This window comes from Vibrio sp. 10N.261.51.A3, assembly GCF_041471965.1.
In the GTDB taxonomy this organism is placed as follows: Bacteria; Pseudomonadota; Gammaproteobacteria; order Enterobacterales; family Vibrionaceae; genus Vibrio; species Vibrio crassostreae_C.
Window position 1 is genome coordinate 1 of record NZ_JBFRPK010000061.1, and the last position, 52,347, is coordinate 52,347.

Annotated in this window: 51 protein-coding genes and 1 pseudogene; 33 read left to right on the forward strand and 19 right to left on the reverse strand. The window is 43.5% G+C overall.

What is annotated here, in order from left to right:
* Positions 1-244: 244 nt before the first annotated feature.
* Positions 245-1,039 carry an ABC transporter permease gene (locus tag AB4371_RS15575; protein ID WP_017067668.1) on the reverse strand — a complete coding sequence of 265 codons (795 nt, stop codon included), beginning with the start codon at positions 1,037-1,039 and terminating at the stop codon, positions 245-247.
* 437 nt (positions 1,040-1,476) lie between these two features.
* Between AB4371_RS15575 and torE the strand changes: the two genes are divergently transcribed.
* The 3 genes from torE to torA are packed head-to-tail and all read left to right on the forward strand — an operon-like array spanning position 1,477 to position 5,379.
* Positions 1,477-1,659: a trimethylamine N-oxide reductase system protein TorE gene (gene torE / locus AB4371_RS15580; protein WP_017060298.1), complete on the forward strand. Its 183-nt coding sequence runs from the start codon at positions 1,477-1,479 to the stop codon at positions 1,657-1,659.
* A 51-nt stretch (positions 1,660-1,710) separates the two neighbouring features.
* Positions 1,711-2,892, forward strand: a complete 1,182-nt coding sequence (torC, locus tag AB4371_RS15585; protein ID WP_017060299.1) for a pentaheme c-type cytochrome TorC — start codon at positions 1,711-1,713, stop codon at positions 2,890-2,892.
* A gap of 24 nt (positions 2,893-2,916) precedes the next feature.
* Positions 2,917-5,379 (forward strand): trimethylamine-N-oxide reductase TorA, encoded by a 2,463-nt coding sequence (torA, locus tag AB4371_RS15590; protein ID WP_065675739.1) that lies wholly within the window; start codon positions 2,917-2,919, stop codon positions 5,377-5,379.
* A 294-nt stretch (positions 5,380-5,673) separates the two neighbouring features.
* Here the strand turns inward: torA and AB4371_RS15595 are convergent, their stop codons facing one another.
* Positions 5,674-6,888 (reverse strand): putative manganese transporter, encoded by a 1,215-nt coding sequence (locus AB4371_RS15595; RefSeq protein WP_372150294.1) that lies wholly within the window; start codon positions 6,886-6,888, stop codon positions 5,674-5,676.
* A gap of 201 nt (positions 6,889-7,089) precedes the next feature.
* Between AB4371_RS15595 and AB4371_RS15600 the strand changes: the two genes are divergently transcribed.
* Positions 7,090-7,995, forward strand: a complete 906-nt coding sequence (locus AB4371_RS15600; protein WP_017065328.1) for a manganese-dependent inorganic pyrophosphatase — start codon at positions 7,090-7,092, stop codon at positions 7,993-7,995.
* A 149-nt stretch (positions 7,996-8,144) separates the two neighbouring features.
* The gene (locus tag AB4371_RS15605) at positions 8,145-8,534 is read left to right on the forward strand and encodes a DUF2750 domain-containing protein (protein WP_004734596.1); all 390 of its coding nucleotides are present in this window, start codon (positions 8,145-8,147) and stop codon (positions 8,532-8,534) included.
* Between the two features lie 98 nt (positions 8,535-8,632).
* Here AB4371_RS15605 and AB4371_RS15610 read toward each other — a convergent pair whose 3' ends face one another.
* The 7 genes from AB4371_RS15610 to pspF form a co-directional block, all read right to left on the reverse strand.
* Entirely contained in the window at positions 8,633-9,412 is a 780-nt protein-coding gene (locus AB4371_RS15610; RefSeq protein ID WP_029235301.1) for a DUF2927 domain-containing protein, read from the reverse strand.
* A 36-nt stretch (positions 9,413-9,448) separates the two neighbouring features.
* Positions 9,449-10,231 (reverse strand): ATP-binding cassette domain-containing protein, encoded by a 783-nt coding sequence (locus AB4371_RS15615; protein ID WP_017060304.1) that lies wholly within the window; start codon positions 10,229-10,231, stop codon positions 9,449-9,451.
* A complete protein-coding gene (locus tag AB4371_RS15620) occupies positions 10,228-11,229 on the reverse strand; it encodes an oligopeptide/dipeptide ABC transporter ATP-binding protein (protein ID WP_017060305.1) in 1,002 nt (333 codons plus the stop codon). Before AB4371_RS15620 ends, AB4371_RS15615 begins: the two co-directional genes overlap by 4 nt.
* Positions 11,229-12,116 (reverse strand): putrescine export ABC transporter permease SapC, encoded by an 888-nt coding sequence (gene sapC / locus AB4371_RS15625; RefSeq protein ID WP_017065331.1) that lies wholly within the window; start codon positions 12,114-12,116, stop codon positions 11,229-11,231. Before sapC ends, AB4371_RS15620 begins: the two co-directional genes overlap by 1 nt.
* On the reverse strand, positions 12,103-13,065 hold the full coding sequence (locus AB4371_RS15630) for an ABC transporter permease subunit (RefSeq protein WP_017060307.1): 963 nt from the start codon (positions 13,063-13,065) through the stop codon (positions 12,103-12,105). The genes sapC and AB4371_RS15630 overlap by 14 nt, the downstream gene beginning before the upstream one ends.
* The gene (sapA, locus tag AB4371_RS15635; RefSeq protein WP_372150295.1) at positions 13,065-14,687 is read right to left on the reverse strand and encodes an ABC transporter substrate-binding protein SapA; all 1,623 of its coding nucleotides are present in this window, start codon (positions 14,685-14,687) and stop codon (positions 13,065-13,067) included. The genes AB4371_RS15630 and sapA overlap by 1 nt, the downstream gene beginning before the upstream one ends.
* 102 nt (positions 14,688-14,789) lie before the next feature.
* Complete coding sequence (pspF, locus tag AB4371_RS15640; RefSeq protein ID WP_017060309.1) at positions 14,790-15,812, reverse strand: phage shock protein operon transcriptional activator; 1,023 nt, start codon at positions 15,810-15,812, stop codon at positions 14,790-14,792.
* Positions 15,813-16,085: 273 nt separating this feature from the next.
* Between pspF and pspA the strand changes: the two genes are divergently transcribed.
* From pspA to AB4371_RS15675, 7 genes are all read left to right on the forward strand, one after another.
* On the forward strand, positions 16,086-16,757 hold the full coding sequence (gene pspA / locus AB4371_RS15645; RefSeq protein ID WP_010440091.1) for a phage shock protein PspA: 672 nt from the start codon (positions 16,086-16,088) through the stop codon (positions 16,755-16,757).
* A 14-nt stretch (positions 16,758-16,771) separates the two neighbouring features.
* On the forward strand, positions 16,772-17,005 hold the full coding sequence (gene pspB, locus AB4371_RS15650) for an envelope stress response membrane protein PspB (protein ID WP_372150296.1): 234 nt from the start codon (positions 16,772-16,774) through the stop codon (positions 17,003-17,005).
* Positions 16,998-17,384: an envelope stress response membrane protein PspC gene (pspC, locus tag AB4371_RS15655; protein ID WP_017065334.1), complete on the forward strand. Its 387-nt coding sequence runs from the start codon at positions 16,998-17,000 to the stop codon at positions 17,382-17,384. The genes pspB and pspC overlap by 8 nt, the downstream gene beginning before the upstream one ends.
* Positions 17,385-17,542: 158 nt before the next feature.
* Positions 17,543-18,577, forward strand: coding sequence for an efflux RND transporter periplasmic adaptor subunit (locus AB4371_RS15660; protein ID WP_372150297.1), 1,035 nt, complete (start codon positions 17,543-17,545; stop codon positions 18,575-18,577).
* A gap of 1 nt (position 18,578) precedes the next feature.
* Entirely contained in the window at positions 18,579-19,664 is a 1,086-nt protein-coding gene (locus AB4371_RS15665; protein ID WP_372150298.1) for an efflux RND transporter periplasmic adaptor subunit, read from the forward strand.
* Complete coding sequence (locus tag AB4371_RS15670) at positions 19,657-22,767, forward strand: efflux RND transporter permease subunit (RefSeq protein WP_372150299.1); 3,111 nt, start codon at positions 19,657-19,659, stop codon at positions 22,765-22,767. The genes AB4371_RS15665 and AB4371_RS15670 overlap by 8 nt, the downstream gene beginning before the upstream one ends.
* A gap of 76 nt (positions 22,768-22,843) precedes the next feature.
* On the forward strand, positions 22,844-23,410 hold the full coding sequence (locus AB4371_RS15675; RefSeq protein ID WP_017065337.1) for a DNA-3-methyladenine glycosylase I: 567 nt from the start codon (positions 22,844-22,846) through the stop codon (positions 23,408-23,410).
* Positions 23,411-23,654: 244 nt separating this feature from the next.
* On the opposite strand, the gene AB4371_RS15680 is transcribed toward AB4371_RS15675, so the two are convergent.
* Together AB4371_RS15680 and cls are read right to left on the reverse strand one after the other, a co-directional pair.
* Positions 23,655-24,839, reverse strand: a complete 1,185-nt coding sequence (locus tag AB4371_RS15680) for a cystathionine beta-lyase (protein ID WP_017065338.1) — start codon at positions 24,837-24,839, stop codon at positions 23,655-23,657.
* Positions 24,840-25,027: 188 nt separating this feature from the next.
* A complete protein-coding gene (gene cls / locus AB4371_RS15685) occupies positions 25,028-26,482 on the reverse strand; it encodes a cardiolipin synthase (RefSeq protein WP_372150300.1) in 1,455 nt (484 codons plus the stop codon).
* A gap of 366 nt (positions 26,483-26,848) precedes the next feature.
* Between cls and AB4371_RS15690 the strand changes: the two genes are divergently transcribed.
* The 18 genes from AB4371_RS15690 to AB4371_RS15775 all read left to right on the forward strand — a co-directional run bounded on the left by AB4371_RS15690 (position 26,849) and on the right by AB4371_RS15775 (position 43,642).
* Positions 26,849-28,282: a sodium-dependent transporter gene (locus AB4371_RS15690; protein ID WP_050543975.1), complete on the forward strand. Its 1,434-nt coding sequence runs from the start codon at positions 26,849-26,851 to the stop codon at positions 28,280-28,282.
* A gap of 166 nt (positions 28,283-28,448) precedes the next feature.
* Positions 28,449-30,065, forward strand: a complete 1,617-nt coding sequence (locus AB4371_RS15695) for a methyl-accepting chemotaxis protein (RefSeq protein WP_372150301.1) — start codon at positions 28,449-28,451, stop codon at positions 30,063-30,065.
* Between the two features lie 177 nt (positions 30,066-30,242).
* Positions 30,243-30,941, forward strand: a complete 699-nt coding sequence (locus AB4371_RS15700; RefSeq protein ID WP_371725002.1) for a TIGR01621 family pseudouridine synthase — start codon at positions 30,243-30,245, stop codon at positions 30,939-30,941.
* Positions 30,942-30,949: 8 nt separating this feature from the next.
* Positions 30,950-31,891, forward strand: a complete 942-nt coding sequence (locus tag AB4371_RS15705; RefSeq protein ID WP_371725003.1) for a class I SAM-dependent methyltransferase — start codon at positions 30,950-30,952, stop codon at positions 31,889-31,891.
* A gap of 443 nt (positions 31,892-32,334) precedes the next feature.
* Positions 32,335-32,535, forward strand: a complete 201-nt coding sequence (locus AB4371_RS15710) for a Flp family type IVb pilin (protein ID WP_017065344.1) — start codon at positions 32,335-32,337, stop codon at positions 32,533-32,535.
* A gap of 3 nt (positions 32,536-32,538) precedes the next feature.
* Positions 32,539-32,976 (forward strand): prepilin peptidase, encoded by a 438-nt coding sequence (locus AB4371_RS15715; protein ID WP_017065345.1) that lies wholly within the window; start codon positions 32,539-32,541, stop codon positions 32,974-32,976.
* Between the two features lie 10 nt (positions 32,977-32,986).
* Positions 32,987-33,778, forward strand: a complete 792-nt coding sequence (cpaB, locus tag AB4371_RS15720; protein WP_372150302.1) for a Flp pilus assembly protein CpaB — start codon at positions 32,987-32,989, stop codon at positions 33,776-33,778.
* 46 nt (positions 33,779-33,824) lie between these two features.
* Entirely contained in the window at positions 33,825-35,123 is a 1,299-nt protein-coding gene (locus AB4371_RS15725) for a type II and III secretion system protein family protein (RefSeq protein WP_372150303.1), read from the forward strand.
* Complete coding sequence (locus tag AB4371_RS15730) at positions 35,120-35,626, forward strand: hypothetical protein (protein ID WP_017065348.1); 507 nt, start codon at positions 35,120-35,122, stop codon at positions 35,624-35,626. The genes AB4371_RS15725 and AB4371_RS15730 overlap by 4 nt, the downstream gene beginning before the upstream one ends.
* Before the next feature lie 11 nt (positions 35,627-35,637).
* Positions 35,638-36,873, forward strand: a complete 1,236-nt coding sequence (locus AB4371_RS15735; RefSeq protein WP_372150304.1) for a CpaE family protein — start codon at positions 35,638-35,640, stop codon at positions 36,871-36,873.
* A complete protein-coding gene (locus tag AB4371_RS15740; RefSeq protein WP_017065350.1) occupies positions 36,873-38,153 on the forward strand; it encodes a CpaF family protein in 1,281 nt (426 codons plus the stop codon). The genes AB4371_RS15735 and AB4371_RS15740 overlap by 1 nt, the downstream gene beginning before the upstream one ends.
* The gene (locus AB4371_RS15745; RefSeq protein ID WP_017065351.1) at positions 38,150-39,076 is read left to right on the forward strand and encodes a type II secretion system F family protein; all 927 of its coding nucleotides are present in this window, start codon (positions 38,150-38,152) and stop codon (positions 39,074-39,076) included. The genes AB4371_RS15740 and AB4371_RS15745 overlap by 4 nt, the downstream gene beginning before the upstream one ends.
* Positions 39,076-39,963: a type II secretion system F family protein gene (locus AB4371_RS15750; RefSeq protein ID WP_372150305.1), complete on the forward strand. Its 888-nt coding sequence runs from the start codon at positions 39,076-39,078 to the stop codon at positions 39,961-39,963. The genes AB4371_RS15745 and AB4371_RS15750 overlap by 1 nt, the downstream gene beginning before the upstream one ends.
* A gap of 67 nt (positions 39,964-40,030) precedes the next feature.
* Positions 40,031-40,684, forward strand: a complete 654-nt coding sequence (locus AB4371_RS15755) for a tetratricopeptide repeat protein (RefSeq protein ID WP_372150306.1) — start codon at positions 40,031-40,033, stop codon at positions 40,682-40,684.
* Between the two features lie 8 nt (positions 40,685-40,692).
* Positions 40,693-41,232, forward strand: a complete 540-nt coding sequence (locus AB4371_RS15760; RefSeq protein WP_372150307.1) for a TadE family protein — start codon at positions 40,693-40,695, stop codon at positions 41,230-41,232.
* Entirely contained in the window at positions 41,213-41,752 is a 540-nt protein-coding gene (gene tadF / locus AB4371_RS15765) for a tight adherence pilus pseudopilin TadF (protein ID WP_372150308.1), read from the forward strand. Before AB4371_RS15760 ends, tadF begins: the two co-directional genes overlap by 20 nt.
* A gap of 1 nt (position 41,753) precedes the next feature.
* Positions 41,754-42,998 (forward strand): hypothetical protein, encoded by a 1,245-nt coding sequence (locus tag AB4371_RS15770; protein WP_372150309.1) that lies wholly within the window; start codon positions 41,754-41,756, stop codon positions 42,996-42,998.
* 11 nt (positions 42,999-43,009) lie between these two features.
* Positions 43,010-43,642 (forward strand): OmpA family protein, encoded by a 633-nt coding sequence (locus tag AB4371_RS15775; RefSeq protein WP_372150310.1) that lies wholly within the window; start codon positions 43,010-43,012, stop codon positions 43,640-43,642.
* 50 nt (positions 43,643-43,692) lie between these two features.
* On the opposite strand, the gene AB4371_RS15780 is transcribed toward AB4371_RS15775, so the two are convergent.
* The 5 genes from AB4371_RS15780 to AB4371_RS15800 form a co-directional block, all read right to left on the reverse strand.
* Complete coding sequence (locus AB4371_RS15780; RefSeq protein WP_017065358.1) at positions 43,693-44,304, reverse strand: CDP-alcohol phosphatidyltransferase family protein; 612 nt, start codon at positions 44,302-44,304, stop codon at positions 43,693-43,695.
* Positions 44,294-44,944, reverse strand: a complete 651-nt coding sequence (locus AB4371_RS15785; protein ID WP_372150311.1) for an ATP-binding cassette domain-containing protein — start codon at positions 44,942-44,944, stop codon at positions 44,294-44,296. The genes AB4371_RS15780 and AB4371_RS15785 overlap by 11 nt, the downstream gene beginning before the upstream one ends.
* Positions 44,910-46,610: an ABC transporter permease gene (locus AB4371_RS15790; RefSeq protein ID WP_372150312.1), complete on the reverse strand. Its 1,701-nt coding sequence runs from the start codon at positions 46,608-46,610 to the stop codon at positions 44,910-44,912. The genes AB4371_RS15785 and AB4371_RS15790 overlap by 35 nt, the downstream gene beginning before the upstream one ends.
* 5 nt (positions 46,611-46,615) lie before the next feature.
* A complete protein-coding gene (locus tag AB4371_RS15795; protein WP_372150313.1) occupies positions 46,616-47,782 on the reverse strand; it encodes an ABC transporter substrate-binding protein in 1,167 nt (388 codons plus the stop codon).
* A gap of 428 nt (positions 47,783-48,210) precedes the next feature.
* Positions 48,211-48,657 (reverse strand): META domain-containing protein, encoded by a 447-nt coding sequence (locus tag AB4371_RS15800; protein WP_372150314.1) that lies wholly within the window; start codon positions 48,655-48,657, stop codon positions 48,211-48,213.
* Positions 48,658-48,845: 188 nt separating this feature from the next.
* Between AB4371_RS15800 and AB4371_RS15805 the strand changes: the two genes are divergently transcribed.
* Together AB4371_RS15805 and AB4371_RS15810 are read left to right on the forward strand one after the other, a co-directional pair.
* On the forward strand, positions 48,846-49,109 hold the full coding sequence (locus AB4371_RS15805) for a DUF1289 domain-containing protein (protein ID WP_017060324.1): 264 nt from the start codon (positions 48,846-48,848) through the stop codon (positions 49,107-49,109).
* Between the two features lie 109 nt (positions 49,110-49,218).
* Positions 49,219-49,386, forward strand: a complete 168-nt coding sequence (locus AB4371_RS15810) for a hypothetical protein (RefSeq protein WP_017060325.1) — start codon at positions 49,219-49,221, stop codon at positions 49,384-49,386.
* A 57-nt stretch (positions 49,387-49,443) separates the two neighbouring features.
* On the opposite strand, the gene AB4371_RS15815 is transcribed toward AB4371_RS15810, so the two are convergent.
* From AB4371_RS15815 to AB4371_RS15825, 3 genes are all read right to left on the reverse strand, one after another.
* Positions 49,444-49,746: a thiamine-binding protein gene (locus AB4371_RS15815; protein WP_017065764.1), complete on the reverse strand. Its 303-nt coding sequence runs from the start codon at positions 49,744-49,746 to the stop codon at positions 49,444-49,446.
* Positions 49,747-49,873: 127 nt separating this feature from the next.
* Positions 49,874-50,095 carry a hypothetical protein gene (locus tag AB4371_RS15820; RefSeq protein WP_017057116.1) on the reverse strand — a complete coding sequence of 74 codons (222 nt, stop codon included), beginning with the start codon at positions 50,093-50,095 and terminating at the stop codon, positions 49,874-49,876.
* A 253-nt stretch (positions 50,096-50,348) separates the two neighbouring features.
* Complete coding sequence (locus AB4371_RS15825) at positions 50,349-51,587, reverse strand: DEAD/DEAH box helicase (protein WP_017071932.1); 1,239 nt, start codon at positions 51,585-51,587, stop codon at positions 50,349-50,351.
* A 209-nt stretch (positions 51,588-51,796) separates the two neighbouring features.
* Between AB4371_RS15825 and AB4371_RS15830 the strand changes: the two are divergent.
* A pseudogene (locus AB4371_RS15830) lies at positions 51,797-52,330 on the forward strand (LysE family translocator); the annotation flags it as partial.
* Positions 52,331-52,347 lie beyond the last annotated feature (17 nt).

The window sequence follows — 52,347 nt, forward strand, 5'->3', positions numbered from 1 at the left end:
GGCCTCCTCCTACTCGATTGTGGAAAACCTACTTTTTCATCTCTCTAATGATCATCTGAAAATTCAACAGCGCTGATTACCATGTGTGTATATGTCTTTGAAATCACCCAAAGATCGAAGGCGATGATTTTTCCTTGGGTCGAAATGGACAAAAAAGGATCTATATTGATTTGGTTATCCACAGTTTCTGTGGATAACCTGTCTCAAATTCAGTGAGTAACCAGATCTAAGTGGAGTAGGGAGGTTATTTCGAAGGCTGTATTTGAGCGAGAACTCGCCCTTCTTTGGTCAGAGATGTCTTCAATGAGAGGTGAAGTACAAGGGCTAGAGAGCAGCTCATCATCACGAAAATCGCCAGCATGATCATCAGTTGATACTTAATCGCGATCATCGGTGAAGCACCACCTAAGATCTGTCCAGTCATCATTCCCGGCAGCGTTACTAAGCCTGTGGTTGCCATAGAGGCCATGATAGGGGACATCGCTTTCTGTATTGCATTACGTACAAAAGGCGCAGCAGCATAAGTAGGAGACGCGCCTAACGCGATTGCTGCTTCATATTCTGATTTCTGTGTTTCAAAGGCACCAAACAGGTTCTGCAATGCCACGATATTACTGCTTAAGCTATTACCCAATAACATCCCTGCGATTGGGATAAGGTACTGCGCGTTAAAAACCGGTGTCGGCTTAATGATGAAAAAGCAGATGAACAAGACAATAGGTACACAAGTTACCGCAAGGCTAACGGCGACAGGAGCCAAAAGTAGGTTTCTTGGCAGTCTAGATTTTTCAACAATCGAGCTTGCACCGACGATAATCATAGTAAATAACCACAGCAAATTGACCCACAAACTATTCAAAGTGAACAAGTATTCTAGGTAAAGTCCCACCAGAAATAGCTGAATAACCATACGAATGATGCTGATAGAAGCCTCTTTGCCAAGGCCGAGTTTTAACTTGTGGTTGATGGTAATGGGTAGCAAGAGAAGTGAGCTGAAGAACAATAACTGCCACCAAGATATATCAATAACGTCTTGCATAATGTTTCCTTTTAAGTAGGTCCCCATCATATCTGAAAGTGCCAAATGATGCATTTCAGCTTCTCAGCCGTTGCTTTAAAAAATACTCAATAATTTAACAATCAAACCACAAAATATTGGTTTTTTGAGGCATTTTTGGCTACTACTTAGTAGGTAAAACGTTAAAATTGGTTACAATAAGGTTGCGCAGGTGTTGGAATTTAACATTTGTGAAATATACTTAATTCTTCACATTTGTTAATACTTTTTAATAACTTTGTTTAACTAAAAACAACTTTGGATGAGCTCAAAAAAGTATTGATTAGCAAGGGTTATAACGGGAGATTTGATTGAACCCTACTTTGAGTATGGTCTAAAATTTGTCGTTAGATACTTAAGAACTTTAGCCCCATAGAATGGGTTACTCGAAATTACTAAATACAAAATAGGCAAAATGTATGAGTGATGTTAATAAAATTGAAACTAGCGAAAAACATTCGCTGGAGTGGAAGTCTTTCCTCTTCATCGCGGTGGTTCTCTTCCCAATATTAAGTGTGGCTTTTGTAGGCGGTTACGGCTTCCTAGTTTGGGCACTGCAAGTGTTTGTATTCGGACCTCCAGGTGCTCACGGCGGCATGTAATGCCCTCTAAGTAACAACATTTTTTAAAATCAATATTTAAGAGAGCTAAACATGAAATCATTTTTAGTTAAATTATGGCGCACAATGACTCGCCCAGCAGTACACATCAGTCTTGGTGTACTAACTATGGGTGGCTTTATCGCCGGTGTTATTTTCTGGGGCGGTTTTAACACAGCTCTAGAGCACACAAATACAGAAGAATTCTGTGTAAGCTGTCACACCATGCGTGACAACGTATACGTAGAACTACAGGAAACGGTTCACTGGAAAAACACTTCTGGTGTACGTGCTACTTGTCCTGACTGCCACGTTCCACATGAATGGACAGCAAAAATCGCTCGTAAGATGCAAGCTTCTAAAGAAGTATTCGCTCAAGTATTTGGTGACCTAGATACGCCTGAGAAATTCGAAGCTCGTCGTATCGAACTGGCTAAACACGAATGGGATCGCTTCTCTTCGAACAAATCTCTAGAGTGTAAAAACTGCCACAACTACGATTCAATGGATTTCGAAAACATGCGCCCAACAGCGCGTATCCAGATGAAGAACGCGGCAGAGCGTGATCAAAGCTGTGTTGACTGTCACAAAGGTATTGCTCACAACCTTCCATTAGATATGGCATCAGCGAGCGGTATTGTTGGCGAGCTAGAAAACGTAGCAAGCAGCACATCTTACGCAAATGGTTCAGACGTGATCTCTATTCGTCACCTACCAATGTACACAGATGAAACAGCTGAAGTTGAAGCGGGTCTATTAAGCCCTGCAAGTAAAGTTGCTGTGATCGACGAAAAAGGCGACATGATCAAGATTCAAATCGACGGTTGGCGTAAAGCGAAAGGCTTCGGACGTGTAATCCAAGAAGACTTCGGTATGAACATCTCGACTGCAATATTGACGAAAGAAGTATCTCAAAGTGACGTAATCACTGTTGGTGAGAAGAAAGAAGATGAGCTAACTGGTCTTCCTTGGGAAGAAGTTAACCTAGCACTTTGGATGAAGAAAGAGTCTATGGTTGATAACTTCGATCCAATCTGGAACGCAGCTGGTCAAGCGTACCAATCTAACTGTTCAACGTGTCACTCACAGCCAGATGAAGCTCACTTCAGCGCTAACGGTTGGGTAGGCATGCTAGATGGTATGATTGCATTCGTTAACTTCGATACAGATACAGAAGCACTTGTTCTTAAGTATCTACAGAAGCACTCATCAGATTTTTCTGAAGGCCATCACTAATAAGACGTCAATTGGAGTAACACAATGGCAATTACAAGAAGAAGTTTTCTGAAAGGTGTCGCGACGACAAGTGCGGCATCGGTTATCGGTCCAAGCTTATTGGCGTCGGCTTCAGCATCTGCTGCAGAAACAGACGGCGCGTGGAAAGTCTCTGGTTCTCACTGGGGTGCATTCCGAGCTCGCGTTTACGCGGGTAAAGTACAAGAAATTAAACCTCTAGAAATCGATCAGCACCCAACAGAGATGCTGAAAGGTATTAAAGGTATTATCTACAGCCCATCACGTGTGCGTTACCCAATGGTTCGCCTAGATTGGTTGAAGAAGCATAAGTACAGCGCAGACACGCGTGGTAACAACCGCTTTATTCGTGTGACTTGGGATGAGGCACTAGACCTTGTTTACCGCGAGCTAGAGCGCGTACAGAAAGATTACGGTCCATGGGCGCTTCACACAGGTCAAACTGGTTGGAGACAAACAGGTCAGTTCCATAGCTGTACTAACCACATGCAACGTGCAATGGCACTTCACGGTTACTCTGTGAAGAAAATCGGTGACTACTCAACAGGTGCTGGTCAAACGATCATGCCTTACGTGCTAGGTTCTACTGAAGTTTACGCACAAGGTACATCTTGGGAACTTATCCTAGAAAACAGTGACAACATTGTTCTTTGGGGTAACGATCCAGTTAAAAACCTTCAAGTAGGTTGGACATGTGAGACTCACGAGTCGTTCGCATACCTAGAACAGCTGAAAGAAAAAGTTGCTAAGAAAGAGATCAACGTTGTTTCTGTTGACCCTGTTAAAAACAAAACAGGTCGTTACCTAGAAAACGAGCAAATGTACATCAACCCACAAACTGATGTGGCGTTCATGCTTGGTGTTGCTCACGTTCTTTACAACGAAGGCCTATACGACAAGAAGTTCATCGAAACTTACTGTCTAGGTTTTGAAGATTTCATCAAGTACGTTCAAGGTGAAACGAAAGACAGAGTTGAGAAGACGCCAGAATGGGCTTCTGCTATCTGTGGCGCAAGCGCGGACTCTATTCGTGACTTCGCTAAGATGCTGGTTAACGGTCGTACGCAGATCCTTGTGGGTTGGAGTATCCAACGTCAAGAGCACGGTGAACAGCCTTACTGGATGTGTGCAGTTATCGCAGCAATGGTTGGCCAAATTGGTCTTCCGGGCGGTGGTATCTCTTACGGTCACCACTACTCTGGTATCGGTGTATCTTCAACTGGCTTCGCTGCTCCGGGTTCATTCCCGCTGAACATCGACCAAGGTCAATCGCCTAAGCACACTAACACTGATTACAACGGTTACAGCCGCGTAATCCCTGTTGCTCGTTGGGTAGATAGCCTGTTAGAGCCAGGTAAGAAGATCAAAGCAAACGGCGCAACAGTGACACTGCCTGACATCAAGATGATGGTATTCAGTGGTAACAACCCGTGGCACCACCACCAAGATCGCAACAAGATGCGTAAAGCATTCAAGAGCCTACAAACTGTAGTGGCTGTTGATTTCGCTTGGACTGCAACTTGTCGTCACTCTGACATCGTGCTTCCTGCTTGTACTCAGTGGGAACGTAACGATATCGATGGTTACGGCGCGTACTCTGGCCGTGGTTTGATCGCAATGCACAAGCTAGTGGATCCTCTGTTCCAGTCTAAGACTGACTTCGAGATCATGTCTAGCCTAACTAAGCGTTGGGGTCGTTACGACGATTACACGCGTGGTATGGACGAAATGCAGTGGGTTAAATCTCTGTACGACGAATGTCGCGCATCAAACGAAGGTAGCTTCGAAATGCCTGAGTTTGCTGAGTTCTGGGAGAAAGGTTTCCTAGACTTCGGCAAAGGTAAGCCATGGACTCGTCACGCTTCATTCCGTGAAGATCCAGAGATCAACGCACTAGGCACGCCTTCTGGTTTCATCGAAATCACAAGCCGTACTGTTGGCAACATGGGTTACGAGCACTGTCAAGAACACCCAATGTGGTTCGAGAAATCTGAACGTTCACACGGTGGTCCAGGCTCTGACAAGCACCCGTACTGGCTACAATCTTGTCACCCAGACAAGCGTCTTCACTCTCAGATGTGTGAATCTGAAGAGTGGCGTGCGACTTACGCGGTACAAGGCCGTGAGCCAATCTACATCAACCCAGTAGATGCTAAGAAGAAAGGCATCAAAGATGGCGATGTAGTACGTGTGTTTAACGACCGTGGTCAACTACTAGCAGGTGCTGTTCTAATGGATAGCTACGCTCCTGGTGTTGTTCGTATCGAAGAAGGTGCTTGGTACGGTCCGATCAACGAGAAAGTGGGCGCGCTAGATACATACGGCGATCCAAACACACTGACTCAAGATATCGGTACGTCTGAACTTGCTCAAGCAACGTCAGCAAACACATGTTTGGTTGATTTCGAGAAGTTCCAAGGCAAACTGCCTCCAGTAACTTCATTCGGTGGTCCAATCGAAGTTTCTTAAGTCTTGTCTTAAGAACCAAGATTAAAGCTTGAATTAAAGCCCCTGTAAGCACTCTTACAGGGGCTTTTTGTATTTTTGATATCAGTGTTGGTGTTTCTAAATAAGCATTATACAGGGCTAATAGAGGGCGTTTTTGAGACAGGCTGTAACGCGCTGTTTGAGAGAGGTGGTAGAAGCAGTGAAGCAGGAAGGGAATGTAAAAAGAACCTGTGGAAAGACTTAAGCAGGCGGAAACAAAAAGGCCGATACAAAGTACCGACCTTACAGAAGCCTATGGAGTTAACTCTACTCAAGTTAGATCTCAAATATAAACCAGTAGCTATAAGCACAGATTAGTGCGGGCACACTAGAGTATAAGGTCGCGACCAGTGCCGCTTTGGGAGCCATCGCAATCGCAGGGAATAGCGCGTCACCATCATTTGAAATTGCGTTACCTACCTGAGCCGAAAGTGGCAGGGCGCCTGAAAGGTATAAGCTAGTGACCAATAATTGCGGTCCACAGCCCGGTAGCAAACCCATCAACACGCCAGCCAGGGGGAGCATGATGCCCCAGCTTGAGAATAGCGTCGCAAAATCAACATTTGCTATCACAGAGCCAAATTCAAAGAAAAGAAAGGCAACCACCACCCAAGCGGTGACAAAGTTTGTATCTTGAGCGGTCTTTTGCAATGGGTGAGAGCCTATACACTTTTCGTCCTCACTCACGGCTGATTTGTAATCCTCAATTTCACGGGTTAGCCCCCACAGAAACATCGAGCTGATCAGCAAAACTGTCCCCGCCCATTCCATCGACATTTCAGGCAAAGCGAGCAGCTCGTTCACATCGACTTGAAAAGAGCCAAGTAGGGCAACGGCAGCACCCGGAATAATCAGTACAGACCACAGGTAACCTTGCAGGTTTATCGCTTTTTTAGAGACCGATTCTTTGTCTTGAGATTGAGAAGCACAGCTGCTCACCACTTCATTTTTCTGTGCTTTTTTTGGGCGTAAGAAGTCGTCTGCGTGAAACAAGTTAATGATTCGGCCTGACGCAGTACCCACAATCACGCCCATCGCCATCATGGCTAAACCTGTCTTAGGCTCGCTCGCTATTAGCAGGAACGCCGCGTCACCCATGGTTGAGACGAGCACCGCAACTACCGCACCAAATCCGAGTTTTCCCGAGATAAATTGTGTGGTTACCACTATCGCACCGCCACAGCCGGGCAACGCGCCCATGAGAGCCGCGAATACCACTTGGTTTGAACGAGATTGATGGACGAGCTTATTGAAGACGTTATCTTTGTTTATGTACAGACTTAACCAGTGGTAAATAGCCAAGGTTAAAGCAACATAACAAGACACTGCCCAAAACGCGTCTGACAAAGTAGTCACCGTCAGCTCTCGTGTAGCTGGGGCTGCAACCAAAGCTGCAAGTGAGACAGGCAAAAGCAGGCGCTTAAATGACAGTGAAAACTGAGTTGTTTTCGCAGCACTACTGCTTGGCAAAAAAGAGATTAGTCGATCCATAGGTGTTACTCAAAATTAGTGGCTTAAGATAAATATATACGAATGATAATAATTATCAATTGCATTTGTTGTTTTTTTATCTATTGTTACTATTGGCTAAACCCACGAAACATGACCAATCTAAAAAAATGAGGTAAAGTATGGCTAATAAAGAGAGGCTCTAAAGGTAGAGTCATAATTGTTAGTGTAATAGGAAGAAACATGATTTTAGTTGTTGGTCACAAAAACCCTGATAGTGACAGTATTTGTAGTGCGTTAGTTGCAACTGAGCTTCTTAAGGCTCGTGGCGAGGAAGCGACACCAATTCGCCAAGGCGAGATCAACCGCGAAACTCAACACATTCTAGAAGTCGCTGGTGCTGAAAAGCCAGAGCTTCGTACTTCTGTTGCTGGTGAGAAAATCTGGCTAGTAGACTACTCAGATCTAGCACAAGCACCAGATGATGTTGCTGATGCAGAGATCGTAGGTATTGTTGATCACCACCGTCTAGGCGACGTGATGACAGTAAACCCAATGGAAGCTTGGATCTGGCCTGTTGGTTGTACAAACACTGTACTTTTCAACATGTTCAAGATTGAAGGTCACGCAATCTCTCAACAAATCGCTAAACTAATGATGTCTGCAATTCTTTCAGACACAGTGGGTTTCGCTTCTCCAACATGTACTCAAAAAGACAAAGACGCGGTTGCTGAGCTTGCTGAAATTGCTGGCGTAACTGACGTTGATGCATTCATCAAAGCGCTTCTAATCGCAAAAACAAACATCGAAGGCCTATCTGCTGCACAGCTAGTAGAAAAAGACCTTAAAGGCTACCCATTCAACGGTCGTGATGTTGTTGTTGGTCAAGTTGAACTTGCGACTCTTGAGCAAGTAGACGGCATGATCGAAGCGCTAGAAGCTGATCTTGAAGAGCGTTGTGAGAAAGACGGTCTAGCGTTCGCTGCGGTAATGCTAACAGATATCACTACTGCTCAAACTCGTCTTCTATACAAAGGTGAGTGGGCTGAGAAATTGGTTAAGCACGAGAAAGGCGGCGTATTAATGATGGAAAATACACTAAGCCGTAAGAAGCAAGGCTGGCCTTGGCTACAAGGTGAGCTTGTTTAATCAAGTCGCTTAATATTAAACGCCTGCTTATTTAGCAGGCGTTTTTCTTTGAAGTAGACTTTCTTCTTCATCGATAATGTTTGAAGTTAACAACACTCGGCATAAAATAGCTTTAAGAGCAAAGTTACTGACTAAAGTAGGAAATTAAGATGACTACACAGCTAGACGATAAAAAAATCGCTGAAATCAACAAGTATACGGGCGAGCAACGCCTGAAATACTGTGTGAAAGAAATCGTAGCAAACCGTGAAGTATGGATCTTAACCGATGAACACGGTTGTGTAATGCTGAACACAGAAGATGAAGATTGTGTTCCAGTATGGCCAAACCAAGAGTTCGCAGAATCATGGGCAACGGGTGATTGGTCTGAGTGTAAAGCTGAGTCTATTTCGTTGAACAAATGGCACAGTCGCTGGACGAACGGTCTAGAAGACGACGAACTTGCTGTTGTAGTATTCCCGAACGAGCAAGAAGAAGGCGTTATCTTGTTCCCGGATGAGTTCGACTTCGAATTGAAAAAGCAGGCAGCTAAGCGCTAGTTCTTTCGTAATACAGTAACATCGTAAGTCAGCGTTGCCTTTCTTAGGCAGCGCTATCATTCAATTATCCCATCTAAGTTACTTCCAACGTATATTCGTCAATACCCAATCAACTGATACAAAGGCGCTTGCTGTGCGGCTTTAGAAGCTTGCTGAAGCACACCTGTTTTGCTGTATCTCTTGAGTATCTTTCGAACGATAGGTTTTACTTCAGATTTTGTCATTCCAGCTTTCAATTCTGGTTCATACAGCAATTGCAGTAGCACTACGTCTAACGGCGATAATAAGTCTTCTGGCGTGTGGTCGTTGAAAATAGAAGGGTAGGCTTTATCTGAATCATTCGGCAGGCCTAGAACTTGTGTGATCTCTTCCACGATACAGGCGACCAGCTTACCTCGCGATCTTGCCTGATCAACCGGGATTACAATCCCAGCGTATACAATCTCGCCTTTAGAATTGGTTCTATAGCCCGCCGTGCAGATGGCGCTATTTAAATGTTGAGTTGATTTGAGCTTGAGCACCGATTTCGCCTCAGATACCCACTGGCTCTGCCTTGTGTATATCCATTTAACGTTCGCTTCGGACTCTTTACTGACGATTGTTATTGGATGTTGGGTGACTTCAGATAAGTGTTTGATATGAAGCTCTGTGAGCTCTTGATGCAGTTCCTCATCGCCCACTCGATGATCGATCCAAATCTTGATCGGTTGTTTCCACTTGGCGAGCGGTTTGTTGCCTTGGGAGTATTCGTGTTGAAGCGCGACGTTATAAAAGGCAGTTTCGACGAAGCTTCTATCTAGCCATGTGAGCGGTGTGCTTGTCGCGTTAAAGGACAACAGCACCAACAAGAGGGGAAGCATTGAAGCTGTTCGATACATACTTTTCCCCTCTGCTAAATGTAGCGTGATTCCAGGTTAGTGGTTCGGCGCTTTGGAGAAATGGCTCTCAACCAATCTTTGGGTGATTTGGTGAGTTGGATTGGTGAGCACTTGATCTGTTTCCCCACTCTCAACCACATTGCCTTCATGCATGACAATAATCTTGTCGGTAATGTGCTTAACAATACCGAGGTGTTGAGATACATAAACGAACGATACGCCCATCTCTTCTTGTAACTCTAAGAACAGATTGATGATTTGCGAGCGCATTGCCATGTCCAAACCATTTAAAGCTTCATCAGCAACAATGATGGATGGCTGAAGTATTAAGGCACGAGCCAAACAAACCCTTTGTTTCTGGCCTGCAGCAAGCATCTGAGGGTAGAAATACGCATGTTCCGGTAGAAGGCCTACGCGCAGTAGTGTGTCTTTCACACGACGCATACGAGCTTCTGGAGGCATGTTGGTGTTTCGCTTTAATGGACCTTCAAGAATTCGACCGATCTGAATGCGCGGGTTAAGTGACGTATTCGGATCTTGGAAGATCATTCGAATCAGCTTACAACGAGTCGAGTAGTCTTTGTGCTCTAGCTTTTCGCCATTCACGCGGATCTCGCCTGCGGTTGGCTCCACCATGCCTGCGAGCATTCTGGCTAATGTTGATTTGCCAGAACCATTCTGGCCGATAAAACCAATTGTCTGGCCTGCTTCAAGAGAAAAGCTAACTGGCTTCACCGCCTGATGAATCTTTTTACGGAAAAGACCAGAGCGAGTCGTAAAGTCTTTAGACAAATCACTGACTTCTAATAATGCACTCATGATTTCTTTTTCTTCTCCATATTCAGAGGGAAGTGACAGTTGAACTTATGGTTCTTGATACGTTTCGTATGTGGGATCTCGACACACTGCCTTTGTGCGTATGGGCAGCGAGGCCCTAATCGACAACCAATAGGAAGATGTTGCAGCGGTGGAATTGACCCCGGCAAAGACTGGAGCTTCTCCTTGTGGGGAATCCAGTCGTTAAAGTCTGGCATCGCTTTTAACAAAGCAACGGTGTACGGGTGCTTTGGTGCATCCAACAGCTTCGGTGTATCAGCGGATTCTACCGATTGACCACAGTACATCACGGTAATGCGAGTCGCCCATTGGGTAATGGTGGTTAAGTCATGGCCGATCAACACGATGGTGGTGTTATTGATCTGGTTCATACGACTCAAAAGACGCAATATTTGAGACTGTGTAATTGGGTCTAAATCGTTGGTTGGCTCGTCAGCAATCAAGACTTTTGGCTTGGCAGCGATCGCCATTGCGATCATGACTTTTTGACACTCACCATCTGTCAGCTCATAAGAGTAACTGTCCATTAGGCGAGAGTGGTCTTTGATGCCGACTTTGTGTAGTAATGCGATCGCTTGCTTCTTACGCCACTTAAATCGTTGCCACCAACGACCTTCAAACGAATGGGAAGGGATCGCTTCAACGAGCTGGTTACCTACTTTTTCAGAAGGGTCAAGACACGTTGATGGCTCTTGGAAGATCATTGCGATATCGCGGGCGATCACTCGGCGTCTTTCTTTCGGCGTCAGTTGCAGTAGGTCGATATTACCTAAGCGCATTCGGTCTGCAGAAACCTTCCAGTTTTCTTTACATACTCCGACGATCGCTTTTGCAACCAAACTCTTACCTGAGCCTGATTCACCTACTAAGCCACGAATTTCCCCTTCATTGAGGGTAATACTCATTCGATCTACGGCTTTAACCATCCCTTGAGGGGTCTCAATCTCGATGGTTAGATGTCGAATATCAAGTAACGGCATTATTCGATTCCTGCATTTAGCGCTTGGCGAACACCTTCACCGACGAGGTTAATCACGATAACTGTAAACATAATAGCTAAGCCGGGTAGGGTAACTGTCCATGGCGCAAGGTAAATCAACTCGACCGAATCACCCAAGATGGAGCCCCATTCGGTACTCGGTGCTTGAGCGCCAAGCCCTAGGAAACCTAAAGCCGTGATATCAAGAATTGCGACTGACAGTGCCAGCGTAACTTCAAGAGCGATCACGGTAAGGATGTTCGGAAGGATTGAGTTCCATAGCAGGTAAAAATCGTTCGCACCATCAAGGCGAGAAGCCAGAATATAGTCTTTTTCTACTTCAGCATGCACGGCAATGTACACCGAGCGTATAAAGCGCGGGATCAGTGCCAAGCACAAGGCGAGCAAGATATTAAACTCCCCAAAGCCAAGGAATGCCACGAAGATAATCGCCAGCAGAAGAGATGGAATCGACATAACAGTATCAAGCAGGTGGTTTAGCGTGCTTGATAGTAAACCGCGCGTCATACCAGCAAGTACGCCAATCAGACAACCAATGACGGCTGCGATAAAGGTAATCACCACCGCGGCGCCGAAGGTTAACTGAGAGCCAATTATTAGGCGAGAGAGAATATCTCTGCCTAAGTCATCCGTACCCAAAAAGTATTCTACCGTTCCCGCAGGATCCCAAGAGGGCGGCGTTAATAGGTGACCGGTTTGTTCTTGTGCATCATGCGGGGCTAGCCACGGTGAAGTGACGGTGACCAGAATGATAAGCACCAAACACCACAAGCCAAACATAGCTAGATTATTGCTGCGGAAGCTGCGCCAGAAACGTTCGAACTGGGTTGGAATCTGTTCTTCTTGGTAGACGTTATTTGTTAGCATACCATTCCTTCCTTACCAGTGGATTGATCATCGCGCCCAGTAGATCGGACAGAATATTAGCGGTCAAAACTAAGGTAGCCACCACAATTACACCAGCTTGAATTGAAACGTAATCTTGATTCGATAAGGCATCCAATAACCAGCGGCCAATGCCCGGCCAGTTAAAGATAGACTCGGTAACAATAGCAAGCGTTAACATACTCGATAGCTGAACACCGACCTTAGGAATAATCGGAGGTATCGCGTTTCTTAGCACGTGCTGCGTGATGATCTCTCTAGTGGAAAGACCTTTAATTCGCGCAGCGCGGATGTAGTTTTGCGTCATTACTTCAGCCACTGACGCTCTCATCAATCGGATGACCTGAGTCGTTGGCGCCAGTGCTAAAACAAGACAAGGCAACGCCATGTGCTCGATAACACTTTGTAGTGCGTGCGCACGGTAGCGACCCTCGGCAAAAAAGGCGTCAATCATCGCGAATCCAGTCACGTGTTCAATCTCGTAAAGTAGGTCGTATCGGCCACCAACTGGGAACATTTCAAAGTGCAGTGAAAACACCATGATCATCAGCAACGCGACCCAAAATATAGGCGCAGAGTAACCGGCCATTGAGGTGAACGATATGGTGGTATCAACAAATTTACCTTGTCTCATACCAGCAATGGTGCCGAAAGGGATACCGATGATGAGTGCCAACACAAAGGCAAAGAAGCACAGCTCTAGCGTTGCAGGGAACACCAGGACCAACTCATCGATGATAGGCACACCGTGTTTGCTTAGGCCAAAGTTTAGCGTCGATAATTCAGTGATATAGCTAATCCAACCGGGCCAAAAATCTTGAATTGCCCAAGGTGAGGTTTGGTCTAATCGAAGCAGGGAAAAACCTACCAAGGTCAGAATTCCTAGCGTAATAACGAATAAGTTTACACGTCTTAATGTATACCAAAACATTACTGCACCTCTCTTCTGACTTGATCAAAAGGTTGGGCATTGAAAGGACTTGCTTTAAAGCCTGTTAGCGAACGATCGTGCACGCGAAATTGCACGCCATGAGCTAAAGGAATCACAGGAACTTCTTCATTGAGAATGTTTTGGGCTTGTCGGTACAAGTTCACACGGTGCCTTTGTTGATTGATCTCTAATGCTAAGTCGAGAAGGAAATCAAAGTCTGAATTACACCACATCGAGACGTTTAACCCTGCACGCTCAGAGCTGCATGAGAGCAGCGGACGTAAGAAGTTGTCCGGGTCACCGGTATTGCCTATCCAGCCTGTAAGCAACAAGTCTGTTGAGGAAATAGAGGACAACTGTGTGCGGTCAAATCGGTCGTCGGTATAGAGTTTCAATTCAATACCAATATCGGCTAAGTTTGCTTGGATAAGTTCTGCCGTTTTTCTTGGACTTGGATTGTATGCGCGTGGCTCTAGTGGTACCCACATTGAAAGCTCTAACCCAGGTTCAACGCCAGCTTCTTTGAGAAGCGCAACCGCATAGTTTCGGTCGTAGCGAACTTGAACGCTGTCTTTTTGGTGAGCCCAAGAAGTCGGAGGAAGCAAGGTGTAGGCTTTGGTTCCTGTACCGTAATACACAGAATCAAGAATGTTCTGACGATTGATGGCTAAGTTGAGCGCTTTACGAACTCGAGAGTCACGCAGTGCAGGGTGCTCAGTATTCAGTGCGATGAAAGAGACATTAACCGCCGGAGTAGCAGAAATCTTCAACTCTTCATGAGCCTGAATAATAGGGATTTGGCTAGAAATTGGTGAGTTGAGCACGTCACACTCACTACGCAGAAGCTTGGCAAGTGTGCCTGTTCCACGTTGCGAAGTATCGAACACAACTTGGTCCATTTGTACTTCACCTTTCCAGTAGTGCTTGTTCTTTTTCAAGCGCACTAGGTCGTTGATTTGGTATTCATCTAAGTAGAAAGGGCCAGTGCCGACTGGATTGGAATCGATTCGATTTTTCTCATCCGCTGCAATGAGCTGATTGGCATACTCCTTAGAGTGAATGACTGCATAGCTGGTGGCGATGTTATTGAGAAACGAATTGTCTGGGCGACTTAATTGGAATTTCACCGTTAGGTCATCAACTGCGGTGATATCGACAATCAGGTTTTTGAAGTCGATTCCGGCAAACCATGGGTATAGGCCGCCACCCACATAATGAAATGGGTTTGAACTATCAATGACACGTTCAAAGCTAAACACCACATCTTGTGCATTCATGCTACGAGTTGGGGTGAACCAGTCTGTGGTTTGGAACGCAACATTTGTGCGCAGTTTGAACGTGTATTCTGTACCTGATTTATCAACAGACCAACTTGTCGCTAAGTTCTGTTTTGGTCGGTACGTCATCGGATCAAGAGTGAGCAGTGTATCGAAAATTTGAGGACTCAGCGATTCTGCGGTAATGCCACTATCAACCAGCTGTGGATTGAAGGTACTAGGATTACCTTGGCCGCAATAAATGAAGCCTTTTTCACGGATTTGCTCGTGATTCACACTCTCACCACATCCAGCGAGAAAGCTCAACGTGCAGATGCTCAGTGATAGTCTTATTAGTGCTTTCATAAAAAGAAATACTTTTCGAAACGAGGCGTTAGAGGAGCCTCAAGATCCGGACAATTTAACATTTTATTTATTCGGCTCCAAATAATAATCAAGCGTGGACAGCTATTTATCGTTAGCTTGTCCGACAATCGCGTACTTCCTCACCATTCCACGTAATTGGTTGTAGGTTAACCCAAGTAATTCTGCGGCTTGTTTCTGGTTATATTTGCTCTGTTTGAGGGCTTGGTTGAGTAGCTTGATGTCTTGTTGTTCTTGCCATGCTTTGTAATCAAGCGGCAAAGAAAACAAGCTCTCTGATGAAGTATGGCTGTTAGACGGCTCATTGCCAGTTTCCGGAGAGGAATCTTGCTCTGTTTTCCATGCGGGTTTAAATGGGTTAAACACCAAATATTCAATAGGATATGGATCTTTTCCGTGCTGATAGATAGCTCGCTCAATGACGTTTTTGAGTTCTCGTACATTCCCTGGCCAAGAATAATCCAAAAGCGATTCAACGGCAGAGGGGGCAAAGCCAACAAACAACTCCAATTCCAATTCACGACACATCTTAATGGCGTAATATTCTGCCAGTAGCATGATGTCTTCTTTTCGCTCACGCAAAGGAGGGATAGTAATGACGTCAAACGCCAGTCTATCTAATAGGTCTGCTCGGAATTCGCCCTTTAATGCCATGTCTGGTAAGTCGGCATTGGTTGCACACACCAGTCTGACATTGGCACTTAGCGCCTTTTGCCCACCGACACGTTCATATTGCCCGTATTCAATAACGCGCAGTAGTTTCTCTTGAACCGCAAGGGGAGTGGTCGCCAGCTCATCCAGAAACAGCGTTCCGCCTTCTGCTCTTTCAAAACGACCTTGATGACGCCCTTTCGAACCCGTAAAGGATCCCGATTCATGACCAAACAGTTCTGAATCAATCAAACCTTCACTTAAGGTTGAGCAGTTCAATGAGATCAAAGGTTGATCCCAACGTCTTGAAAGGTAATGCAGTCTTTGTGCGATCAACTCTTTACCTGTGCCACGTTCGCCAATGATCAGAATGGGTCTTTCTATTGGTGCGAGTTGGGAAACTTTATCTAACACAGAGAGAAAGCTAGGTGATTCACCAATGAGGTTCTGCTGCATAGCGGGTCCTTGTATGAATTAATCGCTGGAGAGGTCATGTAAGAGCCATAGTGGTGAAAAATACCAATACTTGGCTAAATTCATCATAGCATGGTTCGACTTAATCACCATTTTATTGTAAGTAACTGATAATAAATGGCTTAAAAGTTGGCACGCTACTTGGATTATTTATGGTAGGTTTAACAACAAACGTAAATTTTTGAGCAAGTGGATTGATAAAGTCGCACAACGATTTGAAACGCATTTGCCATCATTGTAATTAAGGAGTTCCTCATGGGTATTTTTTCTCGCTTTGCAGACATTGTAAATTCAAACATCAGTGCACTATTAGATAAGGCTGAAGATCCAGAAAAGATGATTCGTCTTATTATCCAAGAAATGGAAGACACCTTAGTTGAAGTTCGTACCAACTCAGCAAAAGCAATTGCTGACAAGAAAGAGCTAGCGCGTAAAGTAGAAGCTATCGAAACACAGATTCTAGATTGGCAAAATAAAGCGACACTTGCCCTGACCAAACAACGCGAAGATTTGGCGAGAGCGGCGCTAATCGAAAAGCAAAAACTGGAAGACATCATCAAGAGCCTTCACACCGAACAAACCTTGGTTCATGAAACCATCGAAAAATTGACGAGTGAAATTGGTAAACTTGAAACAAAGATCGCAGAAACTCGTGCAAAGCAACAAGCATTAATGATTCGTAACAATGCGGCAAGCAACCGTCGTGATGTTCAAAAACACCTGCACTCAAGCAAAACCAACGAAGCAATGGCGAAGTTTGAGCAATTCTCGCGTAAAGTGGATGAATTAGAAGCTGAAGCGGACGTTTACGCTAAGACTGGCAACGCAAAATCTTTAGACCAAGAGTTTGCCGAGCTACAAGCTCAAGATGAAATCGAAAAAGAGCTAGCGAAACTGAAGCAACAAGTTGAAAACCGCGATAAATAATCTAGGAGTTGTCTATGTCAACATTTCTAATTGCAGGTCCACTGATTGTCTTTTTAATCTTCGTGGCACCGCTATGGTTATTCTTACATTACCGCAGCAAGAAGAAATCCAGCAATGGTCTTTCTGAAACGGAGCTTCAACGTCTGCATAAGCTTTCTGCGCAAGCGGAATCTATGCAAGATCGTGTGAAGACACTAGAAAAAATACTGGATGCGGAGTCGCCTAACTGGAGACGCAACTATGAGTAGAGAACTGTATCGAGACACGATTAACGGCAAATTGTCTGGTGTGTGTGCGGGGTTAGCGAACTACTTTGGCCTTGAAGTTTGGCTGGTTCGCATCTTAGTTATCTCTGCAGCACTGCTTGGGGGGAGTTTTCTGGTCTTGTTAGCGTATTTAGCTTTGACATTTATGCTTGAAAAACAACCACCTCAGTATGTCGACCAAATGAAGGCGAAACAAGAGCATACGCTGAAGCAAAAGCCTTGGGAAAAAGGGCAAACTGCAGAGTCGCTATTGAACACTTTAGAGGGTGATTTCCAGAAGTTAGAGACCAGTGTCCGCAACATGGAAGCTTATGTCACCTCAGACACGTTTAAAGTGAATCGTGAATTTAAGAACATGTAGTGGTAAAACCTAAAAAGGATTAGATAACGGTTTAGGAAAATTTATTCCAAGCCGTTATTTTTTTTAATAATTTTCTCTAAATAAATCTTCCGCTGACTGGTAAGTTACATGTGATTAATCTATGTTATAAAAATATTTATAGATATGGATGATCACCAATGTATAGAGCCTCCCTTGTCCTATTGACAGCCTTAGCTGGGTTGTCTGGGTGTGGTAAGGAGCTTCCTCCCGTGCCTGAACCTGAGTCCAGACCCGCCAAACTCTTCACTGTCTCCGTCGGTAATAATGCCTTTGAGCGTAATTTCCCTGCTACCACAGAAGCTGGTGACAGAGCGGTACTCGCATTCCGTGTTCCTGGGTTATTGCAGAGCATCGATGTGACCGCTGGGCAGCACGTGTCTAAAGGCGACGAGCTTGCTAAGTTAAATCCCGATGAATATCAACTACTCGAGAAGCAAGCAAAAGCGAATTTTCAGCTAGCCGATGTTCAATATCAACGTGCGATCAAACTTCGTAAAGATCGTGTGGTATCAGAGCAAGATTTCGACCAAGCGAAAGCGAACCACAATTCAGCTCGCGCGGTGCTTAATCAAGCTAACGCGAATCTTCGCTACACCACTTTGGTTGCGCCGTATGACGGAACCATTTCCATCATTCCTGCTGAAAACCATGAATACATTGCGGCTAAACAAGGCGTGATGAATATTCAAACCAATCAAATTCTTAAAGTCGTCTTCTTATTACCCGACCAACTTATTACGCGCTTTTCATCAGGGTTCGAGATGGATGCAACCATGGTTTTTGATGCGTTTCCTGAAAACTCTTACGCTTTAACCTTCCAAGAAGTTGATACTGAAGCGGATCCCAAAACCGGGTCGTACAAAGTCACCATGGTAATGGAAAGACCAACCGATGTTGGTATTTTGCCGGGTATGTCAGGCACAGTTCATTTAGTTTCAGCGTTAGCAGCCGCCACAAAAATTCCCACATCAGCAATGATGACTGATGGCGATGATGTCTCTGTGTGGCGCGTGAATAGCGACGGTATTGTTGAAAATGTCGCAATCATCATCGATGAAAAGCGCCATATTGTTTCAGGGTTGAACGATGGTGATCGCATCGTAACTTCTGGTGTTAATGGTCTTGAACCGGGCGTTAAAGTTCGAGAGTGGATCAAGGAAAGGGGGCTATAACATGAAAACACTTAAAGTGGCCGCTGGACTGTCGTGTTTGGCTTTACTTACGGCTTGTGAAGATAAACAAGTTGTAGAAGTGAATAACACGCCCTTGGTTAAAGCTATCGAGATTTCAGTCATCGATTTTAGCGACAAACTCTATTTCCCTGCGGTAGCAAACGCTGCTGAGAAGGCTCACCTCAGTTTCCGAGTTGCGGGTGAAATCTTCAAGCTAGATGTGAAGGAAGGTGAACGAGTTGCCAAAGGGGACATCATTGCCGAGCTTGACCCAACCGATTATCAATTGGATGTGGACAATGCTCAAGCTCGTTACACGGTAATCAATAGTCAATACCGACGTTCGAGTCCGCTAGTGAAGAAAGGCTTATTGGCTAAGTCGCAATTCGATGAAATTGCCGCTCAACGCCAGATTGCTTATGCCGAGTTGGAACTGGCGAAACTGCGCTTATCGTTCACTATGCTTCGTGCGCCTGTTGATGGGATTATTTCTCGAGTCAGTGTCGACCAATATGAAAATATTCAGGTAGGCCAACAGATTGTGAACATTCACAGTGTTGAGGATGTTGAGGTTGTTATCCAACTGCCTGACCAGATTTACGTGAATCAGCCTAGCGAACAGCTGTTATCGAATGTTGAGGCTGTGGTAAGAGTGCCCAGTGGCAATGAATACACAGCGGCTATTAAGGAGTTCACCACTGAACCTGACCCAAGCACGGGCACGTTCACGGTGACGCTTGCTCTACCTATGCCGGAAGATGATTTGATTCTGGATGGTATGGCCGTTGAGGTGACGTCAAATGGGCGAGATATAGGCTTGGAGTTAAAAGCTGGGGTACTTATCCCAATCGAAGCTGTGTTTAATGCGGATGGCGATGATTTAACGCGTCAGAACTCTTATGTATGGGTGCTTAACGACGACAAGACAGTCTCGAAACAACAAGTCGTGTTAGGAAAAGCAAACCAGGAAACATTGCAGGTAGTGAAAGGATTGGAAATGGGGCAGCATGTCGTTGTTGCAGGCGTATCGCGATTGCGAGATGGGATGACAGTGGAAGTATTGTCTCAGGAGACGAACAATGAGTGAAGTAAATAACAAGCCCCAGAATGACGCTCAGCAGGGGGATGACCAGATCACGGGTGTAGCGGCTTACTTTATTCGCAATAAAGTCATCAGTTGGATGCTCTCGTTGATCTTCCTGATTGGTGGCGTTTCTGCCTTCTTTGGTTTGGGGCGTCTAGAAGACCCGGCCTTTACCATCAAAGATGCCATGGTTGTCACCTCTTACCCAGGTGCGACACCTCAGCAAGTAGAAGAGGAAGTAACCTATCCATTAGAGAAAGCGATTCAACAGCTTACCTATGTCGACGAAGTGAACTCTATTTCAAGCCGTGGCCTGTCTCAGGTAACGGTAACGATGAAGAATAACTATGGTCCGGACGATCTTCCGCAAATTTGGGATGAACTTCGCCGAAAAGTGAATGATCTTAAGGTTGAACTGCCACCTGGGGTCAATGATCCTCAAGTCATTGATGACTTCGGTGACGTTTACGGGATCTTGCTTGCGGTGACGGGTGATGGTTATAGCTACAAAGAGCTGCTGGATTACATTGATTATCTAAGGCGAGAGCTGGAGTTGGTTGATGGGGTCAGTAAGGTCTCTGTTTCTGGTCAACAACAAGAGCAAGTATTCATTGAGATATCGATGAAGCGGATAAGCTCCTTAGGTCTGTCTCCAAGCACGGTATTTAATCTTTTATCGACTCAAAATATTGTATCAAGTGCGGGTGCGGTAAGAATTGGCGACGAATACATTCGAATTCATCCAACGGGTGAGTTCCAGAATGTTGAGCAGCTTGGCGATTTAATTCTGACAGAAGGTGGTGCTCAAGGTCTCATCTATTTAAAAGATGTGGCGAATGTAACTCGTGGTTATGTTGAAGTGCCAAGTAACATCATTGGCTATAACGGCAAGCTCGCACTTAACCTTGGTGTCTCTTTTGCGCAAGGCGTGAACGTAGTAGCGGTTGGTGAAGCGTTTGATCGAAGATTGGCCGAGCTAAAGTATCAACAACCCGTCGGCATCGACATCTCCGAGGTTTATAACCAACCTAAAGAGGTAGACAAGTCGGTAAGCGGATTTGTGGTGAGTTTAGGGCAGGCGGTTGCGATCGTAATCGTGGTGTTACTGTTCTTCATGGGACTAAGATCGGGCCTATTGATTGGTTTGATACTGCTATTGACCGTATTCGGTACATTCATTTTCATGCAGTACTTCAAGATCGACCTACAACGTATTTCACTGGGCGCGTTGGTTATCGCCTTGGGGATGCTGGTGGATAATGCCATTGTGGTGGTGGAAGGGATATTGATCGGCACGCAGAAGGGGCGAACCCGGATGCAGGCCGCCACCGATATCGTAACCCAAACCAAATGGCCGCTGCTTGGTGCGACGGTTATTGCGGTGACTGCGTTTGCTCCAATTGGTTTATCTGAAGACTCAACAGGCGAATACTGTGGCACCTTGTTCACGGTGCTACTGATCTCCTTGATGCTGAGTTGGTTTACTGCCATCTCGCTCACGCCGTTCTTTGCCGACATGTTCTTTAAAGGTCAGAAGGTCGATCCAGATAACGAAGGTAAGGACCCATACAACGGGATGGTTTTTGTTATCTACAAAAACTTCCTTGAGTTCTGTATGAAGCGTGCTTGGTTAACCATGTTTGTTCTGATTATTGGTTTAGGCGCGAGTGTGTACGGTTTTGGTTTCGTTAAGCAAGCCTTCTTCCCGTCTTCAACCACACCTATGTTCCAAGTGGATGTGTGGATGCCAGAAGGTACCGATATTCGAGCGACCAATACCAAGCTTAAAGTGCTTGAGAGTTGGCTAGCTGAGCAGGACGAAGTTGAACATATCACGACAACCGCGGGTAAAGGCCTGCAACGTTTCATGCTGACTTATGCGCCAGAGAAAAGTTATAGCGCTTACGGCGAGATAACGGTTCGTGTGAAAAGTTATGAAGTACTTGAAGGGCTAATGAAACGCTTCCGTGAACATGTAAATGGTCAGTTCCCAGAGATTGACTACAAGCTTAAACAGATCGAATTAGGTCCTGGTGGCGGTGCGAAAATTGAAGCGCGAATTGTGGGTTCTGATCCAACGGTTTTACGTTCAATCGCTGCACAAGTGATGGACATCATGCGTGCTGATGAAGGCGCATTTAACGTTCGTCACGATTGGCGTGAAAGAACTAAGGTATTAGAGCCTCAGTTCAATGAAAGCCAAGCGCGTCGTTATGGTATTACTAAATCTGACGTTGATGATTTCCTAGCAATGTCTTTCTCTGGTAAGTCGATTGGTGTGTATCGTGATGGTACAACGTTAATGCCGATTGTGGCTCGTTTGCCTGAAGACGAGCGTGTCGATATTCGTAACATCGAAGGCATGAAGATCTGGAGCCCAGCATTAAGTGAGTACATCCCACTTCAACAAGTAACGTTAGGTTACGAGCTAGAATGGGAAGATCCACTGATCATCCGTAAGAACCGTAAGCGTATGCTAACGGTAATGGCGGATCCTGATCTATTGGGTGAAGAGACGGCCTCAACTCTACAGAAACGCTTACAACCACAGATTGAAGCGATTGAGATGCCTCCGGGTTACTCATTGGAATGGGGGGGTGAATATGAGTCGTCAGCAGATGCACAGGCGTCACTGTTCACAACCATGCCTCTGGGTTACTTGTTCATGTTCTTAATCACTGTGTTCTTGTTTAACTCGGTGAAAGAGCCTCTGATCGTTTGGTTAACGGTTCCATTGGCGTTGATAGGGGTGACGACAGGCTTGCTAGCCTTGAATACACCATTCGGCTTTATGGCGCTGTTGGGCTTCTTGAGTCTATCTGGGATGCTTCTGAAGAACGGTATCGTACTACTTGATCAAATTGAGATTGAGATGAAATCTGGTAAAGATCCGTATGTAGCGGTTGTTGATGCGGCTCTGAGTCGTGTTCGCCCGGTATGTATGGCGGCGATTACCACCATTCTAGGTATGATCCCTCTACTACCGGATATCTTCTTCAAACCAATGGCAGTAACCATCATGTTTGGTTTAGGCTTTGCGACTGTACTCACGCTAATCGTAGTGCCTGTGCTGTATCGTTTGTTCCATAAAATTGAAGTGGCTTAACGTCAACTGACCTTTGAAATAATGCCCCTAATTGGGGCATTATTTTTATGTATGATTACTAAAAGAGACCATCGAAATGGAAGCTAATACAGTGGATAGAACGTGTGCATGGGCGCTTAAACATGAGCTTGAAAGGGAGTACCACGATGCAGAGTGGGGCGTGCCTGTTTATGATGACCAAGTTCTGTTTGAGTTCATTACTTTAGAAGGTGCTCAAGCAGGTCTGAGTTGGATTACGATCCTTAAAAAGCGTGAAGGCTATCGTGCCGCGTTCGATAATTACGATCTAAACAAGCTAGCTGAGCTGAATGAAGACAACGTGCCGCACATCATTGAAAACTTCGATGTGGTTAAACACAGGGGTAAGATTGCTTCGGTATACAACAATGCACGAGCAACGCTTGAATTACAGAAAGAGTTCGGCTCTCTTTCTAATGCCTTATGGCAATTTGTTGATAATGAAGTGATCGTGAATCAATGGACTGAGATGTCTCAAGTTCCCGCTTCTACCGAGCAATCTAAAGCGATGAGTAAGTTTTTGAAGAAGAGAGGCTTTAAGTTTGTAGGAGAAACAATCTGTTACGCATTTATGCAAGCAACAGGTATGGTCAATGATCATTTAGTCGGTTGCCCACACAAATAAAGTGTTATTTATTTCAGCGGAACAATCACTTAGAAATTGAAAAATTCATAGCCATTTTTTCATCGCTCTGAGATCTTTAAGTAGATGTGCTTTAAGGTTCAATATTGGCTTTGAAAGCTTCTGGACTATGAGCGGTTTGTATTATGAGCTGAAGTATCTGAATATGAGTATTTTGAGTTATGCTTTAAACAGAAAAAGGCAGGAATATCCTGCCTTTTTTGCATATTAGACCTATCGTCTCAGATTAAATCAGAGCGCTATAACGTTCTAATCCCGCCTCTAGATCAGCAATCAGGTCATCAACATCTTCTAACCCAATATGAACACGTATCAAGGTACCTTCGAAATTAGGATTGGCAACAGTTCTCAAGCTGTCAAAACTGCTTGGTTCGTTAGCTAGAATCAAACTTTCAAATCCACCCCAAGAGTAACCCATACTAAAATGTGTCATTCCATCAAGTAACGCTGTCGTCGCTTTGATATTAGAGTTGTTTAGTACAAAAGAGAACAAGCCATTACCGCCAGTAAAATCTCGTTTGAAGAATTCATGGCCTGGGCAAGACTCAAGAGCAGGGTGACGAACGTGGTTAACTTCAGGACGAGTCTCTAACCATTTTGCGACCTTCAAGCTGCTTTCTGCGTGTTGGCGTAGACGCACATCAAGAGTACGAATGCCGCGAAGCCCTAAATAAGCATCATCAGGTGAGACACATTGCCCCATCAAGTAACTTTGCTCTCTTAGTTGATCCCAGCATTTCTCATTGGCGACTGCCGTACCTAGCATCACATCAGAGTGACCCACGATGTATTTGGTCGCTGCTTGAATCGAGATATCAACACCAAAATCAAACGGTGAGAAGTTCACGCCAGCCGCCCAAGTATTGTCTAGCATAACGATGATGTCATGTTCATGAGCGATACGCGCTAGTGTTGGAATATCCTGCACTTCCATGGTGACAGAGCCTGGAGACTCAGTAAACAGCACCTTAGTGTTTGGCTTGATAAGGTCTTGGATACCTTCACCAATCGTTGGCTCGTAGTAAGTTGTCTCTACCCCCATCTTTTTCATGATGGTGTCACAGAAATCACGAGTAGGTTCGTAGCAGGTGTCAACCATTAAAATATGATCACCTGTTTCTACAAAAGAGAGAATGGCATTAGAAATGGCGGCCGTACCACACGGGTACAGTGCACAACCCGCGCCGCCTTCTACTTCAACCATCGCATCTTGGAAGGCAAAATGAGTGTTGGTTCCACGACGTCCGTAAAAAAGGGTCTTGTTAGCGCGGTTAATCGTAGCTTTACGCTTCTCTTCTACTGAGTTAAATACGACAGTTGAAGCGCGTTGTACTGGTGGGTTAACAACACCATTGGTCCACTTCTTATCACGACCGGCAGTGATAAGTTTAGTGGTTTTGTTCTCGGACATGCTGTGAATTCCTTATCAATCGGTTATGTCCTATTTAAAACATGCGAGTAGCCATCAAAGCAAGAGGGAAGAGAGAGTTTTTAACGTTTTCTTTTGCTTTTTAACTTTTCCTCGATTTGTGATGAAAAGTTAAAAAGCGATCGCAAAGATACTATTCGTTGCCAATGGTGGTCGGCGAGCGAGGAGTATTAGAGCAACGGGTTGAATAAATAGAACAGTCTCTCAAAGAAGCGGTTACGTAAATTTCTCTGTTCCCACTGCTCTAATTCCACGGGATGAGATGATTCAATATAGGATTGCTGTAAATCAAACAATTGCTTGGTGAAGTGTACGTCGTCAACGGCAAGGGTTACTTCAAAGTTGAGCCACAAACTGCGCATGTCGATATTGACGGTTCCGATCAAGCAAAACTCTTCATCGATCACTACCGATTTGGTATGAAGAAGGCCACCGTAAAATTCATAGATCTTTACGCCAGCTTCAAGCAACTCGGTATAAAACGCACGAGAAGCCCATTTAACCATTAGTGAATCGTTATTGTGTGGAATGATCAGTTCTACAGTTACGCCGCGTTGAGCTGTCATCTTAAGTGTTTCGAGTAAGTCAGCACTTGGCACAAAATAAGGTGTAGTAATACGTACAGAATGATTCGCTTGATTGATGGCGATGGTCAGTACTTGTAAGATCAAATATTCCGGCATGCCAGGGCCAGACGGCACGACTTGAACCGGATGATGTGTCATGATTTCTTCAACTGGGCATTCAGGTATATCAGGGAGAATGCGTTCACCAGTCTCAACTTCCCAATCCCAGCCGTGAATAGCTGATAACACATTAACGGTTGGCCCAGTCACTCTGACCATTACATCAATCCATTGACCAACGCCTGAGTTTTGTTTGAAGTGAGCCGGGTCAACCATGTTCATTGAACCCGTATAGGCGATAGTCTCGTCAATCACAATGATTTTGCGGTGTTGTCTTAAATCTAGGCGACGTAAAAAAATACGCCATGGGCTCACCTCCAATGCTTGTACAACCTGTACACCCGAGTCTTTCATCATTGCGAGCCAATGGCTTTTGAAAAAGCGTGGGCTACCTGCTGAATCGAGCAAAACTTTAACATCTACGCCACGTTTTGCAGCGCGAATCAGCGCAGAGGCAACCGAATCGGTCAGGCCACCTGGATGCCAAATATAGAAAACCATCTTGATATTGGTTTGTGCATTTTCTATATCTTCGATAATTGCGTGTAGGATCTCGTTTGGTGAAGATTGCAGCGATAGAGTGTTTCCACTGAGTGCAGGGATGCCCATTCGATTGTTACAAAGCTCGTCAATCTTATGGATAGGGGAGCCGACTTTCCCTGGTTGGTGAAGTTGGCAATCATTCAATTGACGGAACCAGTCGCCGAAAGGGGTAAACATACGATGAGCGCGTTCAGCCCTTTTTCTGCCTAGGTTTAGCTCACCAAAAAGGAAGTAACAAGCTACACCAACAATCGGGATAATGTAGATAACCATTAGCCAAGCAAGAGAAACGCTGACAGAGCGTCGTTTTAGTACAACACGAAACGTCACACCGGCTACGAGAACCCAGTACAAAACAACAGAGGCCAAAGTTAAAAAATGATAAAGCTTATCCACATTGAATACTCGAAAAAAGAGACACTTAGATAGTAATGCTATTTAACGGATATGGGAATTTAAGGAATCAACTATTTACAAAATAGAGCAAAAGATGTAAACAGGTTAAAGTTGTTAAGTTTTGGTTAACTTAAGAAGAAAACGATTGTTTTGTATGAAAAGTCGGCATTTAACCATAAAAATTTACATCTTTAACGAAATTTGTACGGTATGCACTTCCAATTTTATTCTTAAACTGGTTTACTTGCTAGACAACGAGCGTCAATCAAATCTTTTAGGTGTGTAAATTTATTTATACACCTTCCTTTTAAAGACGCCACCCAAAGCAAAACACAACATCACATAACACAAAAGTTTGGAGTACACGTGGCTACTAGTAATACAACCACAACACCCCGCGATACCTGGGGTTCGAAGTTAGGATTCGTAATGGCTGCAGCAGGTTCTGCTGTTGGCTTAGGTAACATTTGGAAATTCCCATACACAGCAGGCGAAAGTGGCGGTGGTGCATTCGTTGCCATTTACCTGTTTTTTGTAATTTTTATTGGTTTCAGTGTCATGCTGACTGAATTTGCGATTGGCCGTCATACGCAAAAATCAGCAGTAGGTGCATTTAAAACAACTGACCGTCGTTGGACGTTCGCTGGCGTTATCGGCGTTTTCAGTGGTCTACTTATCATGGGTTTCTACCCAGTAGTAGGCGGTTGGTCAATCGCATACATCGGTAAAATTGCAGGTGGTCTTCTAGACGCACCAGAAGCAATTGGTGATAGCTTTGGTGGCTTTATCTCAAACCCAGTTCAACCACTAATGTGGATGGGCTTATACCTACTACTTAACGTTGTTATCGTTATGAAAGGTATCTCTGGTGGTATTGAGAAAGCAGGTAAGATCCTGATGCCGCTTCTTTTCATTATCCTTATTGTAGTATCAATCAAAGGCATTATGCTTCCGGGCGCGATGGCTGGTCTTGAGTTCCTATTCAGTCCTGACTTCTCTAAAGTAGACAGCAATGTAATCCTAGCCGCTCTAGGTCAAGCATTCTTCTCTCTAAGTCTTGGTATGGGTTGTATGATGACATACGGTTCTTACCTTAAGAAGAAAGAGAACCTAGTTCAGACAACAGCAATGGTAACCGCAATGGATACTGGTGTTGCTATTCTAGCTGGTGTTGCAATGTTCCCTGCAATGTTCGCGTTCGGTATGGAACCTGCAGCGGGCCCTGGTTTAGTATTCGTTGTTGTTCCTCAGCTATTCGCTGAAATGGGCGGCGTAATCGGTCTTCTATTTGCTCTTATGTTCTTCGTTGGTTTGAGTGTTGCGGCACTAACATCTTCAGTATCTCTACTTGAAGTTGTGGTTTCTTACCTAATCGATGAGAAAGGCATGAAGCGTGTAACAGCGGTACTGTCTGCAAGTGTTGTAATGGCGATTCTATGTATCTTCGCTTCTCTATCACTTGGCGGCTTCGGTCCAACACTGTTTGATACTGGCGCGTTCGACATTTTCGACCTACTAACGGATAAGATTTTCCTAGCGGTTGGCGGTATGTTGGTATGTATCTTCGCTGGTTGGAGACTAAACCGTGCAGACCTAGAGAAAGAAATCACTAACGACGGTGAAGTCTCTTTCCCACTATTTGGTCTATGGTACACACTAGTTAAGTACATCATCCCTGTAGCTATCGCAATCGTTGCGTTCATGGGTATCTCTTCTGGCTTCGATAGCGGTAAAGGTGCAATCATGCTACTAGGTATTGGTATCATTGCCGGTTTTGCGCTGATTTCTAAGAAGTTCTAATCGCAAGATAAAGTAATTTGATAAACGGGAGCTCATTAGCTCCCGTTTTTTTATGTCTGGAACTTAATTATCTAAGAAAAATAACCATTAAAGGTATCCGTCTGATAGCCGATATAAATGGAACGAATAGCTGTTAGAGCTATATTTTGATTTAGGTAGGTGTTGTTTGAAATTGTCAGTGAGAAAGAAACTGTATGCCGGTTTTGGCTCTATATTGGCGGTGCTTGTCACGTTAGTCGGTATTGTATGGATGGAAGTTATTGGCGCTCATAAGAGCGCCGATGAGATTAGATTAGATGATGTACCGGGTACCGTTACCTACCTTGTTTTGATCGATGAAGCTGGAGATGTCTATCGAGATGCTCTGGGTGCAATCACTCTGGTCGATAATGCACTCAATGATTATCGAACCAACAAGAACGAATTTGCTCAAGCTATCGAGCAGGCTAAGTGTTTGGAGAGTAGAGGTTCGGAAGACCACCGCCGTATTCAGCGAATTGAAGACCTGATGGGGCGTTTCACTCAAGAGTTTGAATCAAAGCTTGTGCCGAAGATCAATGATGAAGCTGCGCTACTAGCCAATATTCAACAGCTACGATCTTTGTATGAGAGCAATCTTATCCCTATTGAGAACTTACTGGATCAAGCGTCAGCAAGTGAGCGCGCAGATACAGAACAGTCACTACTGACACTAACCGACACGTTTACTACCATCGAGCGCACCATCATGGTGTTGTCTGCTATTGCGATTGTCTTTGGTTGTGTGATTGCGTATCTATTGTCTAGCTCTATTACCAATCGTCTTACTCGTGTAGAACAAGTAGCACGACGTGTAGCAAATGGTGACCTAACGGCAGGCGACATTATTGATGATTCTGGTGATGAATTGGCTGAACTGGCTAAGTCGATTAACCAGATGCAGAAATCACTAGTAGACCTATTAGGTTCAATCTCGTCTGTGACTCACCAAGTCCAATCGGTGACAGGGGAGCTCTCTTCTATTAGCCAAGACATCGTTACTGGTGCATCAGCTCAAGCAGACAAAGCTAACTTGATTGCAACGGCTGCTGAAGAGCTAAGCTTGACCATTTCTGAAGTGGCGCAGCAAGGTACTTCAACTTATGAAGAAGCACGTCGCTCAGAAACCTCTGCAGAAGATGGCCGCAACGTGATTGTTGAGATGGTGGCGAGTATTCAACAAGTGTCGACTCAAATGAGCGATATGTCGTTGCAAATGAATACTCTAGGTTCTCACGGTGAGCAGATTGGTAGCGTTATCAAGGTAATCGAAGACATTGCTGAGCAAACTAACCTGTTAGCTCTTAACGCTGCAATTGAAGCGGCACGTGCAGGCGAGTTTGGTCGTGGTTTTGCTGTGGTAGCCGATGAAGTGCGAGCGCTAGCAGAAAGAACAACCAAAGCGACACGAGAAGTCTCGGGCATCATTCAATCGATTCAATCGGGCACTCAAGAAGCGGTGACTTACACTCAAGATAACTGTCGTTTAGTTGAGATTGGTGTTGAGCAAAGCTCAGGTGCTGTTTCGGCTCTAGAAGCGATTGTGAACGGTGCGGGCAATGTACAAAGCATGGTTAACTCTATTGCGACTGCGGCAGAAGAACAGACGGCTGTGACCAAAGAAATTGCAGCGGACATTACCGCGATTAGCGATATCTCTGAGCAATCTCTGCAGCTAGCAACTCGTAGCTCCGAAAATACATCAGGCTTGAACGCTAAGGTTGCTGAGCTAGAAGCATTAGTTGGTAAGTTTAAACTGGCGTAAAGCGGTAGCTTGGTTCTATTTACCTATTGGTAATCGAGTAAAGACCACGCACTGATCGCTAGTTGCTGAAAAGAAGCCCAACGATTCAATATTTATTGAGTGAGTTGGGCTTTTTCGTAGCTGGAATCTGGGTTCAGACGCGGTATACTCCACGTTCTACAATGGAGCTAGCCTTTAATGTTCGATATTCTTCTGAACCACTCTGATTTTTTACTTATCAATAAGCACCCTGGAGTCAGCGTCCACAAAGACGATGGCGATACCATGTTGCTTCAAGAAGTTGCTAAGGCAATTAATGAGCCTAAGCTGTATCTCGTTCATCGACTAGATAAAATGACTTCGGGCATTCTGCTGCTGGCAAAAAATGCGTCGGCGGCGAGCGAGCTTTCACAGCTATTTGCAAAGCGTGAAGTAGAGAAATACTACCTTGCGATCGGTTCTAAGAAGCCAAAGAAAAAGCAAGGTTTGATCTCAGGAGACATGGAGCGTTCACGACGCTCAAGTTGGAAACTTCTGACATCCAAAGAGAGCCCTGCGATTACTCAATTTTTATCAGCAACGGCTGAACCCGGTGAGCGTTTGCTTTTATGTAAACCCTATACGGGGCGAACTCACCAGATCCGTGTCGCGATGAAGTCGATTGGCTCAGCCATTGTTGGTGACCCTATTTATAATCCATCGAGTGAGGCTGACAGAGGTTATCTGCATGCTTTCGCGATTCGATTTATCTATCAATCACAAGCCTACGAATATGTCTGCGATCCAAGAAGCCTAAACTCCTTGGGTGAGAAGTGGCATCAAGAAACCGTGTCGAACGGTTTGGACAGTTGGCTTGAACCTTGGTCATTAACTTGGCCAAAGCTAAACACTAAGTGAGTGAAATAATGGAAGCATCAGCTTTACCTCTGTTTTTTAGTCATATTGAACAGCAACTTAATGAAGTACCAAACGAACTACGCCGTATTTTCCACGGGCGTGGTAAGTTTTGGCCTGGTCTAGAGCAATTGACATGTGACTGGGTTGATGGACAGCTATTGGTTAACGTGTTTAAAGAAGTAGACGACGAATTCTTGTCATCTCTAAAAGCTGGATTGGTTCAACTCACCAACAAAGATATCTGGCAATCAAAGCAGGGCACAAGCATTGTTCTGCAACACCGTTATGCTGATGGCGCGCCTTCAGAGGTTCTATGGGGCGAGTTGAATGATTCTCCGGTTGTGGTTGAGCATGGTCTTAAGTACCAATTAGACATTGGCCGTAATCAGAACTTCGGTTTGTTCCTAGACATGCGTAATGGTCGTCAGTGGGTACAAGATAATGCTCAGGATAAGAACGTTCTTAACCTGTTCGCATACACTTGTGGTTTCTCTGTCGCGGCTATCGCTGGTGGTGCTCGTCAATGTATGAACGTGGACATGTCTCGTGGCTCGTTGAATAAAGGCCGCGATAACCACCGTCTGAATGATCACGATATGCGCTCGGTTAACTTCCTTGGCTACGATATTTTTAAGTCGTGGGGAAAAATCAAGAAGGGCGGCCCTTACGAGCTAGTGATCATCGATCCGCCTTCGTTCCAAAAAGGCAGCTTTGCTTTAACTAAAGATTACAAAAAGATCTTACGTCGTTTGCCTGAACTTCTAACTGAAGGCGGTGAAGTGATTGCGTGTGTGAACTCACCAGCAGTCTCACCAAACTTCCTGATTGAGACGATGGCAGAAGAAGCGCCAAGCGTTGAGTTTATTGAACGCCTAGACAACCCGCCTGAGTTTGTCGATGTCGACCTTGATTCAAGCCTAAAGGTGTTGAGATTTCAAAAACTTAATTGATATATCTTGATTCGATAGTGAAAAATAAGCCCCACCCTAAATTTAGGGTGGGGCTTATTTTTCTTCGAAGCAAAAGTTTAGAGTTATCACCCTACTTGATTTTATTTTAGAGCTCACATGTTGTTTTTTTTGTGATTAACATCACGTACTTGCAATAATTAAAGCTTGGTTGAATCTTAACCATATACACCTGGTTTATGTGTGCTTGGTAACTTATTGTGCGTATTTTTAACTTTTTCTGATTGTAAATTAACCCCTATTTACTTAAGTGTTATTAATTTAACGGTTTTATTTGATGTTGGTTCATTTTAAATACTTATTTTTCGACAATTATAAATGGTTAGTAATTTGTCTGTAATCATATAAATGAGTAATATCTTGTTAACCTTCTTTACGGGGTGAAATTCCGTATGAAAACAATCAAACCACATGGAAAATTAATTATGCTTACAAAACTATTCGTTAACACCAAAATCGTGCTAGAAAACTACAAAAATAACGAGCAAGGTGTTACAGCTATTGAATATGGTCTAATTGCTGCGGCTATTGCAATCGTTGTTGGTACTGCTGTTACTCCAATTGGAACTCAATTAGGGGTAGTATTTGGTAAAATTTTTACTGCTCTAGGTGGTACAGCCTCTTAAATTATGGTCTTAGAATACGGGTGGCTAGTTATCTTAGCCACCATTTCTCTAATTATAATGTATAAAGACGTTAAAAATAGAACGATTTCAAACCTGGAATGTATTCTTGTATTGATAGTGGTCTTCCCTTTTTTTTTGTTGTATGGGGAATCCATCTCATTACTTTACGCTTTAAGCATTGTTGTTATTGGTGTGGTTCTCAACCAATTGTCTATCCTTGGTGCTGGTGATACAAAGTTATTAGCAGTTTACTCATTCGCCATCAGACCTGATTATTTATGGCCGATATTGTTCTTAATAGTATGTATCGGTGGCTTATTATCAGTGGTGTATTACGTATATGGGCGATTAACCAATATAGAAGAAACAAAGCAAAGAGGAGTTCCTTATGGCGTTCCTATTTGTATTGGCAGTTATTTAGGTGTGCTAGCCTCGTTATAAGGTCAACAAAGTGAAAAAAAACATCATTCTTGGTATGGCAGTCATCGCTATATTATTTGGCTTATATGGTTTGGCTGGTAGCTTATCGAAACAAGATCATGAGTCGACAACGATCAAAGAAAAAGAAGAAGTGACTGTCCAGGTATGGACACTTTTAGAAAATGTAACAAAAGGTCAACATGTTGAGCGTAGCCAACTAAAGCTACAACGTATTCCTGAAAACGAAGCAAACACAAAAGGTGTCGTAAGCGACATTGATTTAGACTTTGTTCCGGGCTCTGTTTATCGACAAAATATTATCGAAAATTCAGTGGTATTCCCTGAACTAATAATTAATCCTGAGCAAGATGGTTACGTAGAATTGGTTATTGCACCAAATCGCGTTCCATATGCAATTAAAACGGAAGTCGAATCAGTAGTTGGTGGAATCATAATGCAAGGCACTTTGGTCGATATACTCTCTATTTCGACGCCAGATACTTTATTAGTGGAAACATCAAGTAACCGTAAGAACTCGGTGTCTGTGACTCCTATAGTTATGGGAGTTAAAGTCCTTCAAGTCAATAAGCAGCTTATTGAAGCAAGCAGAACCTTACCTGAATCGACTGAAATCCGATTGATTGTTGAACTGACTCGCAACCAAGTCGCCAAATTAACAATTGCCAAACATATTTCGTCATTGGAAGTTCATAAATCGATTGGTGAATACCAAAAATCAGACTTGCAGGCAGATGCAGGGGATGTTTTACCGGGCTTTAAATCGATCGTTGAGTTTAGAGCAAATCAAATCGTTGTAAATTAAAGCTTAGGTTACTATGCGTTTAACATATTTTAAATGGCTACTTTGTATGTTTGCCAGCACTCTATCATGCTCAGGATTTGCTCAATCCATCACAAATTTATCTAAAGGTGGGATGCAAACTATTACGGTTCTAGCTGATATCCAATCAGTTTTTATTTCTGACCCTGAAATTGCGGATTATCAAGTAATAGATGAACGTAAAGTGGTTGTCTTCGGAAAAAAACTTGGGCGAGCATCGTTAGCTATTTATGGTGAAGAGGGTAAAACATTGGTTTCTCGGAAGATCTGGGTTAACCCGAGTCTCGACCATATTCAACAACAAATACAAATATTGCACCCAAATGCGCAAGTCATCGCAGCAAATATTGGGGAACAAGTTGTTTTATCCGGAGTTGTTGCAACCGAAAACGAGCGCGACAAAATTAATGAGTTAGTTGGTACTCTTTTGGAAAAATCAAAAGAAGAGTACAAGCTAGAGTGGGACCTCGGTGATGACGAAACTCAAGAAATACTATTTATGAAACGCAACTATTTCGAAGGGGTTGTAAACAACATCGAAGTTTCGACGGTAAAACAAGTAAATGTGAAGCTGTCAATTGCAGAGGTATCACATTCATTTCTTGAAGAATTTGGTGTGAGCTATGGAAGTGAAGGTGCCGGGGCTGGTGTTTTTGTCGACAAGCTGACGAGCTTTAGTGCTTCTGACATTGTCTCTGTAATCACTGCGATTGGTAACGATACGGTAGGTCAAATCCTAGCTGAACCAAACCTTTCGGTTATTTCTGGTGAAACTGCGAGCTTTTTAGTTGGTGGTGAGCTTCCCGTTGTTACTGTTGTCGATGGCACAACCAATGTTGAATACAAAGAATTTGGTATTCGTTTAGAGTTGGCAGCCAAAGTTCACGATGACGATAAAATCACGTTGGCCCTAATGCCGGAAGTCAGTTCATTGGACACTCAATACAGTAATGAAACGTACGACCTGCCAGCACTAAAAACACGTCGAGCTAGAACAACAGTACAACTTGGTGATGGGAAAAGCTTCGTTTTAGGTGGCCTACTGAGTACCGAAGACAAAGAGTCATTGAGCAAGGTCCCATTCGTAAGCGAAATCCCTGTGTTGGGGGCCTTATTTAGAAATACGGGAACTGAGCGAAGTAAAACAGAATTGGTAATCGTCGCAACTGTGAATTTAGTGAAGCCAATCGAACCTAACCAAATACAACTGCCTACGATGAGAAAGACAACAACTTTGGAGCGTTTTTTCGTTATCGAAAATCAATATGAGCAAGCGAGCTCGATTTGGACTCAGGAAGTGTTGGCTTCAGGAGGATTCCAAAAATGATTATTAAAATGCATTTAAAGGCTCTATTTGTCGGTGTACTTGTTGTCGTTTCGAGTGGGTGTGCAGAAAAGGTCCAAGAAAGGCGCGGTCAGTCGATTGAAGTCATACCCGTTGAACATACATACTCGTTTATCATAAAGAAAACAGGTCAAACAAAAGTAGAAGTATTTGAAATTATTGATGAAAATCTTGATGTGCTGATTGAGAAAGGTAGCCAATTAGTCTGGCGCACACAGCAAGGAAAGCAACTAGCAGACCTTGCGGCTGAGTATATGAGAAGTAAAGGAGTCAACAGTAAGCTGATTTCCTTAGAAGGAACTGATACGCCTAACGAACGCCTATTTGATTTAACATTACGCTACACCCAATACAAAACTGTAACGAAGGTTTGTACCTATGAATCGATAGGTCGCTTTGGATATGGAGAAACCGGATGTTATGCTGATAATGCAAGATGGCAGTCCATGGTTAACCCTGAAAAAATGCTAAATAGTGTGCGATAGACGGTGATGACATGTTTGATCTTGTAGATATTTTAAAAACAAAAGTAGAAGAAAAAGTCGTGGTGCAAGAACAGATAACGTCTGTATTGTTCCACCAAACACAAGAATGTATTGATCTTGTTGAAGAAGCTTTTCGTTTTGAAGGAATTGTTCCTCCGTCAATGCTTAATAATTCAGATGAAAACATCAAACAACACGTACGTGAAGTTAATGTCGAAATTGCTATCGTAGAGTTGAATGTGACTGAAAGCGTCACTGAAGATATGAAGCGAATCAGTCATTTATTACCGAATAGTGCGTCAGTTATTGTCGTTGGTAGTGAAGATGCCATTTCGACTATACGTAACCTAAAAGAGATGGGATTTTATTACGTATTTTGGCCTATCTCTAAGACTGAATTAATCGATTTTGTTCGAAATGTTGATAATAATAGAAAGAAGAATAGCGGTTTAGGTAAGGACAGGACTGCAAAAAAAGTTGCGGTTTGGGGAACAAAGGGTGGTGTAGGAGCCACAATGTTAACGGCTGAAATAGCTTATGAACTCAGTGCGAAAAAGAAAAGTACCTGCCTTATTGTGGATCATGACTTCCGAGGTGGAAACCTTGATATTTTCCTTGGTGAAAAGCAGTTTCAGAAAAAGTCTGTCGCTCCAGGCGCGCTCACTACTGATTTAGACGTGAGTTATGCTAGTAGCATGCTTAAAAAAGTTAATAGCATGCTAGCTGTTTTAGCTGTTGAGTCAGAAGACTTAAATGAACTTGAGCTCAAAGAATATGCTCGTGCTATGTCCAAACATTTGGCTGGGCAATATAACTTTATTTTAGAGGATTTATCGCGTTCTTCTAATACTAAAACTGACCTAAAGTATATCGCTGAAAATAATGACATTATTACATTGGTTTTAGAACCGACTATATCAAGTGTCCGAGAAACAAAGCGTGTATTAGCTTCATTGGAATACCTAAACTCAAGAGCTCGATGTATCGTTGTTGTTAATTATACGATGGTGGAAAAATCGGCAACAATTTCCTTAGATGAAATCAAACAGTTCTTAGGTCGAAATGTTGATGTGGTTTGTCCCAACGAGATTCAAGTTGGCAAGATGGTTTTAGAAGGTAAACATATTTATCAACTGGGTCTTCCTATTAGTCAAAGCTTAAATCGATTAACGTCAATGCTTCTAGGCGAGAACGCTAGTAATACTGATGCCTCGCTGCTGAAAAAGCTCTTTAAGAGGTTTAAATAATGGATCAAGCTAAATCTAACTACATAGCTATCCGTAACCAAATATTTGAAGCTCTAGACGCTGAAGCTGTCCATTCATTGTCGAAGGAGGCTCTAAGCAAGCAGTTGACTAGCGCGGTTGAAATGCTAATTGAAACTCACAGCTTTTCTGTTGCGACTGTTGTCAAGAATGAATATGTTCGAAGTCTGGTTGATGAATTACACGGTCTAGGCCCACTGCAAAAGCTGATGGATGATGACTCTATTAGTGACATCATGATTAATGGCTACAACAATGTGTTTATCGAAAGAAACGGCATTGTTGAAAAAGCACCTGTAAGTTTTATTGACGAGGCTCAGCTTCTACAAATAGCAAAGCGCATTGCTAGTCGAATTGGTCGCCGTGTCGATGATTCATCACCGACTTGCGATGCACGCTTGCCGGATGGTAGCCGCGTTAATATTGTTACACCTCCCATCGCGATTGATGGTACATCCGTCTCTATCCGTAAGTTCAAAAAACAGAGTATAGACCTAGGGCAGTTAGTGGATTTTGGGGCGATGAGTCCTGAGATGGCGAAAGTGCTTATGATTGCTTCTCGTTGTAGGTTGAATATATTAATTTCAGGCGGTACAGGCTCGGGGAAGACGACGATGCTAAACGCGTTATCTCAATATATTTCTGAGAAGGAGCGGATTGTTACCATAGAAGATGCAGCTGAACTGAGGCTTCTTCAACCCCATGTCGTTCGATTGGAAACTCGAACAGCAGGTATTGAAGGTACCGGTGCAATTACACAACGAGATCTCGTTATTAACTCACTTCGTATGAGGCCGGACCGAATAATCATGGGTGAGTGTCGTGGTGGAGAAGCATTTGAAATGCTTCAAGCTATGAATACCGGCCACGATGGTTCCATGTCTACTTTACACGCGAATACACCTAGAGACGCGATTGCTCGAGTAGAGGCTATGATCATGATGGCTACAAGTAGCCTTCCATTGGAAGCAATACGCAGAACTATTGTAAGCGCAGTCGATCTTGTCATACAGATTAGCCGCCTCCACGACGGTAGCCGGAAAGTGATGAGCATTACGGAAGTGGTTGGTATTGAAGGTTCGAATGTAGTGCTAGAGGAAATATTTAAATTTCAGCCGATGATTCAAAGTGAATCAGGCAAGGTCTCTGGTCGGTATGTTACCGCCGGTATGATGCAACGTTCCGTTCTGGTCGAGAAGGCAAAATTTTTTGGTTTAGAAGAGCAGCTTAATAGTGCATTTAGGGTTGGAGAGCCAGCGTGATTTATTGGTTAGCTTTGATATTTGGCGGAGCTGTAATGCTTATAGCGTTTTGGCCATCCACAAAAAAAGAACGTCACCAGTATTTAATGGAAGCTAATAAAACGCTCTATATAGAATCTATTGACGAATCTCAGCAAGCTGTAAATTTGAATGCTCTATCAAGTCAAACTTTGGTTCAAAAATGCAAAAGTAAGTTTGATAATGTAGTTCGTCAGCTTGGTCAATACGCCATGATAAAACTATTAGGGTACTTAGGTTTTCTTATTGTTTTTAGCAGTGTACTTAATCAGAAAATGATTAAAGTGGATGGTCAAATAGTAACACTTTCATTGGTTATTATTGGTCTATTCATAGGTTATCAATGGTTGCAGAATCGCGAACAAAGACGTTTTGAAGAAGCATTCCCCGATGCTTTGAGTATGCTGGCAAGTGCAGTAAGCTCCGGAGAGAGTATTACTCATGCGATTATTTACGTAGGTAAAACCCTAGAAGGTGAAGTGGGGAAAGAATTTAAGAAAATGGGGGAGCGCTTACAGGTAGGAGAATCGGTAGACTCTGTATTTAGAAAGTCGATTCAACGCTTCCCTTATCCTGCTTTTTACTTTTTTGTTATTACTCTTAGAGCAAATATGCAGAGGGGTGGACAGTTAAAACAAGTTATTAATAGGTTGAATCGCTTAATGTTTGATTCTAGATCTATTGAAAAGAAAAAGATGGCGATGACTTCAGAAGCTCGAATGTCTGCGAAAATTGTTTCGGCTATACCTATAGGCTTTATGTTTTTCATGCAATTTATCAGCCCGCAAAATTTTGACTTTGTAATGAATGACCCTGCGGGCAAGCCGATTCTTTATTATGTTCTGGCTAGTGAGTTTATTGGTTTGCTCATTGTTTGGTCCCTAATGAAAAGTGTAGAAAAGTAATGCAAACGCAAACGTTAATTTTTGTCTTTCTTGTTCTGCTATTCGCGTGTTTATCCTATCTATTTTTTAAGGTATACACCGAGATAGGTCGGCGAAGAATGCTTAATAAATTTTCACTTTTCGATGAACCTAAAGCCGAGGTGAGGAAAGGAGAAGGTTTAGATAATCTGTTTGATAACCTGTCATCGACTTTAACATCGTCAAAAGATGATATTGATAAAAAGTTAGATGACGCGGGGATTTATAATTCTAATATCTCGCAGTATTACATGCTAACCAAGTATGTTGTGGCCTTTTTAGGATGCATTATTATTTACATATTGCTATCTAGGTTTGAATTTATACTTAACCAAATTATTGCAATGCTGGCCATTTGGTTTGTTTTGTGTGTCATTGCACCTGACAGTTACTTAGCGGTAAGGCAAAAAGCATTAAGACGAAAAATATCGAATCAATTACCATATCTTCTGGATCTGATGGCTATTTGTATCCAAACAGGAATGACTTTGGAGTCAGCTATGAGTTATTTGTCGCATGAGATGGAAGGGTTTGACAAGGATTTATCCTATCAACTAAATAAAATCAATGAACGTACTAAAATAGTAACTTTGGATATAGCGCTAGATGAGTTTTATAATCGGATACCCACTCCTGAGGTAAGAAGCTTTATTATGACTCTAAAACAAAGCCTAAAGTATGGGTCTTCAATCTTTGATGTGCTTACGACTCTCGCTTCAGATATAAGAGAAGTTAACATGTTAGGAGTCGAAGAGAAAATCGGTAAACTAGCAGCAAAAATGTCTATTCCACTAATCCTATTTATTATGATGCCGATCGTTATTCTGATTACGGCTCCGGGGATAATGAGAGTTATGGCCAATGTATAAAATAGTAATAGTGATAATTTTATCTTATTTTGTTTTTGGGTGTGCTAACAGTAGTTTGGATAGTAAATTGTCCGAATCCAAAGAATCAATATTAATCGAAACGAATAACTATCCAAAATTAATAGCTTATTATAAAGGTCAATTGAAAATTAAAGAAAGTGATTCAACTAGGATAAAGCTAGCAGAAGCATACGCGAATAATGGTGATTATGAATCTAGCTTATTTGTGATAACTCGTGTCAGAGAAAAAGAGTTGAATGTAAAAGCAATCGTTGTTGAGTGCAACGCATTGTTTGAGATCGGTAATATTAGAAAGGCTGAATTGTGCCTTCTGAGGGCAAATGAATTAGATAAAAACAACCCTGAAATTGAGAATCAATTAGGCATAACCTATGCGTATTTAGGTTATATAAAAAAGTCGAAGTACTATTTTGAACGATCTAGAGAGCACTTTGTTGATGATGTGAAAATCAAGAATAACTTAGCGATGGTTTCTATGCTTGAGGGGGATTTTGAACATGCAGCTTCTCTGCTTCTGCCTATCTATATTAAAGGGGCAAGTAATGAGAAAATCGAGACTAATCTTGTCTTCTCTTTAGTGAAAATTAATCAAATAGATTCAGCGAAAAAAATCCTAGCTAGTCGTTATTCAGAAAAAGAGTCATTTCAGATCATAAATGATATCAAAAGTAGCCAGTCTGTAAACTCGCCCATAATATAGGTGGTTTTATGCGAAAAACGAACAATAGAAAAAAGCACTTGGGCATTGCATCTATCGAGTTTGCTTTGTCATTTATGGCGTTTTGGTTGATGTGTATTACTTGGGCTGAGATGGGCTACATGTCTTATGTGTCCTCGGTAAGTGACTATGCAATCTCCGAGTCAGTAAGAGATGCAAAAGTTGTTATTCAAGATTCTAGCACTAGAGGTGAATCAGGCTCTACTACTGATTTTATGCAGTCATTTAAAAATTCGATTCAAGCACAGGGATCTCTTTGGGGAGAGATGATTGACCCTAATAAATTCAGGCTTTCTATTCAATATTTGGATGATATTCAGGCTTTGTCATCATATAAAGGAGAGTGTGAAATTGAAGATGACAGTTTATACGAGTTGGAATGTGGGGAGCCTGTGAATAGTGTCATGGCTGTATATCGAATTGATTATGACTTTAAACCTATGTTGTCGTTTTTAATTGACACGGAGGCTTTATTCTCACGTGAAGTTATCGTGATTCAGGAGTACGAGCGTGATCAATTTAAGATATAGACAGGCCGGAACGTTCTCTGTTGAATTTGCATTACTAGGTGTTGTTTTTGCAGCACTCTTAATATTGACAGGAGACGTCATTATAAAGCTATCAATACAAGGGAAGTTGGACCGTTTGTCTTATTCTCTTGTGAATGTGCTAAAAGAAAGAACTCAATTGTATGGTAAGAATGATAACACTTTAACAACGAATGATGCCAAAGCACTATATAAGGTCGCGAAAAACTCTTTGAAACGTACTACCGGAAATTACAGCCAAGCTAATTTGTCAGGTACATTCGAAATGCTAAGTTTTGACTTAAATGGCAACTCAAATACTACGACGGTCAAGCGCGGAGGAGGCTGTACCTTGACAGAAACCATTCAGGGTCTTCAAGCATTATCTATGATGACGTCATGGGGAAGAAGAGCTACGTTGTATCGAGTAACTCTCTGTTATAAAACAGATAATTGGGCTGGTGAGTTATTCGAGACCGACTTCACAACAGTTCAATCTTCTTCTGTCATGATGGGTAGGTAGTATGCGTCAGTCGTTAAACAAACAGAAAGGACATGCTGCGATACTATTTGCTTTACTCATCCCCGGCTTTTACGGTTTGTTTGCATTAGGAATCGATGGTGCCAGAGCTATACAAAATCGTGCTCGTCTGGGAGATGCTGCTGAAGTAGCTGCACTCGCACTTTCTGCGCAAAATAGCACAAGTTCACAGCATAATACTGCACTAGCTCGTTTATATGTAGATGCCTATATACGAGATAAAGAAACAAATGTGCCTATGAATATCGTTAGGACGGAGTGTCAGTTGACGGATCAAACTCAATGCGAAGGCGGTGCGAGGTATAGTCAGTATGATATTTCTATAACTACCACGCATGAATCTTGGTTTCCCGGTAACGATAATTTTGTCGGCTTAGATGAAAAGTATTCTGTAAGTCATGCTGGTACAGCGAGAAAATATCAAGGTGACTCCATTGATATTGCATTCGTGACAGACTTTTCGGGATCAATGGATTATTGGTGGGGTACAAAGAGAAAATATCAAGAGGTACAAGATATTATTTCAAATGTGCTCGTTGAATTGGATAAATTTAACCAAGAAAGCGCCTCACCCGATGAGCTTAACAAGGTTGCCTTAGTTCCCTTTGCTGCATATTCGGTCGATGCGGTTGGTGGGCGGTGTAATGGTAGTCGGAGTAAAAGAAAAATATATTATTCAGACCAAATTGTGTACGGGTGGAACGATAAGCAGAGTGCGAAAAATACAGTTGTAGATTTATGGCAAGTAAAAGAATCCGATGAGCGCTGTGATTATGTTACTAATTATGATTATTATACCACCCCACTGACGTCTGATTTAAACAGTATTGACAATGATATTAAAAGTTTTTCACCTGAGGGAGGAACAGCTTCTTATCAAGGTATTATGCGAGCAGCACAAATCTTAAAGGCGACAAATACACCAAACCCTCGGCGGTTGATCGTTATTCTTTCTGATGGAGACGACAACAATTCGGATATGGCTAGTGCTTTGGTGGAGGAGGGGATGTGTACTGAAATTATCGACGGGCTGAGTTCTGACAGAACTGTTTCTGGGCGTCCAGTGACGGCACAGCTCGCTTTGATTGGCTTCACTTATGATGTTAATGACAATAGAGCTTTAGCTGACTGTGTTGGTGAAAGTAATGTTTACGATGCCTCCAACCCAGACGAACTGTTGGAAATTATTCTAAACCTGATTTCAGAAGAAATTGGACATATCAAGTAGTAGGAAAGTTCATGAATCCACTAAAGTATTTATCTATCGCTCTTTTTTTCTTCGTGTATAGCGCGGCGAGTATAGCCAAAGAGAAAGAAGTTATGTTTAACGAGTATTGTGCAAAAGAAGGGATGGACATTGAGCGCTCTGTTAGAGTGGGAGATCCTATCTCTATTATCCCTAATGCCGGACCTTTCAACATGCTTGAAACGACGAGTAAACACGAACTTAATAAAGACTTGCGTCAGTTTTTGATTGGCGAGGTCGGCGTCAGCAAAGGTTGTAGCGAGTTTCTAATCCTTAACGGTCAGTTAGAAAATGGAAGGCAAGATGACCCTCTAGCAAAAGTTTACTTTTCTTTCGACCGGTCTCAGTTAACAGACTCTTCTCTCTATATTCTGGATAAAATTGTAAAGTTAGCATCGTTGTCTAGTAGTAAGTTTTTGCTCGAAGGTCATACTGACAGCGTAGGAAGTTCTGATTACAATCTAGCACTTGGAGAACAGCGTGCAAATTCAGTAGCGTTTTATCTTCAATCAAAAGGGGTTGAAGGAATTAGCATTTTATCGAGTGGCGAATTAGCACCTGTAGACACTAACTCCACAAGTCAGGGGCGAGCGAATAACCGACGTGTCGAAGTGATGGTAAATTAGATTCAACAAAATAAAGGATACAATTATCGATTGTATCCTTTCTTGGTGTCCTAATTTATTTTGAGTGTCTGGAACCCAAAATAAATACGCATGAACGTGGTTAGCCAACAAGCTGCACCAAAGGTGTAAGCGATAACCGCAAAGTGTTGAGGCCAAATACAAAACGCGATGAAACAAGCGATGGTTTCAGTGCCTTCGGTTAGCCCTGACATGTAGTACAGAGACTTATGCTTATAGACTGGGTTTTCAATGCCTCGCTTGCCTGCCATAACCGCAAACGCTAAAAAGCTGCTGCCTGTGCCGATAAAAGAGAAGATCAAAAATGCACCGGCAATGGCGTTGTGTTCTGGGTTGGCAATGACAAATCCAAAAGGGATCAGCGAGTAGAATAGGAAATCTAGGCTGATATCGAGGAAACCGCCCGCATCACTAATGCCTTGGATTCGAGCCAAGGCTCCATCAAGCCCATCACATACTCTATTAAACACAATGAAGCCTAACGCCCACTCATATTGTTGAAATGCCAACGCTGGAAACGCTAAACACCCAATCAGAAATCCGAATAACGTGGTTTGATTGGCCGTGATACCCAATTGGTTTAGTAACTTAGCAGACTGATTTAATGGCCACTTAATGACCTTAATGGAGTACTTATCCAGCATGGTTACTTCTCCATGGCCAAGACAGTACTTCTGCCCCTTGAGGTACATCGGCTTCGTCGTGCGTGACCATTAATGTAGGGATATTCGCTTTGGTCAGCTGTTCGAAGACCCAATCGCGAAATTGTACTCTGAGCTCTTGGTCTAACTTACTGAACGGTTCGTCAAGCAGGGCGAGTTTAGGCTTGGCTAACAACATACGAGTCAAGCTTATTCTTGCGCGTTGACCGCCGGATATTTGATCCGGGAAAGATTCAGCTAAGTGAGTTAGCTCTATGTCTTTTAGTGCAGCCATTGCTTGTTTTTGGCGAGCGGAACCTTTAACAGAGTTCGGTAACGAAAAGGCCAAGTTTTCCCATACTTTGAGGTGCGGAAACAACAAGTCATCTTGAAACAAAATACCGACTTCACGCTGATGTGATGGAAGCTCGTCGAGCTGAATATTGTTCAACACAACGGTGCCAGAGTACGAAAAATCTTCACTTAAGTGACCAGCAATCGCATCCAGTAAGGTCGACTTTCCGCAGCCACTCGGCCCCATCAAAGCCAGTATTTGGCCAGATTCTAATGTGACGTTTAGCGCTGAGAACAGCGAATCTCCATCGGTTTTACGGATGGCGAGGTCGTTGAGGTACAGACTCATTACTTAGGAAACCTTTAAAAGTAAGACGGCGATATCTCAGTTGAAGTCGGCTGACTAATATCGCTAAAGAGAAAAAGAACAGAGGCAATAGGGCCTGCCAAATGGCATAGATTGCTGTCACCCTGCGGTCGAAACCACTGGTAAGTGCAACGGCTTCTGTGGTGATCGTGCTAATACGGCCCGCGCCGAGCATTAATGTTGGAAGGTATTGGGCCAAACTCACGCTGATCCCGACCGCCCAAGCAAAGGCAATCGCAGGAAGCAAGATTGGTAGTTTGATCGAATACCAACTCTGAAATGGCGATTTACCTAGGCTCAGCGAGGCTTTAATCAACCCATCATTGAAGCTTTTCCACGGGCCATCCAAAGACAGGTACACAAACGGGAAAGCAAAGAAAACATGCGCCCAAATCACCCAGAACTCATAGGCACTACTGCCGATGTAGAGGGTCGTGACTTGCATACCAAACAACACTGAAAGCTGTGGTATTAGCATTGGAATAGCGATAATGAAGCCCGGAACTTGCCACTTGTATTTGATTCTGTATTCGTGAGCAACCAGCGCAAGCAACAAAGCGATTGAAGCAGCAATCAGACCAATCCATAGGCTTTGACCAACGGTGTTCATGATGCCTTCCCACTCGAACTCCCAGAAGCGCGTGCTGTAGCGGCTCGGCAGTAAATCAGGGAAGCGCCAACGCTGAGCAACGCTCCAAATTACCATTAAAGGAATGATCAGCAGTGAAAGGCTAGCAAGGACAGTGAATACCGTTTTCCCCGGAAGGTTTGCCCCTGTTCTTCCGGAATACTGCCAAGTTCGAAAGTACTTAAGAACCGCCCATTCAACTAAACGCGCCAAGGCGATGATCAACGAAGCTAAACCAAACAAAACGATGGCACCAGCAGCAGCTCGCGGAAGTAGGTTAAGATCCGGATCGTTGAACCATTGCCATACCAAAACGGCAAAGGTCGGCGGGTTGGTTGGGCCTATGATCAAAGCAATATCGACAACCGAGACACTGTAAGCGAGTACCGCCAGCATTGGGAAACGAAGCTTAGTAAACCATTGTGGGAAAATACATTTCCACCAGATCTGAGCGCGGCTGTAACCGAGCGATGCACTGACCTTGGTGATACGCTCTACATCAATTTGCTGAAGTATCGAAATGCTCATCAGCAATAAGAAGGGGACTTCTTTGAGTGCGAGCATAATAATTAAGCCGAACGCGTATGGGTCTTTCACCAATAACGCCAATTCAGAGCTGGTAGCCGATTCGCCGAGCAAGTGATGTACCGCTCTTGCGCCAAGCCCCGTTGGACTAAACAGAAAAGCAAAGCCGATAGCGAAAGCTACATGTGGAATGGCAAGCATTGGCGATAGCGTAAACTCAATCTTTCTCCAAAACTTGTTTCCCCAAGAGGCTTGAAGAATACAAAAGGTCAGGAAGCAGGCTATATAGCTGCTTGCAATTGCTGAACCTAGGCTTAAGCCAATAGAGTGCCAAGCCCCTTCCCATTGAAAGACTTGGCTAAAACCGTTGAGTGTCGGCTCCTCTAAACCAAGGGGCGGGATGAAACTCAGTGACGAAGCCACGACTCCCGCTACCCCAGGAATGGTCGGGATAATGCATACAGCTATAACAACAAAATATAGAGCGCGTAGCATGAAGACTAGTTACCGTATCGCTTAAGCCACTCTTTCTCGAGCGCGTTTTGCCAGCTAGGGTGTGGTTCATCAACCGATTTAAATTGCTGGGTGTTTTTAGCGCTGCCAGTGAGGTACTTGCTGCTCAGAACCGAAGGATCGCCCCAAACATTGAGGTCCCCCTTGCGAGACTGTGCTTCAGGGCTCAGTAAGAAGTTAATGGTCACTTGAGCACCCGCGGTTGCATTGGCGTTCCAAGGAATCGCAAGGAAGTGAATGTTAGATAGAGCGCCGCTTTCTAGAGCATAAGCCTTAGTGGTTTCGGCTAAGCGACCACTGGCTTGTGCTGAATAAACAGAGTTTGGATTAAACGTAATCGCGAGATCGATCTGTCCGTCATCCAGAAGTTGGATGCTTTCCGATGTGCCTGCTGGGAATTGTTTGCCACCGCGCCAAGCCACTTTATGGAATTTATCTAAGTAAGCCCACAGTGGTGCCGTCACTTCTTGGAAGTTGTCTTCTGAAACCGGCTGAGCCAGTGCAGGGTTATTGTTTGTTAGTTCAATCAATAGAGACTTAATGAAGCTCGTGCCATGAAATTCTGGTGGGCGCGGGTAGCTTAAGCGATTCGGGAATGCCTGAGCGTAGCTTAACATCTCAGAGAATGATTGTGGCGGGTTGTGAAGTGTTTCTTGGTCATGAACGAACACCAGTTGTCCCACGCCCCAAGGTGCCTCCAAGCCTTCTGTTGGCTCCGAGAAATCGACATCGATCGGCAAAGACTTATCCACGTACTGCCAGTTTGGAAGTGTTTGAGTGAATGGTCCAAACAACAAGGCATTTTCTTTCATTGAACGGAAATTCTCGCCGTTAATCCAGACGATATCGACACTGCCTTCAGTGTTCTTTCCTGCCGCCTTTTCTGCGAGTAAGCGAGTGGTAGTTTCTGCAATATCGGTTACTTTCACATGTTTTAAGGTAACACCGTACTCACTTTGTAATTTCTTGCCCGCCCACTGTAGGTAACGATTGATCTCTTGGCTTCCGCCCCAAGCGTGAAAGTAGACAGTTTCTCCCTCTGCCTGCTGTTCTATTTGGTTCCAGCTGTCGGTGGATGTTGCTTCATCAGCATAAATGGTTGCGCTGTATGCAACGGTTGCCATGATTCCTAACGTACTTACTATCTTGTTCATAAACTTTTCCATTTGGTAGTGAACGGGCAAGAGCATTGTATTTTCGAACTCCCTAGTGCGTATTGACCCTTCGTGGTTAACGAAAGATCAACATGCCCTAATAGTTATTCTATCTGTTTCTGAAATAAATTCTAATTCAACAGTAAATTCAATCAATTACTTGAGAACAAGCAGGGAGTTCGCGGTCGAGTTTTGTTCGATACGTAATCATCTCGAAAACTCGACAGACTCTAGGCTTTTGCCATCCTAGCAACAGACCGCTGAACCGTTGAATTTATTGCATCTAAATGAGAGATTTTTGAGGTTTATTGGAGGTTGGTACGAAAAGTCGGCGATGAGCGTCAATTTTGAAGAAGTAGTGAGGGCAAGCTGACAATAAAAAAGGAGCCATCAGGCTCCTTTAATCAGTATTTGGTTTCGATGACGGATTAGTTTACCCAGTCACGAATTGTGTACGTTAGCGTGTGTACATCGTTTTTCAGTACTAGCGTATCGTTTGTTAGCGTTACGTCGCTCCACTCGCTTAGAGTAGCAGAAACCGATTGTTCGATTTCCATCGCAGAGCTGTGACACATTTTCATTGTCATGCCCATTTGCTTGATACGGAATTGACCGTCTTTCAGCTCGCCTTGACCGAAGAAGTTGTTACAACCAGCCATGCCGTTTGCAGTCATCTTTTCGCCGATCTCTAGACGAGGAGCTGCTTGGTCTTCGCTTTTCACAATGTCCTTGCCATCAATTTGCGCAAGTTCCCAATTATGGTGCTGTAGATCGGTTGGTGTTACTTGCATCGCGTTGTCACCTGTTGTTGTGCATGCTGCTAGCATCATAGGTAAAGCGGCTACTGCTAGTAATTTTTTTGAACTAAACTTCATATTATAAGGCTCCAAAGGAAAGAACGAAGTTACCGGATAAGTGTAACTTGATGGGTTCAAAGTATAGTTTACAAAACACTATATGTGTCAGTATAAGGTCATAGTTTAGTATGGATTTCACGAGCCAGGCGACAAATTAATCGCTTATTTTTGAGAGAGTAAGCGTAATTTTGAATGTGTAAGGAGGCATGGTGGAGCAGTTAGAGTTTTTCCAAGTTCCAAGCCCTTGCGTTGGGGTTTGTTCAAGCGATGACAAAGGCTATTGCAACGGTTGTATGCGCAAGAGAGAAGAGCGCTTTAATTGGATGTCGATGACACCGTCAGAACAATTGCACGTGATAAAGCTGTGTCGTCAGCGCTATAGAAGAAAAATAATGAATCAAAAAAACTTGATTGGTAAGCAGGTCGATGAAGAGGGAAATACCAGTCCCCAAAGAGATCTTTTTGGCTAAAGAGGAAGTATTTAGATTTTATTTAACTCCGAAGTAACTATTACTTTACATAATGGTTGGGGTGTAATATTAAAGTAGGTACCTTTGTACCTGAAGGAGTGGTGTCGGTATGAATAAAAAGAACGTAAAAATCAAAAAAGAGCCAGTCAAAGCACTTGACCGAAAACCGATCGGGGCAAAAGATGACCCTGAAGAGACTCCGCGTGATTGGCATTCGATGTCAGAAGAAGAACGAATGGAAATCCTTTCTCACCTCTCAGACATGCCTTTCCAATAACACCACTGGTTCTTCAGAGCCTTTCTTAAAGCTCAGTTTTCAGAAACAAAAATGTGATTAAACAAACATGTGATTCGCTTTCGTTACACCACGATGGTACGTGCAAAATGTATCATCGGCCTCGGTGGTTTTACTGTGAATCTTAATGTTTGTGATCACTTCTACCGCCCCTGCATCGTAGCAAGCTTGTTCTGCTTTTTTAACGATATCGAGTAATTGGTTGAGTTCACCTTTCATCGTAGTTTCCATCGCACCGACTTGGAAAGGCACATCGGCAGCTTTCACAACTTCAATGGCTTTATCAACCACTTCGAAGTTGTTGCCTTCTTTAACGCGAGGTATCACTTGGAAGGCAACCATCACTTCTTTTTCTCTTTTTAACTCAGACACTTTCTGCTTACTCTAGGATAGGGAATTGTTGCAGATGATAGGTTAATTCGGAGACGAATTCTACAGCGATTATGCTGGTTGGATTACTCTCTTTGTCCTACTTGTTACCCCAGTGGTCACTTACCCAACCACCTATGTGCTCATCAAAATGACTGCCACTGAACCTCTGGTTGCGTTCAACCGAAGTATCACAATCATCTTTATTATCTATTAGGGTTTGTATGTAGTTTGCCATCGGGTCATTGGAACGTTGACGATCTCGGCGAGTTGCCACTTCCTTAATCAGTTGTAATCGATATGTAGAGCTAGCACGTTTCATTTCAATGACCTCCTGTTGTAGACACTAATAGAAAAATCTAGTTGCTAGATATAGGGGCGTCAACGTGATTTAAGAGTATTTTTTTTGAGCAACCAAGAATCAATACGTTGGCATCATAATTCACAAAAGTGTCATTTAAGTTGGCAACTTTAGGGAAGTTTTTGGGTGTGAATTTGTATTTTGTTGCATATAAAAAAGCCCAGTACAAACTGAGCTGACCATTCTATTTCTGGTTACTTAGAGTTATTTCTGGTTACTTAGAGCTATTTGGTTTGCTTTTAAATTGCTTAATGCTTTTCTTTTTAGCTGTTCTTCGATTGGCCATTTTATCTTTAGGTGGACGCTTGCGAGCGGTCGTTTCAGATGCAGGTTTGTCGGTAACCGGGAAACCCTCTAATGGTTGCAGCACTAACGGCTTATTGGTCAAGGTGCGAATCGCATTGAGGTAGTCAGTTTCGCTGTGGCTAACCAGAGAGACCGCGCAGCCAGTACTTCCTGCTCTTGCTGTACGACCAACGCGGTGTACGTAAGTTGCTGAGTGAGAAGGTAATTCGAAGTTAATTACGACAGGTAATTGATCAATATGAATGCCTCTAGCCATCACGTCTGTCGCGATAAGCACACGAGTCTCGCCATTTTTGAAACTTTCTAATGCTTGCTCTCGTTCTTCTTGGCTCTTATTTCCATGTAACGCACTCACACTGATTTTGGCTTTATTCAATCGTTTGGTTAATGCATCGGCATTGTCTTTTGCGCCAATAAATACCAATACTTGCGGCCATGTGTGTTGATTGAGTAGTGCGATGAGCGCTTGAGCTTTACTGCCTTTGTTCACTAAATACAGGGTTTCTTCAATAGCCGCGACCACGCTGTTTTCTTGATGTGTCGTGACCTTAACTGGATTTGAAAGAAGCTCTTCAGCCTGACCTACTAATTCGGGCGGAAGTGTCGCAGAGAACAACAGTGACTGACGTTTGCTCGGTAGTGCTGAAGTAATCGCTTGAATATCTGGCCAAAATCCCATGTCGATCAGGCGGTCGGCTTCATCAAGAACCAATGATGAACACCGAGCTATATCCAGTTCATCACTTTTGATTAAAGCAAGTAGGCGGCCCGGTGTGGCGATGGCTAATTGTGGTTTAGTCGATAATTGTTGCTGTTGATCATCAGTATTTACGCCGCCCGTTAGCGTTACCAATTTGATATTGAGCGTTGTCGCGATCGGTTCTAAAGATTTGGTCACTTGAGATGCAAGTTCACGGGTTGGAACAATGATCAGTGCTTGCAGTTCATTCACATCTTGGTTGATGTTATTCAGTAAAGGTAAGCCGAACGCCAATGTTTTACCGCTGCCCGTTTGAGCCAATGCGAGTACGTCTTTCCCCGCAATAATGGTAGGAATTACCGCTTGCTGTATCTCTGTCGGCTTATTGAATTGAGATGAGAGCGCGGAGACGGTTTTTGCGTTAAGGGTTAGGCTATCAAATGACATAAATGAACCAAGTATCAAAAAGGAGGTGGAGTCTATCAGGGCTACAAATGTTAGAGAATCAGTTTTGTATGTTAGACGATAAACACATTCATTATACGCGCGAATTATGTCTGTTAGCTATACGCGATAATTAAGCGTTTATCATATTGTAATGGCACTGAATGGACGTACAATGTCCGCCCTAAAAATGTTCATGAAATGAGATCGAAATGAGTTGGGACAGTATCTGGCTGTTTATCGTTATCGTGTTTTTTATTGCCATTATCCCGGGCCCAAATGCGCTGTTGGTATTAAGCACAGCCTTAACTCAAAGGAAGCTGTTCGCATTTGTGAACGTGTTGGGCGTGTCATGTGGTTTCTTTTTTCATGCCTTTATCTCGGCTAACGGCATAAGCTTATTACTGTCGAACACTCCCATGGCCTTTGAAGGGCTAAAGTGGGCTGGGGTTTTGTATCTTGTCTGGCTTGGGTATAACCATTTTCGTGCGGCGCTGCGCGCTCAAGAGGGCGTGCTCTCTGTGGTCAGTGCATCGGGAAGTAAGCTTTATAAGCAATTTTTCAAAGGGCTTCTCACTAATCTACTGAATCCTAAAATTGTCCTGTTTTATCTTTCTATATTCCCTCAATTTGTTTCAACAGATGCGATTGTGACAGACAGTTTGATACTTGGTGCAATTCAAGCGTCAGTGGTGTCGATGTGGTTCTTAGTTGTGATCTTAATGGCGGATACCTTTAAGCGCTTGTATGGATAATAAGCACT

Bases quoted from the DNA above. Each gene is read 5' to 3' on its own strand.
- AB4371_RS15575 (WP_017067668.1), bottom strand. From the start codon at position 1,039: ATGCAAGACGTTATTGATATATCTTGGTGGCAGTTATTGTTCTTCAGC.
- torE (WP_017060298.1), top strand. From the start codon at position 1,477: ATGAGTGATGTTAATAAAATTGAAACTAGCGAAAAACATTCGCTGGAG.
- torC (WP_017060299.1), top strand. From the start codon at position 1,711: ATGAAATCATTTTTAGTTAAATTATGGCGCACAATGACTCGCCCAGCA.
- torA (WP_065675739.1), top strand. From the start codon at position 2,917: ATGGCAATTACAAGAAGAAGTTTTCTGAAAGGTGTCGCGACGACAAGT.
- AB4371_RS15595 (WP_372150294.1), bottom strand. From the start codon at position 6,888: ATGGATCGACTAATCTCTTTTTTGCCAAGCAGTAGTGCTGCGAAAACA.
- AB4371_RS15600 (WP_017065328.1), top strand. From the start codon at position 7,090: ATGATTTTAGTTGTTGGTCACAAAAACCCTGATAGTGACAGTATTTGT.
- AB4371_RS15605 (WP_004734596.1), top strand. From the start codon at position 8,145: ATGACTACACAGCTAGACGATAAAAAAATCGCTGAAATCAACAAGTAT.
- AB4371_RS15610 (WP_029235301.1), bottom strand. From the start codon at position 9,412: ATGTATCGAACAGCTTCAATGCTTCCCCTCTTGTTGGTGCTGTTGTCC.
- AB4371_RS15615 (WP_017060304.1), bottom strand. From the start codon at position 10,231: ATGAGTGCATTATTAGAAGTCAGTGATTTGTCTAAAGACTTTACGACT.
- AB4371_RS15620 (WP_017060305.1), bottom strand. From the start codon at position 11,229: ATGCCGTTACTTGATATTCGACATCTAACCATCGAGATTGAGACCCCT.
- sapC (WP_017065331.1), bottom strand. From the start codon at position 12,116: ATGCTAACAAATAACGTCTACCAAGAAGAACAGATTCCAACCCAGTTC.
- AB4371_RS15630 (WP_017060307.1), bottom strand. From the start codon at position 13,065: ATGTTTTGGTATACATTAAGACGTGTAAACTTATTCGTTATTACGCTA.
- sapA (WP_372150295.1), bottom strand. From the start codon at position 14,687: ATGAAAGCACTAATAAGACTATCACTGAGCATCTGCACGTTGAGCTTT.
- pspF (WP_017060309.1), bottom strand. From the start codon at position 15,812: ATGCAGCAGAACCTCATTGGTGAATCACCTAGCTTTCTCTCTGTGTTA.
- pspA (WP_010440091.1), top strand. From the start codon at position 16,086: ATGGGTATTTTTTCTCGCTTTGCAGACATTGTAAATTCAAACATCAGT.
- pspB (WP_372150296.1), top strand. From the start codon at position 16,772: ATGTCAACATTTCTAATTGCAGGTCCACTGATTGTCTTTTTAATCTTC.
- pspC (WP_017065334.1), top strand. From the start codon at position 16,998: ATGAGTAGAGAACTGTATCGAGACACGATTAACGGCAAATTGTCTGGT.
- AB4371_RS15660 (WP_372150297.1), top strand. From the start codon at position 17,543: ATGTATAGAGCCTCCCTTGTCCTATTGACAGCCTTAGCTGGGTTGTCT.
- AB4371_RS15665 (WP_372150298.1), top strand. From the start codon at position 18,579: ATGAAAACACTTAAAGTGGCCGCTGGACTGTCGTGTTTGGCTTTACTT.
- AB4371_RS15670 (WP_372150299.1), top strand. From the start codon at position 19,657: ATGAGTGAAGTAAATAACAAGCCCCAGAATGACGCTCAGCAGGGGGAT.
- AB4371_RS15675 (WP_017065337.1), top strand. From the start codon at position 22,844: ATGGAAGCTAATACAGTGGATAGAACGTGTGCATGGGCGCTTAAACAT.
- AB4371_RS15680 (WP_017065338.1), bottom strand. From the start codon at position 24,839: ATGTCCGAGAACAAAACCACTAAACTTATCACTGCCGGTCGTGATAAG.
- AB4371_RS15700 (WP_371725002.1), top strand. From the start codon at position 30,243: ATGTTCGATATTCTTCTGAACCACTCTGATTTTTTACTTATCAATAAG.
- AB4371_RS15705 (WP_371725003.1), top strand. From the start codon at position 30,950: ATGGAAGCATCAGCTTTACCTCTGTTTTTTAGTCATATTGAACAGCAA.
- AB4371_RS15710 (WP_017065344.1), top strand. From the start codon at position 32,335: ATGCTTACAAAACTATTCGTTAACACCAAAATCGTGCTAGAAAACTAC.
- AB4371_RS15715 (WP_017065345.1), top strand. From the start codon at position 32,539: ATGGTCTTAGAATACGGGTGGCTAGTTATCTTAGCCACCATTTCTCTA.
- AB4371_RS15725 (WP_372150303.1), top strand. From the start codon at position 33,825: ATGTTTGCCAGCACTCTATCATGCTCAGGATTTGCTCAATCCATCACA.
- AB4371_RS15730 (WP_017065348.1), top strand. From the start codon at position 35,120: ATGATTATTAAAATGCATTTAAAGGCTCTATTTGTCGGTGTACTTGTT.
- AB4371_RS15735 (WP_372150304.1), top strand. From the start codon at position 35,638: ATGTTTGATCTTGTAGATATTTTAAAAACAAAAGTAGAAGAAAAAGTC.
- AB4371_RS15740 (WP_017065350.1), top strand. From the start codon at position 36,873: ATGGATCAAGCTAAATCTAACTACATAGCTATCCGTAACCAAATATTT.
- AB4371_RS15750 (WP_372150305.1), top strand. From the start codon at position 39,076: ATGCAAACGCAAACGTTAATTTTTGTCTTTCTTGTTCTGCTATTCGCG.
- AB4371_RS15760 (WP_372150307.1), top strand. From the start codon at position 40,693: ATGCGAAAAACGAACAATAGAAAAAAGCACTTGGGCATTGCATCTATC.
- AB4371_RS15770 (WP_372150309.1), top strand. From the start codon at position 41,754: ATGCGTCAGTCGTTAAACAAACAGAAAGGACATGCTGCGATACTATTT.
- AB4371_RS15775 (WP_372150310.1), top strand. From the start codon at position 43,010: ATGAATCCACTAAAGTATTTATCTATCGCTCTTTTTTTCTTCGTGTAT.
- AB4371_RS15780 (WP_017065358.1), bottom strand. From the start codon at position 44,304: ATGCTGGATAAGTACTCCATTAAGGTCATTAAGTGGCCATTAAATCAG.
- AB4371_RS15785 (WP_372150311.1), bottom strand. From the start codon at position 44,944: ATGAGTCTGTACCTCAACGACCTCGCCATCCGTAAAACCGATGGAGAT.
- AB4371_RS15790 (WP_372150312.1), bottom strand. From the start codon at position 46,610: ATGCTACGCGCTCTATATTTTGTTGTTATAGCTGTATGCATTATCCCG.
- AB4371_RS15795 (WP_372150313.1), bottom strand. From the start codon at position 47,782: ATGAACAAGATAGTAAGTACGTTAGGAATCATGGCAACCGTTGCATAC.
- AB4371_RS15800 (WP_372150314.1), bottom strand. From the start codon at position 48,657: ATGAAGTTTAGTTCAAAAAAATTACTAGCAGTAGCCGCTTTACCTATG.
- AB4371_RS15805 (WP_017060324.1), top strand. From the start codon at position 48,846: ATGGTGGAGCAGTTAGAGTTTTTCCAAGTTCCAAGCCCTTGCGTTGGG.
- AB4371_RS15810 (WP_017060325.1), top strand. From the start codon at position 49,219: ATGAATAAAAAGAACGTAAAAATCAAAAAAGAGCCAGTCAAAGCACTT.
- AB4371_RS15815 (WP_017065764.1), bottom strand. From the start codon at position 49,746: ATGGTTGCCTTCCAAGTGATACCTCGCGTTAAAGAAGGCAACAACTTC.
- AB4371_RS15820 (WP_017057116.1), bottom strand. From the start codon at position 50,095: ATGAAACGTGCTAGCTCTACATATCGATTACAACTGATTAAGGAAGTG.
- AB4371_RS15825 (WP_017071932.1), bottom strand. From the start codon at position 51,587: ATGTCATTTGATAGCCTAACCCTTAACGCAAAAACCGTCTCCGCGCTC.